The sequence below is a fragment of the Sphaerisporangium perillae genome, from assembly GCF_023276435.1.
GTDB lineage: Bacteria > Actinomycetota > Actinomycetes > Streptosporangiales > Streptosporangiaceae > Sphaerisporangium > Sphaerisporangium perillae.
This window is the reverse complement of the sequence record NZ_JALLPO010000007.1, coordinates 1-54,790: the sequence shown is the minus strand read 5'-3', so window position 1 is coordinate 54,790 and position 54,790 is coordinate 1. Positions and strand designations below refer to the sequence as shown.

At 69.1% G+C, this 54,790-nt stretch carries 58 protein-coding genes and 3 tRNA genes (1 of these 61 cut by a window edge); 38 read left to right on the top strand and 23 right to left on the bottom strand.

The window, feature by feature from the left end; translation table 11 throughout:
- Positions 1–395 carry the 5' portion of a hypothetical protein gene (locus MYF83_RS08565; RefSeq protein ID WP_248959684.1) on the bottom strand. The gene continues 28 nt to the left of window position 1, outside the view, so 395 of the gene's 423 nt are visible here — the first part of the coding sequence; its start codon is at positions 393–395; the stop codon falls past the left edge of the window.
- A gap of 88 nt (positions 396–483) precedes the next feature.
- On the opposite strand from MYF83_RS08565, the gene MYF83_RS08560 reads away from it, so the two are divergent.
- From MYF83_RS08560 to MYF83_RS42500, 5 genes are all read left to right on the top strand, one after another.
- Positions 484–1,140, top strand: a complete 657-nt coding sequence (locus MYF83_RS08560) for a response regulator transcription factor (RefSeq protein ID WP_248959683.1) — start codon at positions 484–486, stop codon at positions 1,138–1,140.
- Positions 1,141–1,199: 59 nt separating this feature from the next.
- Positions 1,200–2,228: a sensor histidine kinase gene (locus MYF83_RS08555; protein WP_248959682.1), complete on the top strand. Its 1,029-nt coding sequence runs from the start codon at positions 1,200–1,202 to the stop codon at positions 2,226–2,228.
- A 724-nt stretch (positions 2,229–2,952) separates the two neighbouring features.
- A complete protein-coding gene (locus MYF83_RS08550) occupies positions 2,953–4,512 on the top strand; it encodes an alpha/beta hydrolase (protein ID WP_248959681.1) in 1,560 nt (519 codons plus the stop codon).
- Between the two features lie 253 nt (positions 4,513–4,765).
- Positions 4,766–5,758 (top strand): magnesium and cobalt transport protein CorA, encoded by a 993-nt coding sequence (locus tag MYF83_RS08545; RefSeq protein ID WP_248959680.1) that lies wholly within the window; start codon positions 4,766–4,768, stop codon positions 5,756–5,758.
- Positions 5,758–5,886, top strand: a complete 129-nt coding sequence (locus tag MYF83_RS42500) for a hypothetical protein (protein ID WP_279339290.1) — start codon at positions 5,758–5,760, stop codon at positions 5,884–5,886. Before MYF83_RS08545 ends, MYF83_RS42500 begins: the two co-directional genes overlap by 1 nt.
- Positions 5,887–6,166: 280 nt before the next feature.
- On the opposite strand, the gene MYF83_RS08540 is transcribed toward MYF83_RS42500, so the two are convergent.
- Together MYF83_RS08540 and MYF83_RS08535 are read right to left on the bottom strand one after the other, a co-directional pair.
- Complete coding sequence (locus tag MYF83_RS08540) at positions 6,167–6,667, bottom strand: GNAT family N-acetyltransferase (protein WP_248959679.1); 501 nt, start codon at positions 6,665–6,667, stop codon at positions 6,167–6,169.
- A gap of 113 nt (positions 6,668–6,780) precedes the next feature.
- The gene (locus tag MYF83_RS08535) at positions 6,781–7,038 is read right to left on the bottom strand and encodes a GntR family transcriptional regulator (RefSeq protein WP_248959678.1); all 258 of its coding nucleotides are present in this window, start codon (positions 7,036–7,038) and stop codon (positions 6,781–6,783) included.
- Between the two features lie 30 nt (positions 7,039–7,068).
- On the opposite strand from MYF83_RS08535, the gene MYF83_RS43645 reads away from it, so the two are divergent.
- Genes MYF83_RS43645 through MYF83_RS08525 form a run of 3 tightly spaced genes read left to right on the top strand, consistent with a single transcriptional unit; the run spans position 7,069 to position 8,355 of the window.
- Positions 7,069–7,293, top strand: a complete 225-nt coding sequence (locus MYF83_RS43645) for an SAM-dependent methyltransferase (RefSeq protein ID WP_308201419.1) — start codon at positions 7,069–7,071, stop codon at positions 7,291–7,293.
- A 16-nt stretch (positions 7,294–7,309) separates the two neighbouring features.
- Positions 7,310–7,672 carry an SAM-dependent methyltransferase gene (locus MYF83_RS43640; RefSeq protein WP_308201418.1) on the top strand — a complete coding sequence of 121 codons (363 nt, stop codon included), beginning with the start codon at positions 7,310–7,312 and terminating at the stop codon, positions 7,670–7,672.
- A gap of 32 nt (positions 7,673–7,704) precedes the next feature.
- Positions 7,705–8,355 carry a uridine kinase family protein gene (locus MYF83_RS08525; RefSeq protein WP_248959677.1) on the top strand — a complete coding sequence of 217 codons (651 nt, stop codon included), beginning with the start codon at positions 7,705–7,707 and terminating at the stop codon, positions 8,353–8,355.
- A gap of 571 nt (positions 8,356–8,926) precedes the next feature.
- Here MYF83_RS08525 and MYF83_RS08520 read toward each other — a convergent pair.
- The gene (locus MYF83_RS08520; protein WP_248959676.1) at positions 8,927–9,370 is read right to left on the bottom strand and encodes a hypothetical protein; all 444 of its coding nucleotides are present in this window, start codon (positions 9,368–9,370) and stop codon (positions 8,927–8,929) included.
- 477 nt (positions 9,371–9,847) lie between these two features.
- Between MYF83_RS08520 and MYF83_RS08515 the strand changes: the two genes are divergently transcribed.
- The 7 genes from MYF83_RS08515 (at position 9,848) to MYF83_RS08485 (ending at position 16,262) form a co-directional block, all read left to right on the top strand.
- Positions 9,848–10,198 (top strand): site-specific integrase, encoded by a 351-nt coding sequence (locus tag MYF83_RS08515; RefSeq protein WP_248959675.1) that lies wholly within the window; start codon positions 9,848–9,850, stop codon positions 10,196–10,198.
- 41 nt (positions 10,199–10,239) lie between these two features.
- A complete protein-coding gene (locus MYF83_RS08510; RefSeq protein WP_248959674.1) occupies positions 10,240–10,578 on the top strand; it encodes an SMI1/KNR4 family protein in 339 nt (112 codons plus the stop codon).
- Positions 10,575–11,390, top strand: coding sequence for a vWA domain-containing protein (locus MYF83_RS08505; RefSeq protein ID WP_308201417.1), 816 nt, complete (start codon positions 10,575–10,577; stop codon positions 11,388–11,390). Before MYF83_RS08510 ends, MYF83_RS08505 begins: the two co-directional genes overlap by 4 nt.
- Positions 11,390–13,273, top strand: a complete 1,884-nt coding sequence (locus MYF83_RS08500) for a protein phosphatase 2C domain-containing protein (protein ID WP_248959672.1) — start codon at positions 11,390–11,392, stop codon at positions 13,271–13,273. The genes MYF83_RS08505 and MYF83_RS08500 overlap by 1 nt, the downstream gene beginning before the upstream one ends.
- Positions 13,274–13,284: 11 nt before the next feature.
- Entirely contained in the window at positions 13,285–14,400 is a 1,116-nt protein-coding gene (locus tag MYF83_RS08495) for a hypothetical protein (RefSeq protein ID WP_248959671.1), read from the top strand.
- Positions 14,401–14,610: 210 nt separating this feature from the next.
- Positions 14,611–15,657, top strand: a complete 1,047-nt coding sequence (locus MYF83_RS08490) for a PASTA domain-containing protein (RefSeq protein ID WP_248959670.1) — start codon at positions 14,611–14,613, stop codon at positions 15,655–15,657.
- Positions 15,654–16,262 carry a hypothetical protein gene (locus MYF83_RS08485; RefSeq protein WP_248959669.1) on the top strand — a complete coding sequence of 203 codons (609 nt, stop codon included), beginning with the start codon at positions 15,654–15,656 and terminating at the stop codon, positions 16,260–16,262. Before MYF83_RS08490 ends, MYF83_RS08485 begins: the two co-directional genes overlap by 4 nt.
- A 158-nt stretch (positions 16,263–16,420) precedes the next feature.
- On the opposite strand, the gene MYF83_RS08480 is transcribed toward MYF83_RS08485, so the two are convergent.
- Positions 16,421–16,496: transfer RNA gene (locus MYF83_RS08480), tRNA-Arg, on the bottom strand.
- A gap of 159 nt (positions 16,497–16,655) precedes the next feature.
- The gene (locus MYF83_RS08475) at positions 16,656–16,889 is read right to left on the bottom strand and encodes an RNA-binding S4 domain-containing protein (RefSeq protein WP_248959668.1); all 234 of its coding nucleotides are present in this window, start codon (positions 16,887–16,889) and stop codon (positions 16,656–16,658) included.
- A 299-nt stretch (positions 16,890–17,188) separates the two neighbouring features.
- Here MYF83_RS08475 and MYF83_RS08470 point away from each other — a divergent pair, with 299 nt between their 5' ends.
- Positions 17,189–17,761 (top strand): sensor histidine kinase, encoded by a 573-nt coding sequence (locus MYF83_RS08470; RefSeq protein ID WP_248959667.1) that lies wholly within the window; start codon positions 17,189–17,191, stop codon positions 17,759–17,761.
- A 98-nt stretch (positions 17,762–17,859) separates the two neighbouring features.
- Here the strand turns inward: MYF83_RS08470 and MYF83_RS08465 are convergent, their stop codons facing one another.
- The gene (locus tag MYF83_RS08465; protein WP_248959666.1) at positions 17,860–18,492 is read right to left on the bottom strand and encodes a hypothetical protein; all 633 of its coding nucleotides are present in this window, start codon (positions 18,490–18,492) and stop codon (positions 17,860–17,862) included.
- Positions 18,493–18,679: 187 nt separating this feature from the next.
- On the opposite strand from MYF83_RS08465, the gene MYF83_RS08460 reads away from it, so the two are divergent.
- From MYF83_RS08460 to MYF83_RS08450, 3 genes are all read left to right on the top strand, one after another.
- Positions 18,680–19,549: a sensor histidine kinase gene (locus MYF83_RS08460; RefSeq protein WP_248959665.1), complete on the top strand. Its 870-nt coding sequence runs from the start codon at positions 18,680–18,682 to the stop codon at positions 19,547–19,549.
- Positions 19,550–19,686: 137 nt separating this feature from the next.
- Positions 19,687–19,968 (top strand): hypothetical protein, encoded by a 282-nt coding sequence (locus MYF83_RS08455; RefSeq protein ID WP_248959664.1) that lies wholly within the window; start codon positions 19,687–19,689, stop codon positions 19,966–19,968.
- Positions 19,965–20,582: a response regulator gene (locus MYF83_RS08450; RefSeq protein WP_248959663.1), complete on the top strand. Its 618-nt coding sequence runs from the start codon at positions 19,965–19,967 to the stop codon at positions 20,580–20,582. Before MYF83_RS08455 ends, MYF83_RS08450 begins: the two co-directional genes overlap by 4 nt.
- A 102-nt stretch (positions 20,583–20,684) precedes the next feature.
- On the opposite strand, the gene MYF83_RS08445 is transcribed toward MYF83_RS08450, so the two are convergent.
- Both MYF83_RS08445 and MYF83_RS08440 read right to left on the bottom strand, forming a co-directional pair.
- Positions 20,685–21,140 carry a MaoC family dehydratase gene (locus MYF83_RS08445; protein ID WP_248959662.1) on the bottom strand — a complete coding sequence of 152 codons (456 nt, stop codon included), beginning with the start codon at positions 21,138–21,140 and terminating at the stop codon, positions 20,685–20,687.
- A 9-nt stretch (positions 21,141–21,149) separates the two neighbouring features.
- A complete protein-coding gene (locus MYF83_RS08440) occupies positions 21,150–21,626 on the bottom strand; it encodes a TIGR03668 family PPOX class F420-dependent oxidoreductase (RefSeq protein WP_248959661.1) in 477 nt (158 codons plus the stop codon).
- A 603-nt stretch (positions 21,627–22,229) separates the two neighbouring features.
- Between MYF83_RS08440 and MYF83_RS08435 the strand changes: the two genes are divergently transcribed.
- Positions 22,230–22,646 carry a VOC family protein gene (locus MYF83_RS08435; RefSeq protein WP_248959660.1) on the top strand — a complete coding sequence of 139 codons (417 nt, stop codon included), beginning with the start codon at positions 22,230–22,232 and terminating at the stop codon, positions 22,644–22,646.
- Positions 22,647–22,686: 40 nt separating this feature from the next.
- Positions 22,687–23,676, top strand: a complete 990-nt coding sequence (locus MYF83_RS08430; protein WP_248959659.1) for an RNA polymerase subunit sigma-70 — start codon at positions 22,687–22,689, stop codon at positions 23,674–23,676.
- 371 nt (positions 23,677–24,047) lie between these two features.
- Here the strand turns inward: MYF83_RS08430 and MYF83_RS08425 are convergent, their stop codons facing one another.
- Together MYF83_RS08425 and pdxR are read right to left on the bottom strand one after the other, a co-directional pair.
- A complete protein-coding gene (locus MYF83_RS08425; protein WP_308201416.1) occupies positions 24,048–24,932 on the bottom strand; it encodes an aldo/keto reductase in 885 nt (294 codons plus the stop codon).
- A gap of 197 nt (positions 24,933–25,129) precedes the next feature.
- On the bottom strand, positions 25,130–26,545 hold the full coding sequence (gene pdxR, locus MYF83_RS08420; protein WP_248959658.1) for a MocR-like pyridoxine biosynthesis transcription factor PdxR: 1,416 nt from the start codon (positions 26,543–26,545) through the stop codon (positions 25,130–25,132).
- A 47-nt stretch (positions 26,546–26,592) separates the two neighbouring features.
- On the opposite strand from pdxR, the gene MYF83_RS08415 reads away from it, so the two are divergent.
- Entirely contained in the window at positions 26,593–27,942 is a 1,350-nt protein-coding gene (locus MYF83_RS08415) for an FAD-binding oxidoreductase (protein ID WP_248959657.1), read from the top strand.
- Between the two features lie 239 nt (positions 27,943–28,181).
- Here the strand turns inward: MYF83_RS08415 and MYF83_RS08410 are convergent, their stop codons facing one another.
- Positions 28,182–29,144, bottom strand: coding sequence for an NADP-dependent oxidoreductase (locus MYF83_RS08410; protein WP_248959656.1), 963 nt, complete (start codon positions 29,142–29,144; stop codon positions 28,182–28,184).
- Between the two features lie 55 nt (positions 29,145–29,199).
- Between MYF83_RS08410 and MYF83_RS42495 the strand changes: the two genes are divergently transcribed.
- Entirely contained in the window at positions 29,200–29,328 is a 129-nt protein-coding gene (locus tag MYF83_RS42495) for a hypothetical protein (protein ID WP_279339288.1), read from the top strand.
- Between the two features lie 51 nt (positions 29,329–29,379).
- Positions 29,380–30,162: an ArsR/SmtB family transcription factor gene (locus MYF83_RS08405; RefSeq protein WP_248959655.1), complete on the top strand. Its 783-nt coding sequence runs from the start codon at positions 29,380–29,382 to the stop codon at positions 30,160–30,162.
- Between the two features lie 98 nt (positions 30,163–30,260).
- Here the strand turns inward: MYF83_RS08405 and MYF83_RS08400 are convergent.
- Positions 30,261–30,350: transfer RNA gene (locus tag MYF83_RS08400), tRNA-Ser, on the bottom strand.
- Positions 30,351–30,724: 374 nt separating this feature from the next.
- A complete protein-coding gene (locus tag MYF83_RS08395; RefSeq protein WP_248959654.1) occupies positions 30,725–31,288 on the bottom strand; it encodes a YceI family protein in 564 nt (187 codons plus the stop codon).
- A gap of 105 nt (positions 31,289–31,393) precedes the next feature.
- Between MYF83_RS08395 and MYF83_RS08390 the strand changes: the two genes are divergently transcribed.
- Entirely contained in the window at positions 31,394–31,882 is a 489-nt protein-coding gene (locus tag MYF83_RS08390) for a MarR family winged helix-turn-helix transcriptional regulator (RefSeq protein WP_248959653.1), read from the top strand.
- Here the strand turns inward: MYF83_RS08390 and MYF83_RS08385 are convergent.
- The gene (locus MYF83_RS08385; protein WP_248959652.1) at positions 31,869–33,494 is read right to left on the bottom strand and encodes a fatty acid--CoA ligase; all 1,626 of its coding nucleotides are present in this window, start codon (positions 33,492–33,494) and stop codon (positions 31,869–31,871) included. The genes MYF83_RS08390 and MYF83_RS08385 overlap by 14 nt on opposite strands.
- Positions 33,495–33,587: 93 nt before the next feature.
- The gene (locus tag MYF83_RS08380; RefSeq protein WP_248959651.1) at positions 33,588–34,118 is read right to left on the bottom strand and encodes a SigE family RNA polymerase sigma factor; all 531 of its coding nucleotides are present in this window, start codon (positions 34,116–34,118) and stop codon (positions 33,588–33,590) included.
- A gap of 294 nt (positions 34,119–34,412) precedes the next feature.
- On the opposite strand from MYF83_RS08380, the gene MYF83_RS08375 reads away from it, so the two are divergent.
- Together MYF83_RS08375 and MYF83_RS08370 are read left to right on the top strand one after the other, a co-directional pair.
- On the top strand, positions 34,413–35,354 hold the full coding sequence (locus MYF83_RS08375; RefSeq protein WP_248959650.1) for a hypothetical protein: 942 nt from the start codon (positions 34,413–34,415) through the stop codon (positions 35,352–35,354).
- 2 nt (positions 35,355–35,356) lie between these two features.
- Positions 35,357–36,205 carry a MauE/DoxX family redox-associated membrane protein gene (locus MYF83_RS08370; RefSeq protein WP_248959649.1) on the top strand — a complete coding sequence of 283 codons (849 nt, stop codon included), beginning with the start codon at positions 35,357–35,359 and terminating at the stop codon, positions 36,203–36,205.
- Between the two features lie 182 nt (positions 36,206–36,387).
- Here MYF83_RS08370 and MYF83_RS08365 read toward each other — a convergent pair whose 3' ends face one another.
- A complete protein-coding gene (locus tag MYF83_RS08365) occupies positions 36,388–37,569 on the bottom strand; it encodes an ATP-binding protein (RefSeq protein ID WP_248959648.1) in 1,182 nt (393 codons plus the stop codon).
- 334 nt (positions 37,570–37,903) lie between these two features.
- Between MYF83_RS08365 and MYF83_RS08360 the strand changes: the two genes are divergently transcribed.
- The 4 genes from MYF83_RS08360 (at position 37,904) to MYF83_RS08345 (ending at position 40,608) form a co-directional block, all read left to right on the top strand.
- Entirely contained in the window at positions 37,904–38,701 is a 798-nt protein-coding gene (locus MYF83_RS08360; RefSeq protein WP_248959647.1) for a M15 family metallopeptidase, read from the top strand.
- A gap of 130 nt (positions 38,702–38,831) precedes the next feature.
- On the top strand, positions 38,832–39,455 hold the full coding sequence (locus tag MYF83_RS08355) for a DUF4352 domain-containing protein (RefSeq protein WP_248959646.1): 624 nt from the start codon (positions 38,832–38,834) through the stop codon (positions 39,453–39,455).
- Positions 39,452–40,042, top strand: coding sequence for a hypothetical protein (locus tag MYF83_RS08350; RefSeq protein WP_248959645.1), 591 nt, complete (start codon positions 39,452–39,454; stop codon positions 40,040–40,042). The genes MYF83_RS08355 and MYF83_RS08350 overlap by 4 nt, the downstream gene beginning before the upstream one ends.
- A complete protein-coding gene (locus MYF83_RS08345) occupies positions 40,039–40,608 on the top strand; it encodes a hypothetical protein (RefSeq protein ID WP_248959644.1) in 570 nt (189 codons plus the stop codon). The genes MYF83_RS08350 and MYF83_RS08345 overlap by 4 nt, the downstream gene beginning before the upstream one ends.
- Here the strand turns inward: MYF83_RS08345 and MYF83_RS08340 are convergent.
- Positions 40,544–41,890, bottom strand: a complete 1,347-nt coding sequence (locus tag MYF83_RS08340) for a hypothetical protein (protein WP_248959643.1) — start codon at positions 41,888–41,890, stop codon at positions 40,544–40,546. The genes MYF83_RS08345 and MYF83_RS08340 overlap by 65 nt on opposite strands.
- Positions 41,891–41,950: 60 nt before the next feature.
- On the opposite strand from MYF83_RS08340, the gene MYF83_RS08335 reads away from it, so the two are divergent.
- From MYF83_RS08335 to MYF83_RS08325, 3 genes are all read left to right on the top strand, one after another.
- Entirely contained in the window at positions 41,951–42,829 is an 879-nt protein-coding gene (locus MYF83_RS08335) for an NUDIX hydrolase (protein WP_248959642.1), read from the top strand.
- Positions 42,830–42,909: 80 nt separating this feature from the next.
- Positions 42,910–43,938 carry a permease gene (locus MYF83_RS08330; protein ID WP_248959641.1) on the top strand — a complete coding sequence of 343 codons (1,029 nt, stop codon included), beginning with the start codon at positions 42,910–42,912 and terminating at the stop codon, positions 43,936–43,938.
- Positions 43,939–43,943: 5 nt separating this feature from the next.
- Entirely contained in the window at positions 43,944–44,735 is a 792-nt protein-coding gene (locus MYF83_RS08325; RefSeq protein WP_248959842.1) for a TIGR03943 family putative permease subunit, read from the top strand.
- Positions 44,736–44,821: 86 nt separating this feature from the next.
- Here MYF83_RS08325 and MYF83_RS08320 read toward each other — a convergent pair whose 3' ends face one another.
- Positions 44,822–46,108, bottom strand: a complete 1,287-nt coding sequence (locus MYF83_RS08320; RefSeq protein WP_248959640.1) for a BtrH N-terminal domain-containing protein — start codon at positions 46,106–46,108, stop codon at positions 44,822–44,824.
- A 293-nt stretch (positions 46,109–46,401) separates the two neighbouring features.
- On the opposite strand from MYF83_RS08320, the gene MYF83_RS08315 reads away from it, so the two are divergent.
- Positions 46,402–46,491: transfer RNA gene (locus MYF83_RS08315), tRNA-Ser, on the top strand.
- Positions 46,492–46,525: 34 nt separating this feature from the next.
- Here MYF83_RS08315 and MYF83_RS08310 read toward each other — a convergent pair.
- Positions 46,526–49,003, bottom strand: a complete 2,478-nt coding sequence (locus MYF83_RS08310; protein ID WP_248959639.1) for a MinD/ParA family ATP-binding protein — start codon at positions 49,001–49,003, stop codon at positions 46,526–46,528.
- 114 nt (positions 49,004–49,117) lie between these two features.
- Here MYF83_RS08310 and MYF83_RS08305 point away from each other — a divergent pair, with 114 nt between their 5' ends.
- Both MYF83_RS08305 and MYF83_RS08300 read left to right on the top strand, forming a co-directional pair.
- Positions 49,118–50,074: an NAD(P)H-quinone oxidoreductase gene (locus tag MYF83_RS08305; protein ID WP_248959638.1), complete on the top strand. Its 957-nt coding sequence runs from the start codon at positions 49,118–49,120 to the stop codon at positions 50,072–50,074.
- A 15-nt stretch (positions 50,075–50,089) separates the two neighbouring features.
- Positions 50,090–50,620: a bacterial proteasome activator family protein gene (locus MYF83_RS08300; RefSeq protein WP_248959637.1), complete on the top strand. Its 531-nt coding sequence runs from the start codon at positions 50,090–50,092 to the stop codon at positions 50,618–50,620.
- Positions 50,621–50,648: 28 nt separating this feature from the next.
- Here MYF83_RS08300 and MYF83_RS08295 read toward each other — a convergent pair whose 3' ends face one another.
- The gene (locus MYF83_RS08295; RefSeq protein WP_248959636.1) at positions 50,649–51,446 is read right to left on the bottom strand and encodes an HAD family hydrolase; all 798 of its coding nucleotides are present in this window, start codon (positions 51,444–51,446) and stop codon (positions 50,649–50,651) included.
- 236 nt (positions 51,447–51,682) lie between these two features.
- Between MYF83_RS08295 and MYF83_RS08290 the strand changes: the two genes are divergently transcribed.
- On the top strand, positions 51,683–51,886 hold the full coding sequence (locus MYF83_RS08290) for a cold-shock protein (protein ID WP_189164413.1): 204 nt from the start codon (positions 51,683–51,685) through the stop codon (positions 51,884–51,886).
- 158 nt (positions 51,887–52,044) lie between these two features.
- Here MYF83_RS08290 and serS read toward each other — a convergent pair whose 3' ends face one another.
- The gene (serS, locus tag MYF83_RS08285) at positions 52,045–53,307 is read right to left on the bottom strand and encodes a serine--tRNA ligase (protein WP_248959635.1); all 1,263 of its coding nucleotides are present in this window, start codon (positions 53,305–53,307) and stop codon (positions 52,045–52,047) included.
- Between the two features lie 452 nt (positions 53,308–53,759).
- Complete coding sequence (gene pheA, locus MYF83_RS08280; RefSeq protein ID WP_248959634.1) at positions 53,760–54,680, bottom strand: prephenate dehydratase; 921 nt, start codon at positions 54,678–54,680, stop codon at positions 53,760–53,762.
- Positions 54,681–54,790: the final 110 nt, after the last annotated feature.

Sequence of the window (54,790 nt, the reverse complement as noted above, 5' to 3'; positions counted from 1 at the left end):
GCCATGATGGCGTCGATGTCCTTGCCGGGCGGGGGCGTGCCGACTCTGATCCCCGGCTCGGCGGCCGTCGGGTCGGACGCGTCGACGCCGTTCTTGCGCAGGCAGGCGGCCGTCTTGCGCATCTTGTCGAGGTCCTCCGGGCTCGGAGGTTCCTCCTGCGGGGCATATTTCTTGCAGGTCTTCAGCGCGGCTTCGAGCTTGTCCTTGGGCACACCACGGGCGTCGAGGTTGAAGCTGTCCTCACCGGCCGGCGGGTCGGTCGCGTTGACTCCCTGCTGGCGGAGGCACTGGGCGTACTTGACGAGCTGGTCGTGCTTCTTGCCGTCGGCACCGAGGCCCGGGATGGCGCCGCATCCCGCGACCAGGAACGCCAGGGCGATAACGAGTCTTTTCATGCGGCAGACGATCGCGGAGGGGACGTTTCGCGGCGGTCTCCGCGCTCGTTAACACCCAGGTAACCCCTGACCGGGTATGACTTGGGTCATGCGTGTGCTTGTGGCCGAAGACGAGAAGGCTCTCGCGGACCTGGTCGCCGAGGGGCTGCGCAGGTACGCGATGGCGGTCGACGTCGCCTACGACGGCACGGCGGCGGCCGAACGGCTGAGCGTCAACGACTACGACGTGCTCGTGCTGGACCGCGACCTACCGGGGACGCCTGGCGACGCCATCTGCCGTGACCTCGCGCAAGCGGGTGCCCGTACGAGAATCTTGATGCTGACGGCGGCGGCGTCCGTACGCGATCGGGTCGCCGGGCTCGGCCTCGGTGCCGACGACTACTTGCCCAAGCCGTTCGACTACGCGGAACTCGTGGCACGTGTCCAGGCCCTCGGACGCCGCAGCCGGGCGCCCGTCCCGCCACTGCTGACCCACGGGGACATCGTCCTCGACACACCGCGCATGCAGGCGTTCCGGGACGGCCGCTATCTGGCGCTGTCGCGCAAGGAGTTCGCCGTACTGGAGGTCCTCATGCGGGCGGACCGCGCGATCGTGAGCGCGGAGGAACTGCTGGAACGGGCCTGGGACGAGCATGCTGACCCGTTCAGCGGGGTCGTGCGGGTCACCATGAGCAAGCTGCGCGCGAAACTCGGCGACCCTCCGGTCATCGAGACGGTCGCAGGCAGCGGATACCGCCTGTCGTGACGCTCAGGGTCCGGCTCGCCGCGCTCTACAGCGTCCTCTTCATCGCCACGTCCATAGCCGTGCTGGTCGCCGTCAACGTCTTCATCACATACGCCGTTATAGGGCAAACGACAATCGAAACGGCCACCGTCCGTCCCGTCCCTGACGGCAAGCCCGTCATCGTGAGGCATACGGCCTTCAGCGGCCCCGAACCTTCGATCATCACACTGGTCGTGGGGGTGGTGCTGGTCGCGGTTTCGATCTGGGCCGGGTGGTGGCTGGCCGGGCGCACGCTGCGGCCATTGGGGCGGATCACGGCGACCGCCCAGCGGTTGTCGCTGACGAACCTGGACGAACGGATCGCGCTCAAGGGCCCGAAGGACGAGTTGAAGGAGCTGGCCGACACCTTCGACGCCATGCTCGACCGGCTCGAACGCGCGGTGACCGCACAGAGCAGGTTCATCGCGAACGCCTCGCATGAGCTGCGGACGCCGCTCGCCATTCAGCGCGCGGCCATCCAGATCGGCCTGGCCGATCCCACCCCTGACCGGATCGACCGCTTTCGAGCGGAAATGCTGGAGGCCAACCGGCGGACCGAGCGGCTGATCGACGGACTACTGGTGCTGGCGCACAGCGAGCACGGCCTCGACGACGTCGAGGCCGTGCGGTTCGACCGGCTCGTCGCGGACGTTGTCGCCGCCTTCCCCACGGTCAAGCTGCAGTCCCAGCCCACCCCCGTGGTCGGGGATCCCGTACTGCTGACCCTGTTGGTGACCAACCTGGTTGACAACGCGGTCCGGCACAACGTGCCCGACGGGAACGTCGAAGTGCGTGTGACACCAGATGGTGGGCTGGTCGTGTCCAATACCGGCCCCGAGGTCCCGGTCGAACGCATACCCGAGCTGTTCGAGCCCTTCCGCCGCATGACCCCCGACCGCACGCTGAGCGCCGACAGCGCAGGCCTGGGCCTTTCCATCGTCGCTTCAATCGCGAGAGCCCACGCGATGACCGTGACTGCACGACCGAATCCGGGCGGCGGCTTGACGGTCTGCTGCCGCCTCTCGAGACTTGCGGGCCCGAGCCAATTCCGGGGAGCAGTAGGCCGGTGAGTGGCGAGGGACCGACGTCCACGTGTTCACGACCGGGTGGGGTGAGCCGATCCATCCCGACATGGTGAGTTCGCTGATCGCGACCGTGATCAAGCGCTACACATCCCCAGCATCAACACCAACTCGATCACCGTCCACGCCGCCAGCCTGAACCTGCCCGCGGCCGTACGCACCACCGTTGCCCAAGGCCGCTACCTCAACGCCGCCACCGCCGCGCAACCGGTCGCGGTGCTCGGCTCGGACGCCGCCGCCCGCCTGGGCATCGCCCGGATCCACCCGGACGCCCGCATCTGGGTCGGCGGCCAGTGGTTCTACCTCGCCGGAATACTCCAGCCCGCCGCCTTGACCCCCGAGATCGACTCCTCGGTGCTGGTCGGCCGCGCAGAAGTACCTGAACTTCGACGGCCACCCCTCCACGGTGTACGTGCGCGCCCAGACCGACCAGGTGAGCGACGTGCAGTGCGGCGCCGGGCATCGGCATGCCCTGTGACCAGGTAGAACATCCCGGCAGACGATACCGTGCCGAAACCGCCGGCTCGCTACAAACATGGGTCATGACGAACGACCCCTGCCACGCCGGCCGCCCGCCACCGCCATACCCCGTCCTCAGCATCACGGGTGAGCACCACCGCAACCTGCGCATGATGCCGCCCCTGTTCGTCGAACTCCTCCTCAAACGACGAAAGGACGCCCTATGTGGCCTCGAATCCGGGAAAGTCATTCTTTGACCAGACCCCGCACCGATCCCTTGACCGCCCTTCTCGCCGCCGCGTTGATGCTGGCGGCATCGGCGGGCACCGCCGTCCCGGCCCACGCCGCCGCGAAGAGCAAGATCGACTGGCATGCCTGCAAGGACGCCAAGGGAGCGGTCGAGTGTGCGACCATCAAGGTCCCGCTCGACTGGTCCAAGCCGCGCGGCCAGACCATCGAGATCGGCCTGGCCCGCCGCAAGGCCACCAAGCCGGGCGCCCGCATCGGCTCCATCCTCATGGACCCGGGCGGCCCGGGAGTCTCCGGTGTCGACGAGCTCAAGCGGAAGCCGGACCTGTTCACCTCGGCCATCAGCGAACGCTTCGACGTGATCGGCTTCGACCCTCGCGGTGTCAACACCAGCACCCCGGTCAAGTGCTCCACGGAGTTGCTTACCCAAGCGGATGAGGCCAAAAGGCAGGCCAGCCGGAGCGCGGCCGACTTCGCCGCCCTCAGACGAATCAACCAGAAGCTCAGCCAGAACTGCCGCAAGCTCACCGGCCCCCTGTACGACCACGTCGACAACCTGCACGTCGTCCGGGACATCGACGCCATCAGGACCGCCCTGGGCGAGAACAAGATCACCCAGGTGGGGTACTCCTACGGAACCCTCATGATCCAGCAGTACGCCGAGAAGTTCCCCCAGCACGTGCGGGCCCTGGTCGCTGACGGCAATGTGGATCGCGGCCTGCGAACCGCGTGGGACTTCTTGGATGGCCAGACCGCAGCGATGGAGAAGAACTTCGTCCAGTGGGCAGACTGGTGCGACGAGACCTCCGACTGCGCCCTGTACGGAATGGACGCCAGGAAGGTCTACGGTGTCCTCCGCGAGCGTGCCAAGAGCGGGAAACTGGTGGACCCGACCACCGGTGTGAAGGTCGACTTCGACATGCTGACCAGCAGAGCCTCGGCCGTCAGCGGACCGGAGTACTGGAAGGACCTGGCCACGATCTTCAAGTCGCTGTACGACGGCACAAGTTCGTCTTCACCTTCACCCTCGCCTTCGACGACGACCACGCCGCAGCAGCCCAAGCTGCCCGAGGTGATGACCAACCCGCGGCAGGCGATGTGGTGCCAGGATTGGACCTTCGAGATCAAGAACTACTCCGAGCTCAAGAGCTACATCGCCCGGCTGTCCAAGCGGTACCCAAACATCGAGTGGAACCCCAACGCCACCGCCGGCGCACTGGACTGTGTGGGGTGGCAAGGCAAGACCACCAACCCCCAGAAGCCTCTGCAGGTGAAGGACGGTCTGCCGCTGGTCATGATCGGCAACATCAATGACCCCATGAGCGTGTACGCGTGGTCCAAGAGCTCCGCCAAGCAGAGCGGTGCGTCCCTTGTGACCTACGAAGGGTTCGGGCACACCATCTACCCGTCCACCGTCGCATTCGGGCCGAGCACGTGCATCAACGACATGATCGACGCCTTCCTCATCGACCTCAAGACCCCCGATGAGGGCGTCAGCTGCCCGGCCATCGAAGTACCGGGTGAGGGCACGAGGCCCACACCTCTCCCTGGCTCGCCGAGCTGAACCCCTGCTTCTCGCACGCTGCCGACCGCGCCATAACCCCTCAGCAGACATGAAGAGGGGACATCGGGACGCGAGCAGACCGGCTCGGGGGATGACTCCGCCTGAGCTGGTCTGCTTGGCTGCCATTCGGCCTTTCGGCCTTTGGAGGAGACCAGTACGGAGGTGAGCTTGTGGATGGGGCCGGGTTGCCGAACACGTCGACCGGTCCCAACGCTGGCAAAGGATGGTTGTCCGATCCGTCACAATGCCTTGTGTGATTGTGGATAAGGCGATCTACTGCAATGGCGTCCGTGAGACCGTATCTGGCGACATCAGCGACGCATTCAACGACGCCCGCGCCAAAGGCGGCTGCTTCCTGTGGATCGGCCTGCATGAGCCCACCCAGGAGGAATTCGACCTGATCACCAGCGAGGTCAAGCTGCACCCGCTGGCCGTAGAGGACGCCATCCACGCCCACCAGCGGCCCAAGCTCGAACGCTACGACGACACCTTGTTCGTGGTGCTCAAGCCGCTTCTGTATGTGGAGGAGACCTCCGATATCGAGGTCGGCGAGATCAACCTGTTCCTGGGCGGCGACTTCGTCATCAGCGTCCGCCACGGCCAAGCCAACCCGCTGAACGGAGTGCGCCGGCGCATCGAAGCCGACCCGGCATTGCTCGCCGCCGGCCCTGCCGGAGTGCTGTACGCGATCTGCGACCAGGTCGTCGACACCTACTCGCAGATTTCCCACGAGGTCGAACAGGACCTCATCGCCCTGGAGCGACGGGTCTTCAGCGGCGAGTACGCCGATGTCACCGAGGACATCTACTCCCTTAAACGCGAGGTGCTGGAGTTCCGCGCCGCGCAAGATCCTCTGGTGCCGGTCCTTGAGGAGATCGTCAAAGGCCGGGTAGAGCTGTGCACCGTCGCCCGAGACCAGTTCCGTGACGTCCTGGACCACCTGCTCCGGATTGACGCCCAGGTCGATGAGCACAACGAATTGCTCACCAGTGCATTGAGCGCCCATCTGGCTCTGGTGAGCCGGGAACAGAGCGCCGCAGCGATGCAGCAGAACGCCGACATGCGCAAGATCTCGTCCTGGGCCGCTCTGATCGCCGTCCCGACCATGATCGCGGGCGTCTACGGCATGAACTTCGATCACATGCCCGAGCTGCACTGGTTGCTCGGCTATCCGCTGAGCCTGAGCGTCATGGTCATCGCCGTGATCATCGTCTACCGGCTGCTGCGCAAGAGCGGGTGGCTGTGATGACCCCGAACCCCTTCCGCCGCAGGCTCTCTCCCAGCAGGCTCTTGCTGGCCGCAACCATCGCCTGGATCCTGTTCCTGACAGTCATCATCTTGCTCGCCCCCAGCGGTTCCGGCCCCACCCCCTGAGCCGTCACGCCGGGCGCGAACCGCGCCTAGCTGCGCAGGCGCGGAATCTACTGCACGATCCCGGAGAAGGCCGACCAGGTCCACAATCGCAGGAAACGCGGCTCCCGCGGCGGCCGGCCGCCGAAGTTCGACAAGACCGACTACAAGGAATGCCACGCGGTGGAGTGCGGGATCAATCGCCTCAAACGCCACCGGGCTGTGGCCACCAGGCACGACAAGCTAGCCGTCCGCTACGAGGCAACCGTGCTGGTCGCAGCCATCAACGAGTGGCTGTGACCACTCACACAGCGCGCTCCATGCACACCAGTTGATCCCGCTCGTCCCATGACTCGGTGACGGTGAAGCCGAGCCGTTCGTACAGGGCAATCGCACCTGCCCGCCATTTCCACACCGACAGCTGTACGGCGCTGACGCCGCTTTCCGCAGAATGCGCAAGTGCGGCGCTGAGCAGCCCGGACGCGATGCCTCGGCTCCGGAATGCCGGGTCCGTCCAGAGCCTCTTGACCTCTGACCGCCCGCCGACGGAGGCGGTCACCACCAGGCAGCCCACGGCGGTGTCCCCGCTTAGGGCCACCAGCACGACATCGTCGACGAACGCGGTGTGCGGGTCCAAGATTTCCGCCCGGTAGCGGTCCGGCAACCCGTCCACATCGGCAACGGCCTCGCCCTTCTCGGCCTCCGTCCGCAGATGGTAGGCCGCCAACAACCCGGCCAGCCCGTCTTCAGTGGAAGGGTTCTGACCTGGCCAGCGGACGATGACAACCTCGCATTGATCAGTCATAGCGGCAGCATCACATGACCCATGCCAGCCGCCAAACGAGCCCCTTGATCCACTTTCGCAACAGCCCCGGGCGGTGGTGGACGCGCCGGACGGATGGCTGTCCTACTGGCGGTTTACTGGGGCTCAAGCACCTCACGTTCGTCTGGCTCGGTGACGAAGGAGCCCATGCCGGACTCGGTGTGGATGAGGCCGTCTGCTCGGAGAGCGCGCATGACCTTCTGGGCGGTGGCGTTGGCGATGCCGAACTCTTCCACGATGGCGATGAGTGAGGGGATGCGCTCGCCCGGCTTGTACTGGCCGGTGCGGATGCGCTCGCGCATGATCGCGTGGACCTGGCGCCACCTGGGCTGATTCGGCTTCAGCTCGACCATGACGGCAACCGTAGGAAGCCATGTCGGGCGGTGCGGTACCTGGCCGGCGAGTGCGGCATCTGGCAGTTCCTCGACATCGGAACCGGGCTGCCGACGCAAGAGAACGTCCACCAGGTGGCCCAGCGCACAGACCCGCGGGCTCGCGTCGTGTACGTCGACAATGACCCGCTCGTGTTGGTGCACGCCCGGGCGCTCCTGGCCGACACGCACGTGATGGCCGGCGACCTGCGCGAGCCATGGACCATCTTTGAGTGAACCGCACGTGCGGGGTGTGATCGACTTCTCCAAGCCGGTGGCGGTGCTGTGCGCGATCCTGCATTTCATCCCGGATGAGGATTATCCGTATGGGATCGTCGCCACGCTGGTCAAGGCGATGGCCCCGGGGTCGTACCTGGTGATCTCGCATGCGGAGCGGCACCGGGACCTGATGGCGGCGACGGCGGCCTATGAGGGGGCGACGCCGCCTGAACCTGCCGCAACTGATCACCTCATTACGAGTGAACGGCGCTGCCAGGTCGGCGAGCTCGCGGCCTGGTCGGACGGTAGATACGGGCTGGTGGCGTGTGATCGTGTAAGGCGGTGTTGCTGTACATCGTTCAGCGTGACTGGTCGACGGCAGCGGCTCAACTGCTGATCTTTGTCCTCACCTCCGGAGACAGGTTGTCGATGCATCTACATCCAGGCGAGACCGAGGCCGTTGGCTGGCGGGTGGTGACCGTGCTCGACGCCGTCCGGCAGCTGCGCGATGCATCACCCGACGTCACCGGACGTCCGCGGGTGATCGCGATCGACGGCCGGGGCGGCGCCGGCAAGACGACCCTGGCCGAGCGGCTACGCAAGGTGGTGCCCAACTCCGCCATCGTGCACACCGACGACATCGCCTGGAACCACGCCTACTTCGACTGGGGCGCCGTGCTCGTCGAGAACATCCTGCAACCCCTGCACCGGGGTGAGGCGGTGGACTTCCGCCCTGATGCCTGGATCACCCACGACCGGCCCGGATCGATCACCATCCCCGCCGGTGCCGACTTCATCTGGGTCGAGGGCACCGGCATCATCCGCGAAGAGCTTGCCCCGTGGTTGGACGCCTCGGTGTGGATGCAGGGTGACCTCGATGAGCAAGAGCGCTTGTTGGTCGTCCGCGACGGTGACTCCCCCGAGCAGCTGGAGCACGTGGCGAACTGGCTGCTGGAGGAACTGCCGTTCATGTTGCGAGAACAGCCGTGGGCGCGAGCCATCATGATCGTCTCCGGCCCTCCGCAGATCGACCACGACCCGGACACCGAGTTGGTCGTCGCCCCGCCGACCAGCCCTTAGGTCGGCCGACCCACCCGCAGAACGCGGGTGAGCGGTTCGAGATCAAGAACGCCGGGGTAGAGCGTCCCGAGGAACGCCCCGTGCTGACCGTCTCGGAGGTTTTCGCGCTGGCCGATGTTGTGCCTCGCCGGTTCCGCGCCCTGGTGCTCCTGGCTACTTTCGGCGGTATGCGATGGGGTGAACTCGCCGCCCTCCGGCGTTACAACCTCGCCTCACGGCACGGATGGCGAAGATCGAGGCGTCGGTCTCGGAGATGAGGACGGGGAAGCTCGTCACCGGCCGGCCCAAGTCGGATGCGGGCGCCTGGATCGTCCCCCTGCCGCAGATCATCGTCGGTGACCTGTCCTGGCATCTCCAGCGGTTCAGCGAGTCGGAGCATGACGGCCTGGTCTTCGTGGGAGAGAAGGGCGCCCAGCGGCGAGCCGGGCGCGACCGCCCCGCCGCCACGACGTCTCTCGATTCCGCCCGTCATCGGAAGCGACGCCCTCATCTAAGCCCCCGGATCATGAAGACACGGTCACACAAGGCACGAGCCGGCCCAGCGGGACACCGAGCCGGCCGCCCTCAATCCTTAGTTCTGGTGGCCGGACTGACTCTGGTCAGACTGACCGTGGCCGGACTGACCGTGGCCGGACTGACCGTGGCCCGACTGACCGTGGCCGGACTGACCGTCGAAGTCGCGTGGGTCGAAACCGTGGTGATGGGCGTAGTCGGAGGACACCACCTTCCACTTGCCGCCAAACCACCGGGCGAAGCGGTGACCGTCGAACCGGTAGCGGTCGCCGTGGTCGGAGCCGTACCAGTAGCTGTGGGTGTTGGTGCGGGTCCACCACCGCTTGCCGTCCCAGCGCTGCGTGTCGGTGTTGTGTCGCACGACCTTGGTGACGGTGACGGTACGGCTGGCACTGTCTGATGTGGCCGCCGAAGCGGCGCCCCCCGTGGTGAAGATGATGCCGCCCGCGACCGCCAGGGTGGCGGCCGCCGTTGCCAGGCTACTCCGTGTGATCTTACTCATGGTCGTATCCCCCTAGATACGCACGCTGTCCCAGTGGCTTCAGAAATGAGCGTGCAGCGTGTTACGTAGGGGTTAACGATGCTTACGTTCCCTCTAGTCCCAATCATCCCATGATGTGACAATCCTCACTAATGCCCGAGTTCTGCACTTTAATCCGTTATGTTACGTTTCAGGCTCGCGTTCCTCATCCCGAGCGGCGTGTCCGACTTGTGCTCCTGGTCGGGCCACGTCCGCCTGCGTGACCACCCGGGCTGGGCAGTCACGCCGGCGGATGTGTCAGTTGTCGAGCAGGCGGTCCCCGTCGATTGTTTGGGCCCACTCGGCGAAGCTGTGCCACCGCACGGCCGGGTACCTGCCCCCGCAGCGCGGCGATGTCGAGGAAGTAGGTGTTGTGCTCGAAGGACGCTCCCGCCGAAAAGATCATCGATGCGGCGCTGAGCTACCGCGCGATCTCGTTGTGACGCGACAGCTGTCGGTGTGCTGATCCATGTGCTCAGCCGGGTACGAGCGAACGTGCCCAGTTACCCGGTGGTGTGCTGGTCATGTCCAGGTGCGGTCGAGGAAGTCGGCGATGAGTCGGGCGATTTCGGGGAGGTTTTCCTCCAGCGCGAAGTGGCCGGTGTCGAAGAGGTGGAGTTCGGCGTCGGGGAGGGGGACTCGAACCCTAACCTTCTGAGAGCGGAAGATGATCCGCTCTACGCGGCTTATGTGCTGATCCTCGTGCTCGGCCTGCGGCGCGGTGAGGTGCTTGGGCTGGCGTGGGACGGCATAGACCTCGTCGGCGAAGAGGGTCTGGCCAGTGGACTGGCGAATCCCTTCGCGTTCTAGATCGCTATTCTGACCCGGCGTGGGAGTACCGAGGAAAGATCATGCGATCAAAGATCAGCTTGGATGCGCTGGGTGAAGAACTCGCCCAGATCGCCGATTCCTCGACGATTATGGCTCTACCGGCAGCCGAGGTCAGCGCGCTTGAAGAAGTGATCGGTGCGCCTCTGCCTCGGGAGTTCCGCTCGTTTCTGCTCCGGTTCGGTCCTGGTGTGCGCCCTGGCCCGGTGCTCGACCTGGAGTGGATCATCGATGAAAAACGACGAACCGCGCCGGCTCCCGACCCTGCAGACCGGCGTTGTCAGAGTCTGGCACCGTGCCGCGGCTATGAATTCCCGAAAATGAGTAATGCTGGGGCCTTCGCGACGTATCTAATGGGGTGAGGGGGTCCGCTCTGGGGGCCCATATCGCGTGCCTCGGGCCGTCCGCGTCAGCGATCTTGAGGAGAGTAGTCGCCGTGTCGCATTCTCCGGAGCCTGCCTACAATTATGCCCTTCCGAGGGCATTTCCCTTCTACATCACGTGCGACGTGTCCCACTCGATGCACGCCCCCCGCGAGGACGGCAGGCAGACTCCGTTCGACATCCTTTCCAACTGTGTCGGGGAGCTGCTCTTTCAGCTCGAGGCCGGTGATCCGGGGGTGAGCGAGGCCGCGCACGTGTCCATCGTGGCCTTCCATGACAGGGCCGACGTGGTGCTCCCGCTCACCCGGCCCTGTGACGCGAGCAACATCCCCGCGCTGCCGAAGGGTGGTCAGACCAATTACGAGCAGGTGTTCCTGACCCTGCGGCAGCTCATCCAGGCCGACTGCGCCCGCCTGGCCGGGCAGTACCAGCTCAAGACCCCGGTGGTCTTCTTCATCACCGACGGCGAGCCCTTCGTCGGAAATGGCCGCCAGCCTGCCGAGGTCTGGCTGCCCGCCCGTGCCAGGCTGACCGACCCCGCGTTCCCGCACCGCCCGCACATCACGGCGATGGGCTTCGGCCAGGTCACCGAGCAGACCCTCTGCCAGGTGGCGACGTCCTTCCGGAACAACCCGTTGGCGTACGTCGCGGACGAGTCGATCCAGGCGGTCAAGGTGGTGGCGGCGATAGCCCAGGCGGTCCAGGACAGCATCGGCAGCTCGATCAGGAATTCCGACTTCGTGATCCCGATTCCGGCCGGCATGCGCCGGCTCCCGTGCGGAGGCTCCTGATGGGCCCGCCGGGCCGGGTCCGTACCAGCGCGGTCGCCGCCCTCGTCATCGGGTTCGCCGTCGCGGGCTGCAGCGGGTCCGGCGACTCGGGGCGGCAGATCATCGTCAACGCGCGGGCGGGAGAGCGTGAGCAGCTCGTCGCCGAGATCTACGCCGCCGCGCTCGACCGGGCCGGCCTCGACGGCGTCGCCAAGAAGGTGGCCGAGGTCGCGGACTACGCGAAGCAGCCGGACGACGCACGGGTCGCCGTCGACTACGACCTCGACGTGCTCGTGGCCGCGTCGCCGGGCCCGTCGACGCCGGACGACCAGCGACTCCTCACCGCCCTCCCCGGGCACACACTCGTGAGCAGGACGGCGATCCAGAGCCGCGCGGTGCTCGCCGTGTCCCCCTCGCTGCAGCGGGACGTCCGGACGATCGCCGAATTCGCGCAGAAGTACCAGAACAACACGGCCCGCGTCACTGTCCTGGTCCCGCCAGAGTTCGGCGTGTTCAACCGGGCGCTGACCGACCGGGGACTCGCCGTCAGCAATCAGGCCGACCAGGCCGCCTTCGACGCCGCCCTGACACGGTCCGGTTTCACGGGAGGCGCGATCGTCCCAGCCGGCTCGAAGAAGGGAAACCTCGTCCCGCTCGAAGACCCGGACAATATCCTGCCCCCCCGGACGCTGAGCGTGTTCGCCAGCGACCAGGTCGCCAAGGGGGACCCGGAGGCCGAGCGGGTGCTCCAGGAGGTGACGGACGCGCTCACCCCGCAGGTCGTCGACCGTCTGCTCACCGAGGTGAAGAACAACGGGAAGAGGCCGGCCGACGTGGCGAGGGACTGGGCGGGCGACAACGTGTCGACGTCGTCCGGGTTCCCTCTGGCACAGATGATCCTGGCCCTGTTGCTGGGCGGGGCGGCGGCGTTCACCGCGCTCTACCTCCTCGGCTGGCGTCCCGCGACGACCGCCGTGCGTGGGGGGAGGCAGCCGCACGTGGCGACACCCGATGCGCCGCAGTCCGCTGCCACGCAGGACACCCGCGTGGTCGTCGGTCCCGAGCCCAGGCGGATCGCCGTGCACCTGCCCTGGAGCACCACCTCGGCCGATGCCGGGCTTGCGCTCGACGGAGGCCTGGTCAAGGGCACGACAGTGCGCGCCGCCACGGTACGGGGCCGCACGCACAGTTTCCGCGGCGAGACCCGGCAGGACGCGTACGGCGTGCGGCTCAGCAGCGACGAGCGGTGGGTCATCGCGGTCGTGGCCGACGGCCTGGGCAGCGCGCGCCACGCGGAGATCGCGTCCACGGTCGCTGTCAGGGCCGCGCTGGACGGGATCGACTCCGCGTTGCGGTCCGGTGAACGCCCGCAGAGCTGGGACTGGAAATCTGTGTTCGCCTGCGTGTCCGACACGGTCCGGCGGACCACCGAGTCCCTGGGCTCGCCGCGGCCGGGCACCAATACCGAACGCGCCCCTTCCGCACGGCCCGGGACCACTCTGACCGTGGCCGTCCTCCCTTCGGAGGGAGAGGGGCAAGCCGTGTGCGCCGCCGTCGGCGACTCCCCAGCCATCCTCGTCACCGGCGGCCAGTGGCAGGCGTTGGCGGGCGGGGGAGGGGGCGGCGACAACGTGACGGCGGCGATCCCGGGCGACCTCGCCGACATCCAGGTCCAGGTGTTCTCGTGGCGCGCGGGTGACCTGCTGGTGCTCAGCAGCGACGGCTTCGCCGCGGGCGTCGCGGGCGGCCGGACCCCGCTGGCCCAGCGGCTGTCCCAGACCTGGCGCACGCCGCCGAGCCTGGTGGACTTCGTCCGGGAGGTCGACTTCCGCCTCTCCACCTTCGACGACGACCGGACGGTGGTCGCGATCTGGGCCGGACGCCACGATACGGCCGTGCCGTGACGGATCTTCCGATGATCGTCCGCGTTGGCGAGCTGACGTTCACCGGGGAGGGGCCGGTGCTCCGTGACGGAGGGCAGACGGACGGACTGCAGCTCTGTATCGCCCCCGACCAGCGTACCTACCTGTTCAAGAGGTACAAGTCCGAGACCGCCGACGAGGTGCGCGTCCCTGCGCTGCACTCCATGATCCGCTGGCGCAGGGAGCTCTCGGACGAGGAGCGTGCGGTGCTGGACGAGAGGTGCGCCTGGCCGATCGCCGCCGTGGGCACGCCCGCCAGGGCCGAGGGCATTCTGATCAGGCTCGCCGAAAGGTCGATGTTCGAACTACGGACCTCCGGCTCGGGCGAGGTGACCGAGACCCCGCGTCACCTCGACGAGCTCACCCGGAGCCCGGACCGTGCGAGGCGGATCGCGCAACGGTACGAGGTGAAGAAGGCGTACTACGAGCCGCCGTACAAGCTGGCCGTGCTCGGTGAGCTGCTGGACACCGTCACCTGGCTGCACCAGCACGGGTACGCGGTGGGGGATCTGCAATTGCGCAACGCCGTCTTCACGATCGATCCGCGTCCCAAGGCGTACCTCCTCGACTGCGACTCCTGCGTGCCGCTCCTGGGCGAGGGCGCGATGCCTCCCGTCGACCCGGAGCAGTGGAAGCTCCCGGTCGAGCAGCGTGGGGTGGCCTTCGACGTGACCTCGGACCACTACAAGTTCGCCTGGGCGGTGGTCCGCTGCGTCCAGGAGACGGTCGAAACCTGGCAGCCGGATCCGGTGGTCCTCCGGAGGGTCATGCCGTCGGCCCTCGCTGACACGCTCATCGAGTGCAGCCGTACCCTGCCGCCGCCCGGTGTGCGGGAGCGGCTCCGAGAGGCGGCCGCGGTGTGGCCGAGGATGGTCATCGGGGAGCGGCTCTACGTCAACGTGGACGGTTTCATCAAGAAGCCCTGGCCGACGGGCGAGTCGGCCGTGACACCGGCCCCGATCACTGCCACGCCTCCGGGGCCGGCCACGCCTGCGGTGCCGGTCACCTCGGCAGGTTCGGCAGGTTCGGGAGGAAAAGTGAAGTGGGCGGTCGTGGCGGGGGCCGTGCTGATCGTGCTCTTCTTCCTCATCATCGCCCTGGGTAAGTGACCTCGTTCAAGGGGAGTGAATCAAATGGCAAGCACCAGCAGTGTTCCGGGCGTCATGACCGGATCCCCCGCGGGGTAGCCGATGTTCCGCCACCTCTCGACGCTCGCCGTGTCATTGGCCGTGTTCCTAAGCCCGGTGCCATCGTCCCCCACGCCAGCCGTGCCTGTCGGCTGTGAACCACCCGACGTATTACGCGGGCAGGAGCTCCAGATGGCGAGAGACACGCTTCTAAGCGTGCCGGACGCGGACATCGACATCCAGGTGATTCCCCAGACCCTCCTGCCGACCTCGATGTCCTACGTGATCGACTATGTGGTGGAGAACTGCTCGGCGGACCACGGCATCGCCATCCAGGACGACGTGGTCTACACGGTCATCCTCGAGGTCGGCCCGAAGGTCCCAGATGTGCAAGGCCTTTCCCGCGCCGACGCCGAAACCGACCTCGACGCCGCCGGCCTGGGCAAGGACCCGCAGCCGGCGAGCGCGAGCGCCGACTGGAAGGTCGACGGCCAGGATCCGCCCGCGGGCAAACTGGTGAGCTTCGGCACGACCGTGCGATTAGACCTGGTCCCCCCGAATCCGCCCTCGCCCAAGATCACCACTCCGGCACCACCGCAGGGGAAGCCCCAAGTGACCGTGCCGCCGCTGATCGGACTCGGCCCGGCAGCGGCCAGGCGGCAACTCTCGGAGGTCGGCCTGGTGCTCCGCGTGGATCCCGACTCGCCCGAGACGGGGGAGATCAGCAGTCAGGATCCCGCGGCCGGAAGCCAGGTTTCCGAGGGCGCGACCGTGACGGTGTCACTGCAGGAGGCGGTGACGGAGGCGCCAAACCGGGGCGGCGGTGGAGGCGGGGGCAAAACGGGTCCTGGGAAGATCTCCACCAACGACAGTGGCTCCTCTTCGCCGCTGGTCCCGACAGGCCTCTTGGGGGTCGTCCTCGTGGGAGTGGCACTCGCCCTCGTCCTCGTCGCCCGTACCCTGCGGGCCCGCCGTACCGTGCCAACGAGCGACCCGCACCAGGCCCAGTTCCAGTCCCCGTCCCAAACCAAGCCGTATCCCCAGTTCCCGTCCCAAACCCAGCCCCAGCAGGTGCCGTCGATCCACTGCGATCCGCAACCCGATCCCGCCCCGCGCCTGGAGATCCACCTGACCGGCTCTCCCTCGCATGGCGCGGCCCCGTCCGCCCCGGTACCGGACATTCGGGTGGAGCTGTTCGCGGACCCCGGCCGCCAGGAACTGAGAGAGGTCGTATCGTGACAGTCCACATCGAAACCGAGCCGGGCACCGCTGATCTCCTGCTCTTCGCGGACCCGAGGAACGCGGCGGTGGAACTGTCGCGGGTCCTCGACGCGCGCCGCACGCTCGAGCGGGTCGAGGACGGCGCCCAGCGAGCTGGCTCGGTCTTCCGCGACGCGCTCAACGGCAGGGTCGCCGAAGCGGGCGGCGAACTGCTACGCGGCATCGACCTGGGCGCGGTACTGCTCGGCGGCTGGCAGCGGTACCGGGAGCTGGCGCTCGCCGCGCGCAGGAGCGTCGAACAACCCGGAAGCACTGAAATGGTGCGGCTGGCCGGACACACGATCACGTCGAAGCACGCCCCCTACGTCGACGTGTACGTCGAAGGTCAGCACGTGGCCCGCGTCGACTTCGGCATCGACCTGGAGTTCGACGTCGTCCTGCTCCAGGCGAGCATTCGCAACGGTCGCCTGATGAGCCTGCGCGCGGGCGACTGCACGGCGAGCATAACGTGGAGCGTGGAGGGCTTTCCGGTGGCCCAGAACACGGCGAGACTCACCATGCCGCTCCAGCTCAGGCTCGGTGAGGGGATCCCTCTAGGTGGAGCGGACGCATCGCGATCATGAGTGCGTCACCGCACGGCGTCGACTCCTCGGAGGGTGCCGGGCATAATGCCGGCGGCACGACGCCCCACCTGTGGGCGCCCAGAATTCAGCCGCCGGGTGTGACCGGGCCAACACAAAGGCCCGTCCCAGGTTTTCCCTGGTGACGGGCCTTTCGTGTGTGGTGCGGCCGGAGGTACTCGAAACCCCAACCTTCTGATCCGTAGTCAGATGCTCTATCCATTGAGCTACGGCCGCCTGCTTGCCTGGATAAGCATAGCGGGTCTTGGGGAGTGTGCCGAACCGGTATCGGAGGCGAGTTGGTGCCGGGTGATGGGGGTGGATCCGGGGAGCCGAGGGCCGTGTGGCGTCCTGCCTGGGTGTTCGGCATTGGTATCGGGAGCGGGTGTAGGTGCGTCAGGGGGCGGCTACCACGCGGATCTCGAAGTCGAGGCCGCTGACGATCTGGCCGGCTCTGATCTTGCAGGTCTTGCGGAGCTCCACGTCGCCGTCGACCATGACGTTGCCCTCGGCGATGAAGTGCTTGGCTTCGCCGCCGCTCTCGGTGACGGAGCAGTACTTCAGCAGGTCACACAGAGGGATGAAGTCGCTGCGCAGCTGGAAGGTCTCTTCCAGGAAGTTCTCGTCCACGTCCTCAGCATAGGCAGAGCCGCAGGAGGCGGGGATATGTCCGGTTCGCGGGGGGGGACGAGCCAGCCTATGGCCAGGAGGGGGGAGACGTCCGGCGCGGGCGCGGAGCGGCGCGTACGCAGTGGCGTCGGTGGGGACCTCCAGCGGGGGACACTCGTGAAATCGATTTCGAAAGCCCTCTAAACCGGACAATACGTCTGCAAAGTTTCGTGATCCCGGGCGTGGCGCGATCCGTGGACGGCAATGACCACCTCGGTCACGGACGTGGCTCTCAAGGTCAGGACCTGCGGATCGAAGGCATGAATCAGCAGCCAGGGTTGTACGGAGGCGCTCTCTCGGCGCAGGTCGCCGTAGCGATCGGGCTGACCTGCCTTGGAGCTATGATCATCGTCCTGGCACTGCTCATGCGGCGGCGCAACAGGGTCGTGGCGGCGCAGACGCACACACAGCACGTCACCGAGTTGCACCGGCTTCTGCTCCGTACACAGTACGACTATCCGCGCCCGAGCTTGGCCGATCTGATCCAGTCGTCTCGCCGGGGCGGCCTGACGATACGTCTCCACGTGGCCGGATCGCCCCGCGACCTGCCCGATCCCGTCGATCTCGCCGGCATGCGGATCATCCAGGAGGCCCTGACCAACACCCTCAAACACGGCATCGGGAGCGCCACAGTGGTCCTGAGTTACCAGCCCGGTGTGCTCACCTTGACCGTGGACAGCCCCATGAACGGGAAGACGCCGGCCTCCCGGGGCCCGCACGAAGGGCTGGAGACCATGCGTCGCCGTGCCGGCAACGTAGGCGGATCGGTGTCGGCTGGACCGTACGAAGGCGGCTGGCGGGTACACGCCGAACTGCCGTTCCGGCAGCTGTAGCCGGAGTCCGGCGGCGTCGACGAGAGCCGCGCGCCCATTTCGCCCATTCGCCCGTTTCGCTAAGCCCTTGTCCTCCGCGGGTGCGGGTCCGGGTCCGGCTACAGGTGCGGGCCAGGTGTGGGGGTGGAGGTAAGGGACTGGGACGGGTTCGAGTTCCGGTTCGGGGCGGAGTCCGGGTTCGGTGTGAGGTGCTGCGCGGGCCGCGGTTTCTTGGGGAAGAGGGTGTAGCTGAGCGGCCACAGCAGGGCGATCGCGGGTATCTTCGCGAGGCCCGCCATGGACGCCGAGAGCGCCTCCGTGCGCGACGGGTCACCGATGGCCCAGATCGTGATCCCCAGCAGCGCGCATGCGATGCCGTACGCGAGCACGATGCGCAGCCAGATGGCCCATTCGTATCCGGCCCTCGCCATCCCTCCGGCGGGCGGCTTGCGCGGTGGCGGGCCGCCGGCGAGGCGGTGCGCGGCCACCTCGTCCGCCCAGCGCAGCGTGCGGTGGCCGAAGACGACCGAATAGGCGATGTACGCCGCGGCGAGCCCGTGGCTGTAGGTGGCCGAGCCGCCGGTCCGGAGGTCGGCCACCGTGGCGACGAGCAGGACGACATCGACGAGGGGCACGCAGAGAAGGAGCGCGCCGCCGAGACGGCGGGCGCGGAGCGCGTACCGGGCGAGCAGTCCGAGGGCGAGCAGCACCCAGAAGCCGATCTCGCAGCCGACGATGACAGCAAGGATCATGCTCTACAGCCTTGACCATGTGCCGGGGCCTGTCGTCGTCGGCGGTGATGAGCCGGGCTACATCTTTCTATGTACGAGCGCACCCTGCCGGAGGCGGTGCCGGGCGGGCGAGTGTTGCTGATGGAATGACGATCTGGTGGAACGTGATGAGATGAGGGCCATGGAGGCGGTTCGGCAGGATGCCCTGATGGCCGCAGGAGCGTTCGCCGGTGGGCTGATCCTGCTCGCGGGCGGCGCCTACGTCCACCGCGGCCAGCCGGTCGCGCTGCTCACGATCCCGCTGGGGATCACCTGCCTTGGCGTGCTGGTGCGGCGGCGCGCACCCGTGGCGGCGCTCGTCCTCGGCGTGATAGCGGTCATCGCGGACGCTCGTCTCGCTCCGTCTCTCGGCACGATCCTAATATTTACCGACAACATCTACGCGGCGACTCTGTACAGCTCGCATCGGCTGGCGACCTGGCTGGTCCGGGCCACCTCCGTACTCGCCGTCGTGGTCGGCGCCATCAGCGGTTTCGTCGCGAAGGACTGGACCGCTCTGGCGATCGGCGGCGTCCAGGCCGCCTTGGTCCTGACGACCCCGGCCATCACCGCTATGACGGTCAGGCACCATCGTGACCGGGCGATCGCGGAAAGGACCCGGGCGGACCAGACGGCCCGGCTCGCCGAGCTGGACCGCCAGGCGGCCGTGACCAGCGAGCGTGCCCGCATGGCCCGGGAACTGCACGACATGATCGCCAACCATTTCAGCGCGGTCGCCATCCAGTCGGCGGCGGTGCTGGCCAGGCAGGATCTCGACCCCCAGGTGGTACGCACGGTGCTGGAGTCGATCCGCGAGAACAGCGTTCGCGGCATGGCCGAGATGCGCACCATGATCGGGCTGCTACGCGCCGAGGACGACGATCCGGGGCCGGTCGGGCATCGCCTTAAAGACGCCGCTGACCTGGTAGAACGGTCCCGCCGTGCCGGCATGCACGTCGAGCTGGCCGTCTCGGGAACGCCTGGCGACCTCGCGCCCGCGATCGAGCTGGCGGGCTATCGCATTCTGCAGAGTCGCTGACGAACGCGCTCAAGCACGGTACGGGCCGGGCGGCCGTCACCGTCGACTACGGGCGCGACCACATCCTCCTGGCCGTCGAGAACCCGGTCGCTCGTACCCCGGCGGCCCTTCCGGGCTCCGGTACAGGACTGATCGGCATGGGCGAGCGGGCCACGCTCGTCGGCGGCTCGTTCGCGGCGGAACCCTGCGGGGACGGGTGGCGCGTCACCGCCACGCTGCCCGCGCGTGACAAGCCATCCGAGATGGACGGTGGCGATCACGCCGATGTCGGGACCGGGCCACCCGAAGCGGTCGTTGGTACCAAGCCGCGCGGCATGGACGGCGGTGCCGCCGGTGCCGGGCCGTACGGGCTCCGGCCGGCCGTGAGCGCGGCGGGGGTGGACGAGTCCCACCCCGTCGTGGGCAAGGTGAACGGATGATAAGGGTCCTCGTCGCCGATGACCACGCGGCGGTGCGGGCGGGCGTGGTGCTGATCCTCCAGGGGCAGCCCGACATCGAGGTGGTCGCCGAGGCGGCCGACGGAGAGGCGGCCGTCGCGTCGGCTCGCGACCTCCGGCCCGATGTCGTCTTGATGGACATCCGCATGCCCCGCCTGGACGGGATTTCGGCGACGCGGGAACTGAGCGGGATCGCCGACGTCCTCATCCTGACGACGTTCGATCTGGACGAGTACGTCTTCGGGGCGCTGCGCGCCGGGGCCGCCGGTTTCCTGCTGAAGAGCACCGACGCGGACGACCTCGTCCAGGCCGTACGACTGGTCGCGCGCGGCGACGGCCTGATCTCCCCTTCGGTGACGCGGCGGCTGATCACGGCGTTCGCCGAGACGAGCGAGCGCAAGCCGCGCGACCTGGCCGTGCTGACCCCGCGTGAACGGGAGGTGCTGGCCTGCGTGGCGCGTGGTCTGTCGAACGCCGAGATCGCGCGGGAGCTGGACATGACCGAGGCGACGGCCAAGACCCATGTCAGCCGCATGCTGGGCAAGCTCGGACTGCGCAGCCGGGTCCAGGCGGCGATCCTGTACGCGGGGACGTGAACGGGCGAGCGGCCAGACAGCCTCCATCGGGCGGGTTGCCCGGCAGAAGGGCTTGTTACGCGGAGCGGACTCGCCTGCCGGGGACGGTTTCGTGTGCCGGGGCTACTCGGCGATGTAGAGGGAGAGGGTTTCGGCGACGCAGGCGGGTTTGTTCTGGTCCTTCACTTCGATGGTGACCCGGAGGTTCGACAGGGTGCCGGCGGGGGTGTCCGTCACCTCGAGGAGTTCCGCCCCGCCTCGGATCTTCGCGCCGACGGGCACCGGCGCGGGGAACCGGACCTTGTTGAGCCCGTAGTTGATGCCCATCTTCAGTCCCTCCACCCGGAACAGCCGGGTCATGAAGGACGGCAGCAGGGAGAGGCTGAGGTACCCGTGGGCGATCGTCCCGCCGAACGGCCCGTCCTTGGCCCTTTCGACGTCGACGTGGATCCACTGGTGGTCGTCGGTGGCGTCGGCGAAGAGGTCGACCTGGTCCTGGGTGACCTCGCGCCACTCGGTGTATCCGAAGTGCTCACCGGTGGCGGCCTTCAGCTCGTCGAGGTCGGTGAAGATCCGCATGGCGGAATGCTATTCGGTTCCTGCCGGGACGGCCAGGGCGGACCAGCTCGAGTATCGCGTGACCTCGATCAGGATCACCGGCCCTTCGGGCACACGCTCGGTGTACTGGGGGTACTTCGCGACGAGGGGCGCGAGCAGGTCCGGGACCCGTTCCTCGCCCGGCTCGAGAATGGTCGCGAAGCCGTCGGCCCGCACCCACCACAGGCGCGTCCAGTCCTCGTCGTAGTGGTCCGCCAGTACGCACACGTTCGGATTGACGTGGATGTTCCGCAGGCGCCGCAGATGTGTGGTCGTCTTGGGCTTGTGATCGACGGCGGTCACGATGCGGTCGCCGTCGAGGGAGAAGGTCACAGGCACGAGGTGTGGCCTGCCGTCATCGCTGACGGTGGCGAGCCGCGCCACCCGCGCGCCGGCCAGCTTGCTGCGAGCCAACTCGTCGTCGCCCGTCCCGCCGGTCCCGCTCGAACCGCTCTCGACCTTGCCCACCCGCGTATCCAAGCACGTGAAGCGCCCTCGGACGGCGACCGCCACGGACCGATCCCCCGATCACGTGACCGGCCTCGCGATCACGTATCGACCGGCCAGCGATCCGGTGACCGACCTCACGATCGCGGATCGACCGACCCGGGATCACGTGACCGACCGACCCGGCGACCAAGGACCGGCACCGCGTCACGGATGGACCTCGTCGTCAGGGACGAGCCGGCCGCGGCGCGTAGACGTGATCGCCGATGTGGTGGAGAGGAAGGACGCATCGGCGTCCGGCTTCGCTGGTCGCGCATCGTTCGGCTTCGTCTCGCCGAGGCAGCGATGGCGAGTCGAGGGGGAACGCATCCATAAGCTTGCTCTGCCTGTTCTCCAGGGTGGGGCTACCTGGACCGCTCAGATCGTCTCACGTACCGCTTCGATAGTCCCTATGCCCCAGTGGGCGATTTTCCATCTTTTGCGCCGAGCACCCCGCTACCCATCGGTAGCGGGACGATCGCCGCAAAAAACTTGTCATCGCATCACCGATGAGTTTCCGCCGGGCCCGTCGTTTCACTGTTACAACTTCGGTCACCCGGCCGATCACACCAAGGAGGACGCATCGTGGACTGGACGCTTGAACTCGTGGTTGTTCCCGTCTCTGACGTCGACCGCGCCAAGGCCTTCTACAGCGAGCGGCTCCGCTTCGCCGTGGACGTCGACTTCAGCGCGGGCGAGGACTTCCGGGTGGTGCAGCTCACGCCGCCGGGCTCGGCGTGCTCGATCAGCATCATGAAGAACAAGGAGGCGGCCGGCAGCCTCCAGGGCCTGCACCTGGTCGTCTCCGACATCGACGCCGCACGCGCGGAGCTCGTCGAGCGCGGGGTGGACCCCAGCGACTTCTACCACTTCACGGAGAGCGGCCAGACGCCCGGCCCCGACCCGGAGCGCCGCGAGTACGGCACCTTCCTCTCCTTCAGCGACCCCGACGGCAACGGCTGGCTGGTCCAGGAGGTCAAGCGGGCCAAGGCCGAGGCATGAGCGCCACCACAACGGACCCGACGTACGGACCAGTGCCGTGATGACCGAGAACCAGGCCGGCTCCGCGCCGCAGATCACCTCCGTGATCGCCGGCGGGGAACGCGCCTTCACCGAGCTCACCGAGCGGCACCGGCGCGAACTGCACGTCCATTGCTACCGGATGCTCGCCTCGTTCGACGAGGCCGAGGATGCCGTGCAGGAGACGTTCTTGCGGGCGTGGCGCGGCCGGGAGGGCTTCGACGGCGTCTCGCTGTTGCGCGCCTGGCTGTACCGCATCGCGACGAATGTCTGCCTGGACATGCTGCGGCGCAGCTCGCGGCGCCTGACGACGATGCACTCCTTCGCCGAGGTGTCGTGGCTGCAGCCGTACCCGGACCGGCTGCTGGACGAGATCGCGCCCAGCGACGAGCAGCCGGAGGAGATCCTCGTCGATCGGGAGACGATCGAGCTGGCCTTCCTGGCGGCCATGCAGGTGCTGCCTCCGAGACAGCGCGCGGCGTTCATCGTGCGGGACGTGCTCGGCTGGTCGGCGAACGAGACGGCCTCGCTCCTGCGGACGAGCGTCCCGGCGGCCAACAGCGCGCTCCAGCGAGCGCGCGCCACCATGCAGCAGCACCTGCCGGCGCGGCGGGCCGACTGGCCCGCACGGGAGGTGAGCGAGGAGGAACGGGGCCTCCTCGATCAGTTCATCGACGCGCACGAACGGTGTGACGCCGCCGCGGCGGTCGCGATCAGCTCGCGCGACCTCCGGATCACGATGCCGCCGCAGCCGTTCCACTTCGAAGGGCTCGAGGCCATCACCCCCCTCCTCGAACGCGCCCTCGGGCCGGAGAGGGACGGCGATTGGCGCCTCGTGCCGACGCGGGCCAACCGGATGCCGACGGCTGCCAGCTACCTGCGGCGGCCCGGTGACACCGAGTTCCGTGCGTTCAAGTTCGACGTCCTGCGCATCGAGGACGGCAAGGTCAGGGAGATCACGACGTTCGGCGCCGAGCTGTTCCCGGCCTTCGGCCTGCCGCCGACGCTCTGAGGACGGGGGACCGGGTCCGTCACCTGCGACCACGGTCCCCCACTGCCGGTGACGGAGCGACCAGATGTACGCCCTCCAGGCGGATCTCGACCCGGCCTTCGCCGCCTACCAGGCCAATACGCCTCGCATCATCCCCGTCGTCGCGCTGTACCGCAGAGACGCGGCGCGGGCCCACGCGATCGGCGACGAGCTCGTCCGGATCCACGACGGGTTCCGCCAGGAGATGACCGCGCTCCTGTCCGCCGTCGAGAGCACCCTCGCCGCCCCCCCGAGCGCCGCGGGCTCCGTCCCGAACGACTCCGGTACCGCAGGCTCCCTCGCCGGGCGGCCCGCAGGCGAGCGGCCTCCTCACCATCTGAACCGCCGGACCCTCAGTGGGTCTCCAGGGGCATCTTGCGGAAGGGCGGCGGGAACGCCTGGTCCAGCACGCGCAGGTCGTCGTCCGTCAGGCGGATCCTCACCGCGGCCCGGTTCTGGTACACGTGGCCGGGTGTCCCCATCTTGGGGATGGCGCTGATGTTGTCGTGCCGCAGCACCCACGCCAGCGCCACCTGCGCCGGAGTCGCCTCGTGCCGCTCCGCCACCCCCCGCAGCGCGGGGTGGCCGAGCAGCTCCCCCTGTTCGACCGGCGAATAGGCCATGATCGGGAACGGGTACTCCTTGCACCATGGCAGCAGGTCCCACTCGATGCCGCGCCTCGCCAGGTTGTAGAGCACCTGGTCGGTCTGGACGTCCGCGCCGCCCGGAAGCCGTAAGAGGTCCGCCATGTCGGGAGCGTCGAAATTGCTGACGCCCCAATACCGGATCAGCCCCAGACGCCTCAGCTCGGCGAAGCCCGCGAGGGTCTGCGCCAGAGGGACGTGGCCGCGCCAGTGCAGCAGGTAGAGGTCGAGGTGATCGGTGCCGAGGCGACTCAGGCTCGCCTCGCAGGCGGCGATCGTCCCATGGTAGGTCGCATGCTGCGGCAGGACCTTGCTGACCAGGAACACCTCGCCCCTGCGCCCGGCGATGGCCTCGCCGACCAGCACCTCCGTCGCGCCGTCGGCGTACATCTCGGCGGTGTCGATGAGCTTCATGCCGAGGTCCAGACCGAGGCGGAGCGCCGCGATCTCCTGCTCACGCAAGGCGGGATCCTCGGCCATGTGCCAAGTGCCCTGCCCGAGGACGGGGATCGCCTCCCCGGACGGAAGCGCCACGGTGCGCATGGTGGTCAGCAACGTGGGGATCTCCTCCCCGGTGAACGCGAAGGCGGACATGCTCTTCGTCGTGCCGTGACGGCACGGGGACGAACCCGCGGCGAAAGCGGGCCGCTCTGTGCGTCTCAGCATACGCCCCGGCGCTCGCCACCCTCATGAGCAGCCCGGACGTGACGGAAACACATGGGCTGCAGGGCGGCTGCGGTCTTGCGCCTGATACGGGTCGCGGTGGTTTCGGTACTCGCTTCAGATGCTGGTCAAGTGGAACGCACTTCGTTGATCACCGTGGCGAGGATGTCGATCCCCTCGGTGATAGTGCGCTCGTTGAGCGTGGCATAGCCGAAGATCAGGCCGCCGTTGCCCTCGGAGGAGATGCGGTAGGGCCTAAGGCCATAGACGCCAAGCCCCCGGCGGGCCGCGGCGTCCACCACCGTGGTCTCGTCGAGATCGGACGGCAGCCAAGTGACCAGGTGCAGGCCGGCGGCGACCCCGGCCGGGTCAAGGTCGGGCACTCGCTCGCGCAGGGCGTTCAGGAGCACGTCGCGGCGTCGTCGGTATACCGGCCGCATCCGTCGCAGGTGCCGGTCGAACTCTCCGCGGGACAGGAAGTCGGCGAACGCCAGCTGGTCAAGCACCGGTGAGCCGCGATCAGCGGCGATCTTGGCGGCGGCGACGTCGTCGACCAGGTGGGCGGGAACCACGAGCCAACCGAGCCGGAGCCCGGGCGCGAGGGTCTTGCTCGCAGTGCCCGCGTAGACGACGTGGTCCGGCGCCAGCCCTTGCATGGACCCGATCGGAGCGCGGTCATAGCGGTATTCCGCGTCATAGTCGTCCTCAATGACCAGCGCTCCCCGCCGTTTCGCCCAGCGGAGCACCGCGATCCGGGATCCGGCCGACAGCACGGCGCCGGTCGGCCATTGGTGTGACGGAGTGAGGATCACAGCGTCGGCGTCGGTCCGGTCGAGCACGTCGACACGGATGCCGTCGTGGTCGACCGGGACACCGACCACGTCGAGCCCGGCCGATACGGCGACCGGGCGGGCATCGTCGTCGGCGGAGGGGTCTTCGACGGCGAGCCGCTTCGCCCCGGACTTCGCAAGCACCTGGATGAGCAGAGCGATCCCTTGTGCGTACCCGTTACAGATCACGACGTTGTCGGGCTTGGCCGAGGTGCCTCGCACCCGGTTCAGGTAGTCGGCGAGTGCCTCGTGCAACTCCGGGACGCCGCGGCCGCTGAGGTAGCCGAACCGCTCGTTGGGGGCCTGGGTGAGCACTCTGTGCATCGAGCGCAGCCACGCGGCCCGGGGGAAGTGGGATACGTCGGCCCGCCCGTAGCCGAAGTCGATCCGCGGTGCCTGTGCCGGAACCGGCCTCGTCCGCGTCGGTGCGGACGCTGAGCCGACGGCGACCTGGGTGTATCCACCCGCCCGGCTGATCAGGTATCCCTCGGCGACGAGCTGCTGGTATGCCTCGACGACCACGCCGCGCGAGACCCCGAGGTCGGCGGCGATGGTTCGCGTGGGAGGCAGCGACGTACCGAGCCGCAGTCGTCCCGAGCGGATCCCGTCACGGATCGATGCCTCGATCTGCCGGTGCAACGGGACGCCGCTATCACGCCTCAGCTCGACGAGCAGGTCGCCCGCGAGACGAAAATTGGTCCTTGTTTCGCCCATTGAATCGGACCTTATCCTGTGTACCGATTCCTGTCAGGCTCACATCCATGACGACAGCGACGACGAACTGCACGCGTGGCCGGCTCGACGGTCAGTTGCTCGTGCCAGGCCGCGCGGGGTACGACGAGGCGCGCACGGTCTGGAATGCGATGGTCGACCGGCGACCGCGGATGATCATCCGCTGTGCAAGCGTCGGTGACGTGGTGACAGCGGTGCGCACCGCCCGGGAGCTTGATCTGGAGATCGGCGTGCGATGCGGTGGGCACAGCGCCCTCGGACTGGCCGTCCCTGATGACGGCCTCATGATCGACCTCACTCCGATGGGCGGGGTCCGGGTCGACCCGGTGCGGCGTCGGGCGTGGGTGCAGGGCGGCGCGCTGCTCGGAGCTCTGGACCGCGCGTCGCAGCAGCACGGCCTGGCGACGACCGCGGGCAACGTCTCCCACACCGGCGTCGGGGGACTGACCCTCGGCGGCGGGATGGGCTGGCTCGCCCGGCAGTACGGTCTGGCTTGTGACAACGTCGTCTCGTTCGAGATGGTGACCGCGGACGGCAACGTGGTCCGCACGAGCCGGACCGAGAATCCGGACCTGTTCTGGGGCCTTCGCGGCGGTGGCGGGAACTTCGGTGTCGTCACCGAGTTCGAGTTCCGGCTCCACCCCGTGGGAACCCTAGCGCTCGTTGCCGAGTACACGTTTCCGCTCGAGCGGGCGTTGCCGGTGCTTCGCACATGGCGGGACCTGAACGCCCAAGCGCCTCGGCAGGCCACCTTCACCGCCTCGGTCGAGCGTGGGGATCTGGTCACCGTCGGGTTCGTATGGGTCGGCGACCCGGAACAGGGCCGGCGGCTACTCCCGGCGATGCGTGCACTCGGGCGCCCGGTGACCGAGCGTGTGTTCGTGTCGTCCTACGTCGAGTTGCAGCGCAGAGACGACACCGTCGGGCGGCACGCGCTGCGCAGGTACTCCAAGGGGCACTACCTGCGGCAACTCCCCGACAAGGCGATCGAGGCGTTCCTGATGCGGGGGACCGTGGACGGCCACCGCGAGAACCTCCCGGGCGTCGGGCTTCAGGCCTACGGCGGGGCGATCAGCGATATAGCGGACCAGGACACGGCGTTCAGCCACCGGGACACGCTGTTCGAATGGGGAACCGGGGCCAGCTGGACCGACCCCGCCGAGGATCAGGCCCGCAAGGCCGCCGCCCGGCACTGCGCCGCGGCACTCGAACCGTTCGCCAGCGGCGTGTACGTCAACGCGCTCAGCGACGAAGGAGCCGAGGGTGTCCGCCGCGCCTACCCGCCCGGCAAGCTGGCCCGGCTGGTGGCGCTCAAGAACGCCTACGACCCGCACAATGTGTTCCACCTGAACCACAACATCCAGCCGGATCGTCCTTGACGACACCGTGGCACACTCGGAAACCCAACACTGCACGTCACAGCGCGACGACACACGCCCGTGCTCAGGGATTTGAACCCCGGATGGGCTGTAGACCCAAACCGCATCAGCAGCTCGGATCTTGCCCGTCCTGCTCAGTCCCACCTGGACCACTCGGCTCGGCGGTCATCTGGAACGAGGTTGGACGGCGCTGAATTGCAACTAGAAACTGAGACACCTTCATGGAGCCGCCCGAATAATTATTTTCCAGTGTTGCCGCCACGGAGCATGGTCAGGAAGGCATCGACCATGTTGTGCAACCCGCTGACGATGGTTTCGTCCGCCACCACCTGGCCGGTGCGGATGTGCGGGACGAGGAAGTCCTCCAGTTCCGGCTGGAGGTGGCCGAAATCGCGGACCAGGAAGCCCTCCAGGCGCAGGCGTTTGCCCACGATGTCGTAGAGGTTGCGCGGTGCGGCGGGCGGTGTCGCGCTGTTGTACTGCGCCACCGCCCCGCACCACGCGATCCTGCCGCGATCGCGTAGCGCGCCGATGGCGGCTTCGAGGTGCTCGCCGCCGACATTGTCGAGGTACACGTCGATGCCCTCCGGGACCGCTGCGGCGAGTTGGGCGGCCAAGTCGCCGGCACGATAGTCCAAGGCTGCGTCGAAGCCCAGGCTCTCGAGCAGGTGCTTTGCTTTGGCCGCCGACCCCGTGCTGCCGATCACCCGGCGTGCGCCGAGCAGCCGGGCGATCTGGCCGGCCGCGCTGCCCACCCCGCCTGCGGCAGCCGAGATGAACACGGTCTCGCCGGGTTGTAGGTGCGCGACGCGGGTCAGGCCGACGTAGGCAGACAGGCCGGTGCCGCCGAGCACGCTCAGATATGCGGTGAGCGGCACTCCCGGCAACTCGCGCAGGACACGTACCTCGCCGGGCACCACTACCGCGTGACTACGCCAGCCGTGCCGATGAAATACCAGGTCACCCACGGCGAGGGCGGGGTCGTGAGACTGGACCACCCGGCCGATCGACCGGCCTTCCATGGGCGCACCCAACTCGCCCTCCTCCATGACCTCGCGCATGTAAGGGTCGACGGACAGGTACAGATTCTCCACCAGCGCCTGGCCAGGCCCCGGTACCGGGGTCGGGACCTCGACATAGGCAAACTGGTCGGCGGTTGGCCACCCGTGGGGCCGCGCCAACTGATGTACAAGAACGGCCATGGCCCGAGCCAACCACCCGTGATGGGCCGCCGATAATGATTTAGCATTTGACTTAATGATCATATATCGCCTGGGTATCGACGACCTTGCCGACATGCGTTTCGCCTGCTCGCCGCTGCTCGAAACGGTCACCAGCCTGTGGGCGTTGCGCTGGCCGGAACGGCACGTGCTGCATCTGCCGTAGATTCGGCGGACCCGCGCGGCCCTGGCCTCGGCGGCCGCGGCCGACGTCGCCTTGCTGGACGCCCTGATCAGTCCGGAGCACGGCTGGCTGCCGGACTTCGTCACGCCCCGGCCGGACACCCCGCTACCGAGGATCGACGACGAGGTGCGCCAAGTCCGCGATACCGCGCCGGACAAGGCGATGGCCGACATCCGGTCCGTCTACGGTGGCCATCCGGTCCCGGCCGTTCTGTGCCAGGAGCCCGCAGTGATCGCGGGAACGCTCGAGCGATACTGGCGCCTGGCGATCGAGCCGCACTGGCCCCGGATGCGAGCCGTCCTCGAAGCCGACATGCTCTACCGGGCCCGGCTGCTGGCCCGGGACGGGGCGGCCGCGATGTTGACCGAACTGGATCATCGAGCCCGCTGGGTCGGCGGGGAACTGCAGTTATACGTCGGGCAGACCCTCGCGTACGACGCAGCCGTCGCCGGACGCGGCTTCTGGCTGGTCCCGGCGCTGTTCGTACCGCAGACCATCAGCCCGGTCGGTCCGGACGAGCCACCGACCGTGGTCTACCGGGCTCGCGGCGTCGGCACTCTCTGGGAGACCCTGCCATCCCGGCCACCGGAAGCGCTCGCCGAGCTGATCGGCCAGTCCCGGGCGAACCTGCTGGCAACCCTGGACGGGCCGATGTCGACCACGGAGCTCGCCCGACAACTCGGCGTCACCCCGAGCGCGGCGTCCCAGCAACTCAGGGTGCTGCTCAGGTCGGGCTTGCTGACCCGGTCCCGGGTCGGCCGAGTCGTGCTCTACGCGCGAACGGAGCTCGCGGACCTTCTGATGGACCCTGTCTGATGATCGGAAAGCCCAGTGCAGAACGGCACCTGGCCGAAGACCCTCTGCGGAGATCAAAAAGGCCCTTGCCCGAAATTCGGGAAAGGGCCTTTGAAGTGCGGAGGCTCGGGGATTTGAACCCCGGATGGGCTGTAGACCCAAACCGCATTAGCAGTGCGGCGCCATAGACCTGACTAGGCGAAGCCTCCTGAAAGCCTGACCGGCTTGATGACGGCCCGACTGGCTCAGCACAGAGTACCGGCCTTGATGCTGAGCGGCAAAGTGGAATCGTCGTGGCAGGCGAACATGTCGCGGAAGGGCTGGTACGTCCCAGGACCGGGGCGGGCTTGAGCGCCCGGTCTCGCCGTTCCGCAGCTCTTCGAGCCAGAGCCAGGTGGCGGGCGTCCTGGAATCTGGACCGGAGAGGCCGCGGCGTTAGGAGCCACGACCGCGGTCACGGGCGGAGGGGATGGGATCCGTGGAGCCAGGGCCGGGTGGGCCGGCCCTGGGTGTCCAGGGGGAGGAGGGGTTTCCACACACTCTGTCCACAGGCTGTGGACATAGTGTGCGCGCCACCCGGTGGTCAGGCGCGCCGGGTGGCCTCGCCCTCGATCTCGATCTTGATCTTCTTGCCGACGAGGACGCCACCGGTCTCCAGGGCGACGTTCCAGGTCAGGCCGAACTCCTCGCGCTCGATCTCGGTCTCGATCTCGTAGCCGAAGAGCTCCTGGCCCCAGGGGTTGGTGCCGGCGCCGCCGTACTCGACCTTGAGCGTGACCTCCTTGGTGACGTCACGGATGGTGAGGTCACCGGCGACGACCAGCTCGTCGCCGGAGTGGCTGACGACGCGGGTGCTCCGGAAGGTGATCTCCGGGAACTTCTCCACCGCGAGGAAGTCGTCGCTGCGCAGGTGGGTGTCGCGGTCCGCGCTGCCGGTGTCGATGCTGGCGGTCTTGATGGTGAGCTCGGCCGACGACTCGAGCGGGTTCTCCGCGATCGTGACGCTGCCGGAGAAGTCTCCGAAGCGACCGCGGACCTTGCTGACCATCATGTGCTTGGCGGAGAAGCCGATGCGAGTGTGCGAGGCATCCAGGTCAAAGGTGCCGGGCTCGGGGATCGTGATGCCTTCCCAGGTGCGTGTGCTCATGTTCCATCTCCCGTGGACTACTACTTGCTGTGCGGACGATTTCTGTAACAGATGTCTACAGGAGGAATATTCCGCTCGTCAACTAACGTCGTCTAGACTGTGGACGTGATTCCAACTGACGACCCCCGGCTCACCGCGATGGGCCTGATCTCCGAGGTCCACACCGGACTCGCGGCCAAGATGGCCCCCGCCTTCGCCGGGTCAGGGTTGTCGGAGGTCGATTTCGAGACGCTGATCCGCCTGGCCCGCTCGCCGGGGCGGCGCCTGCGCATGAGCGATCTGGCGGCCCAGACGTCGCTGTCCACCAGTGGAGTGACCCGGGTCGTGGACAGGCTGGAGCGCGAGGGCCTGGTCGAGCGGGTGGCGTGTCCCACCGACCGGCGCGCTTCCTTCGCGACGCTGACCGAGGCCGGCCTCACCCGGCTGGAGTCGGTCCTCCCTCAGCACCTGCAGGACATCGAGACCTGGTTCACGGGCTTGCTGCCCCCCGAGCGACTGGAGACGCTGCTCGACGCCCTGCGCGTCATCCGTGACGTCGTACGCCCGTGCGCCACCGCGGGCGCGACCGAACTGGACGACGTCAGCCCTCGGTGATCGTGAGCTCTCCCCGGGAGTGCATCTCGCGCAAGGTCCGTTTCGCGAACTTGCCGACGCTCGTCTTCGGCACGGCCTGGACGAACGCCCAGCGCTCCGGGAGCTGCCACCGCGCCACCTTCCCCGACAGGAACTCCCGGAGCTCCGCGACTCCGGTCGCGCCGTCGAGGGCCGTACCGCCGAGGGCGTCGCCGTCGAGCACCACGCACGCCAGCGGGCGCTCCCCCCAGCGTTCGTCCGGCACTCCGATGACAGCCGCCTCCACCACGGCGGGATGCCCCATCAAGGCGTTCTCGAGCTCCACCGACGAGATCCATTCCCCGCCGGACTTGATGACGTCCTTGGCCCGGTCGGTCAGCGTCACGTAGCCGCCGGCGTCCAGCCGTCCCACGTCCCCCGTGCGCAGCCAGCCGTCGTGGAACCGTGAGGGATCCTCCTCCAGGTGGTAGGACGAGGTGACCCAGGGCCCGCGCACCTCCAGCTCGCCCACCGAGACCCCGTCGGGCTCCAGCACGGTGTCGCCGGCGCCGACGATGCGGCCCTCCACTCCCGCGAGGAGCCTGCCCTGGGTGGCGCGCAGCTCCCAGGAGTCCCCATGGGCCACGGTGGCCAGTGGTGAGGTCTCGGTCATCCCCCACGCCTGCACAACGTGGACGCCGAACTCCTCCTCCAGCGAGCGCATCAGCGCCTCGGGCACGGCCGATCCGCCGCATGGCACGAGCCGCAGTGACGACAGGTCGGAACCGTGCTGCCGGGCATGCCGCAGCAGGTCGCCCCAGATCGTCGGGACCGCGCCCGAGACCGTCGGCCGTTCCTCCGCGATGACCCTCGCCAGGTGCTCGGCCTGGAGGAACCGGTCGGGCATGATCAGCGAGGCTCCGGCCATCAGCGCGGCGTACGGCAGGCCCCAGGCGTTGGCGTGGAACATCGGGACGATGGGCAGCACCCGGTCGCGGCTCGACAGCCCCATGGCGTTCGCCGTGCAGACGCTCATGGAGTGGAGGTAGGCGGACCGGTGGCTGTACACGACGCCCTTGGGGTTGCCGGTCGTGCCGCTGGTGTAGCACATGGCTGCGGCGGTGCGCTCGTCCAGTTCGGGCCAGTCGAAGTCGTCCGGGGCCTGGTCGAGGAGCGTGCGGTAGTCGTGCACGTCCTTGCCGGCCGACAACAGCGGCGCCGGGTCGGCGGCACCGGCGACGATCACGTGCCGCACCGTCTTCATCTCGGGCAGGATCGGGGCGAGCAGGGGGACGAGCGAGGCGTCCACGATGACGACGTCGTCCTCGGCGTGGCCGGCGATGTAGGCGATCTGCTCGGGGAACAGCCGGATGTTCAGCGTGTGCAGCACCGCCCCCATCGCGGGAACGGCCAGGTAGGCGGTGAGGTGCTCGGCGTTGTTCCAGCCGAACGTCGCGACCCTCTGGTCGCCGTCCACTCCGAGGCTCCGCAGGGCGCCGGCCAGCCGCGCCGCCTCGCCTGCCAGGGCGCGGTACGGCAGGCGCCGGTACCCGTCGCCGGTGTAGGTGACGACCTCGTGGTCACCGAACAGGCCGGTGCCATGCCGCATGATCGATGTGATCGTGAGGGGGTGATCGGGCATGGTGCTGCGCATCTGTGGCACCTCCGCTGGCCGAGCCCGGCCCGGCGCCGGTCCCGCGACCCTTTCCGAGTCTGGCCCGGTACCGCCCGCGAGACAAGCGCTCGTTCATAACTGCGGCTGCGGCTGTGGCCGCGTCTCCGGCCGCCGGGACTCGACGACGACCAGATCACCCCGGAGCTTCGCCATGGCCCGCGACACCGTGCTCTTCACCGTGCCGATGCTGATTCCGAGCGCTTTGGCGATCTCCGGCTCGGTCATGTCCTCGTAGTAGCGCAGGACGATCGCCGTACGCTGCCGGACGGGCAGCCGGTTGATCGCCTCCTCCAGCAGTTCGTGGATCTCTCCGGGGGTGGGGCGGTCCTTGTCCGGTGTCTCGGGCAGTTCCTCGGAGGGGTACTCCTCCAGCTTCCTGCGCCGCCACCAGGAGATGTTGATGTTCACCATGGCCCTGCGCACGTATCCGTCGAGCGAGGCGCGGTCGTTGATGCGGTCCCAGGCCAGGTAGGTCTTCGCCAGGGCGGCCTGGAGCAGGTCCTCGGCGTCGGCCGGCTGGCCTGTCAGCTGGTAGGCCATACGCAGCAGTGCCGGACCGCGGGCAACCACGTACTCGCGGAACTCCTCGTCTTTACCGCTCATGCGATCACCGCTGCCGTGACGAAGGACCATGATGGAACGGATCTCGACGTCAGAATCGCAGCCGGACGCCCTAATGCGGCTGATCCATCATCCAGGTTTCGTCCCGGCAACGGCAAAGATCGTTACAGCTCGGTGGCACGCTGGGGCGTCGACTAGTTCATCCTGGAGTGGGTAATTTGCTACGCACACCGATACGGGGGGAATTTCTCGCCCCGGAACATTCGATGATGACGACGATTCGTGTGACGCTAGTGAGCGACCGGGGAAACTCGCGGCGGCATTGGGGAGGGGCCGATGGGAGTCGAGCGCCGCTATGCGCTGGCGTCGGCCGCGCTCGGCCGGAGCGCCGTCCCACCGCAGGTCGAGGTGGAGGAGCATCCCACGCTGAGCGCGATCAGCGGCCAGATCATCGACATCAGCCCCCATCTCGTCATCGTCGAGAATCCGGACGGCGAGGAGGAACGGCTGATCATCGCGCCGTGGGCCACGGCCTGGCACGGCGCGCAGGTCGCCCCGGCCGACCTGCCCATCGGCACCCGCGTCATGATCCGTGCCCGGCAGTCCGGCCGCGTGGCCGAACGCATCTGGGGGGACGTCACCCGGGTCACCGGAGTCATCCTCTCCCTGGAGGAGGAACGCAGGGACCTGACGATCGAGGTCGACTGCGGCCCACACCGGGGCAGGCGCGCGATCGTCGTCCCCTACGGCGCCTCGGGGCGCATCCGCGTGCGGCATCCCCAGCTGGAACCCGGATACCTCTTCGACGCCATCGGCATCCGGCGCGAGGGCGTGACCCACGTGCGGCTGCCGGCGACCTCACAGCCTCCCTACCGGGCGACGGCCGTGCCCGCTCCCCCGCCCGCGTACCGGGGAGTCCAGTCGAGGATCTCCGGAGCCGCCGCCTGGTCGGACGCCTTCGACGACGGGGAGGCGGGGGCCGCGTACCCGATGCTTGAAGGCGCCGACTCCGACTGCGAGGACGCCGGGGTGTCGTGCACCGGCCTGCCCTACCTCGCGCTCGGTTCGATGCTCTATGTCGGGAACGTGTGCGAAGCCCACGCGGCGGTGCTGCCGATCGTCGCCTGCGGATGCATGGCGGGACGGTTCTGCGACCGGTGCGTGGAGTGCGGCACCTCGCCGCGCGGCCGGATCGTCGAGCTGTCACCGGCCTCCTTCGTGGAGCTCGGCGGGGAGCTCACCAAGGGATGCTTCAACGCCCGCGTCGGATTGGGATGACCGTGGAGACCTCGACACTCGCCACCGCCGCGCTCGCGATCCTTGTCCTGCTCCTGATCTTCGGTGGCGTCGCCAAGCTCGCGACCGCGGGACGCGACGCCGATCCCGGCGGGCTCTCCCGCCTCGGCCCCGGCGTCCTGGTACCCGAGCGCTGGCGCAAGCCATTCATGATCTTCTGCGCCGTGGGCGAGTTCGTGCTGGCGGCGGGACTGCTCTTCACGCGCCACCCGCTGCCGCGCTGGGGGACGATCGCCTTCTTCTCCGTGGCGACCTACGTGCTGTGGGAGCTGCGCAGGCGGCGACCGGACGTGGGCTGCGGCTGCTTCGGCGAGGCGAGCGGCTCGCCGGTGGGCCTGCGCTCGATCGGCCGGGCCGCCGTGCTGGCCGGGATGGCGGTGGTCGTCACGCTCGTCCCGGTCTCGGGGACGGACCTGTGGTCGGAGGCGTCCTTGAACCTGGCCGAGTCGCTCGGCGCCGGTCTCGCGCTCCTGGTGCTGCTGTCTCCGGAGATGGGCGAGGGGATCGCCCGGGTCAGGCATCGCGCACCCTGCGAGCAGCGGCCCGTGCCGGCGTCCAGAGCCCTCTCGCGCCTGCGGACGAGCACCGAGTGGCGGTCCCACGCGCCCTCGCTGACCTCCGAGGAGCCGTCGGACAGCTGGCGCGAGCTGTGCTGGCGGTTCTTCGTGTACCCCGGACGCACCGCCGCGGGAGCCGAGACGGAGGTGGTCTTCGCCGTGTACCTCAGCGGGCGCCGGCCTCCCGTACGGGTCGCCGTCGTCGGGACGGACGGCCCGGGAACGGGAAGCGACGACATTCTCCAGGAATCTATCGGCGTATCGGCTGGACGCTAGAAAGCCGTAGATTTCCAAATCGAACTCCGGCGCGCGTGGCGGCCCCGCCAGGTCGGTCGCCACGCTGCCGCGCGTCATGAATTCAACTCTCTACGGCTCTCTAGCTTCCCCTCTAGAAAGCCGTAGAGAGGTCAATGGGAGCACAGGGGCACTGGGCTCGGCTCTGGTGGGCTCCGGCGTGGCTACAGCGGCTGCGCCCGGAGGAACTTGCCGAAGTGCGGCACGGTGAAGGCGATCAGGCCGCGCTCGGCGCTGAAGATGAGTCCCTTCTTGATGAGGCTGTCACGGGCCGGCGAGAGGCTCGACGGCTTGCGCCCGAGCAGCTCGGCGACGTCGGCGGTCGGCACGGGCTCGTCTCCGACGGAGGCCATGGCGTGCATGTAGTCGCGCTCTGCCGGGGTCGCCCGCTCGTAGCGGCTGCCGAAGAAGCCGACCGCGAGCTCCTCCTCCGCCTCGGGAGCGGCGACCCTGATGTCGTCGGCCGTGATGGGGCTCTTGGGCGCGAGATCCCACGCGACCTTGCCGTAGGCCTGGACGAAGTAGGGGTAGCCGTCGGCCGCCTCGTAGAGGGCGTCGAGCGCCTCGGAGGTGAACTCGACCTCCTCCCGCTCGGCCGGGGCGATGAGGGCGAGGTCGGCCGCCTCCCGGTCGAGCCGGTCGATGCGCGCGTAACGGAACAGGCGCTCGGAATAGCTCTTGCTGGCGCTGAGCACGCCGGGAAGGTGGGGCAGGCCGGCGCCCACCACGATCAGCGGGCCGCCGCTCTGCGACAGCTCGTGGCAGGCGGCGCACAGGGCCGAGATGTCGGGCGTCTGCACGTCCTGCATCTCGTCGATGAACAGGGCCACGCCGACCCCGAGGTCGGTCGCCACCGAGGCGGCGTCGACGAAGAGCTCGGTCAGGTCGATCTCGAGGTCGCCCGAGTCGGCCCGGCCCCTGCCCGCCGGGACGTCGATGGCGGGCGACCAGTGCGAGGTGCCCTTCGCCGCCCCGGGATCGCGCATGGCGAACGCCTTGAGCACCCCGAGGAACTCCTCGATGCGCTCGGGGGCACGGTGGCGCGGGGCCAGCTCGCGGATCGCCATGTGGAGGGCGGCGGCGACCGGACGGCGGATCGACTGCTCGGGGCGGGCCTCGATCTTGCCGGTGCCCCAGAGCCGCTGCATCGCCATGGACTTGAAGGTGTTGAGCAGCACGGTCTTACCGACACCGCGCAGCCCGGTGAGGACCATGCTGCGCTCGGGACGGCCACGGGCCACCCGTTCGAGCACGACCTCGAACTGTTGCAGCTCACGATCACGCCCGGCGAGCTCCGGTGGGCGCTGCCCAGCACCGGGGGCGTAGGGGTTGCGCACGGGGTCCACGCTCTCGGACTTTATGACCGGATATAGAGGCCGTCCTAGATTTCCGTAGAAAGGGCTACGGCGTGTCGCGGATCGGCGCGGGGCCGAGGGGCGCGAAGACGCCTGCCGGGCGGGGGGCGAGAGCAAGACCACGGCACACCACCCTTCACCTGGACCTCTCGGCCCGAACCCGTGTTCGATCCGATGCCCAAGACTGTAGCGTCTCCTCGAACACGTGCGCGAGGTCTTTCGAGTAAAACGTGCGGCACGGGTCGCACACGGCAGGCCCCACCGGCATCGCGGCCTCCATAACAATCACGTCACGAGCTCGGTCAGGATGGCCTTACTCTGGCGTATGCCCGAAGTACCTAAGCGCCGCCTGGGCCTGCTGGTCCTGGCCTGCGTGTCGGCCACCGTCACCGCATGCGGCGGCACCGGCTCCGGTGTCCTCGCCGAACCCGCGCCCGCCTCCGGCTCCTCGACGCCGTCCGCGGCGGGCTCGCCGTCGGACGCCGGTTCCGGCCAGGCGACGCCGTCCGCCTCCTCGCCCGAGACGCCGACCCAGGCCGCTTCGCCCACCGGGCCGCCGGCCTTCTCCTCGAAGGTCTCGAAGGTCTCCGCCGGGCAGCTCAGCCACTCCTGGCGTCCCGGATGCCCGGTGTCCCCCGACGGCCTGCGGAAGGTCACCATGACCTACTGGGGCTTCGACAAGAAGGCCCACACCGGGGACCTGATCGTGAGCAGCGCGGTCACCGACGACGTGGTCGCGGTGTTCGGGCAGCTGTACGAGTGGCGCTTCCCGATCGCGCGGATGGAGCCGGTCGACGTCTACAAGGGCAGTGACTCCGACTCCATCGACGCCGCCAACACCTCGGCCTTCAACTGCCGCAGGGCGACCGGCTCCAGCAACTGGTCCAAGCACTCGTACGGCAAGGCGATCGACCTCAACCCGCGGGAGAACCCGTGGGTCGAGCCCGACGGTTCGGTCTCCCACGACAACGCGAAGCCGTTCGCCACCCGGCCGCTGCGCAAGCCCGGCGTGATCAACCCGGACGACCGCGTGGTCAGGCTGTTCGAGAAGTACGGCTGGGAGTGGGGCGGGTACTTCAACGGCGCGAAGGACTACCAGCACTTCTCCAAGGGCGGCGGCTGACGTCCGCGCGGTGCCGCACGCCCGGGCCATCGCCCGAAGCCGTGGGCGGCCCGCCCGGCCGGAGCGGGATCGCCGCCTGGAATCGGATTAGCCGCCTCTAGGAGGGCTTTGCCCGATATGATCCCTGGCCGTGACGACTCCGGAGCCCTCCCCCGGACGGACGGAGTCACGCCGGGGACCTCTGCGGCCGTGGATCGCCATCACCGCCGTTGTGTTCACGCTGGCCACGGTCCTCGCGCTGGCCTGGCCGGCCGGCGGCCTGCGGGAGGCGAAGCCGGACATCCCCCATCGCCGGCTGGGTGAGACCACTACCGGCCACCGTTTCGCGATAAATCCCCACAAGGTGTCTTACGCCACCAAAGACCCCGCTCCCGCGTACGGCGACGCCAAGGACGGCCGCTTCCTGACGATCGAGTTCGAGGTCGAGAACGTCAGCGACCAGACCGCGACCGTCAACGACCTCGCGTTCCGCCTGTACCTCGCGGTCTCGCCCGGGAGCACGGTGATCGACAGGTTCAAGGACAAGACCGCCGGTTTCGTGATCCGTGACGGCCGGTACGACCGCGAGCAGCTCCAGCCGGGCCTCCCCGAACGGGTGATGATCGTCTACACCGTCCCGGCGGGACGTCCCGACCCCACCAGCCTCACGCTCTCCTTCGAGGACCAGGAGTACACCTCGGGCTTCCAGTCGGAGCTCTCCGAGTGGTACCCGGGCGACATGCTCGCGATCTACGACCTCGAGGTGGGCCGGTGAGGCGGGCCATCGTGGGACTGCTCACCGGCGCGTTGCTGCTGGCCGGCATCGTCGGGGTGCGCCGGGCCACCCCTGGCGTCGATGAGGTGTACGCGCCCATCGCGCGGCCGGGCGAGGTGGGCGAGCAGGTGAACACCACCGCCTTCCAGATCCGCGTGGACCGCGTCCAGGTCGGCAGGACGGTGCGCATCTCCGACGGCTACGGCCTGGTCGGCCCCCCGAAGACCACCGCGGGGGTCTGGGTGGTCGTCTCGGCCACCGTCGCCGCGACCACCGGCGCCCTCCAGGTGCAGGGGGCGAGACTGCGCACGGCCGACGGCGCGGAGTACCTGGCGAGCTCCATCTCCGGCACGCTGGACAAGACCGATCTGCAGCCCGGCATTCCGGCGTACGGCCCCATTCTGTTCGAGATCCCCCCGGGCAGGCTCGCGGGCGCGGTCCTCAGCGTCACGACGCACGCCGTCAAGGCCCTCGACCATCTCGGCCCCGCGGCCGACATCGACCTCGGCCTCTCCGGCGTCTACGCCAAGAGACTGGTCGACCACGCTCCTCAATCCCTGACGGTCGGGAAGGTGCGCGAGCTGTGAGCTGGAGGAAGAACCTCGGGTACGGCCTGGGCCTGCTCGTGCTGGTCCCCGCGGTGATCGCCGCGAAGGTGCTGCCCTGGCAGGAGAAATACCAGACCCTCACGGGGAAGGGTGGGCGCGAGGCCGTGGCGGCCCACGGGCAGCCCGCCCGGCTCAACGGCATGGAGTGGCGTCTCAAGAGCATCACCGAAGGCAAGCCGCCACAGGAGTTCGCCAGGCCGCTGCCACCCCGTACGAAGATCGCCATCGTGCTGACCTCGGTCAAGCCGCTGACCGAGCAGGCGAGCAAGTGGTTCGGCGCCACCACCGGCTCCACCTGCAAGTTCACCCTCACCGACGCGGCGGGGCGGACGTGGGCGCCGTCGTTCCGCACCGATCTGGCCCCCAAGTCGGGCTACGCGGCCTCGTGTTTCGCCCTCGACGCCGACTACAAGCCCGCCCCGCTGCCCGTCGGCAAGGAGCTGACGACCCAGACGGTGTTCGTCGTGCCCGCCGACGCGTTCACGAGCCTGCGGGTCGAGGTGCGGCTGACCCCGGACCCGGGAACGGTGCGGCTGGCGCGGTAGGCGGCGCGGACGGCACGGGCCGTCCCGAGGGCGGCGCCTCCGGGCCTTCCGGGGAGGATCGCCGCGCCGCGCCGGCCGCCCGCGCCGAGGCCCTGCGCAGGGCGAGGTCGAAGGCGACGGCGAGCAGGCACACGCGCAGCACCTCGTGGAGCAGGTCGACGGGGAAGCCGACGGCGCCCTCCCACATCTGCCACCACAGGATCTCGTGCGGCCCGACGAGCCTGGTCAGGCCGATGAAGCCGGCGGACGCCAGCGCCTCCAGCGCGACATAGACCAGGCAGAACGTCAGGTAGAACACGCCCCCGCCGCCGAGGACGAACCGGAAGCCGTTCACCAGAGGGATGTACTTGTCGCGGATCCCCCGGGAGAAGAACTCGGCCACCGCCTGGAGGGGCGTGGGGAGCCGCTGCCAGAGCCGGGAGGCGTGCGGCTCGACGCGGGTGCCCTCGATGACCTTGGCGTCCTCGGTGATCGATGAGCTGTAGACGACGGCCGCCATGGCGAGCCAGACCAGCGGCTGCACGAGGCCGTCCTTGAGCTCGGGCATGTAGGGGGACACGACCTCCCAGCCCTGCTTCAGGTTCTGGAGCGCGGGCACCCGGTCGAACAGGCCCATGAAGTCCGCCCAGATCACCCGGCCGGTCAGCCAGTCGGTGCCCTGGCCGATCCAGTTGCCCAGCGAGATGATGCCGAAGAACATCCACATGCACTCGAACGTGCTGTTGGCCACGCCGAGGACGCGGCTCCCCGTGGACTGGTACAGCCGCTCGCACACCACCTTCACCGCGAAGACCGACGCGGTGATGATCACGATCAGGACGTTGACGTTGAACAGGTTGAGCAGCAGGTCGATGGAGCCGAGGTCGACCCCCGGGTGAAGCTCGTTCGACAGCCTCTGGAAGGCGCTGAGGTCTGCCGTGAAGAGCCCCCACGCACTGTAGAAGATCAGGAACGGCAGCAGCGTGTGCGCGATCGCGTCGACCATGGTGCGCTCGCGCTCGTCGAGCGTCGGGGCCTCGAGGTCACGCGAGCCGAGAGCCCGGCCGGCCGTGTTCAGCATGGCGATGTACGCGGCCAGCGTGACCAGCACCCCGAAGCTCAGCACGCCGAACCCCAGGTAGGCGTGCCAGCCCTTGGGCGCGGCCAGGTGGACCGCGAGGAGGATGACACCCCCGTGGACGAGCACGCCCAAGGTGTAGAAGAACGCCAGAGGCAGGAAGAGGCGCCCCGCGAGACGGAAGGTGTCGAAGGGCAGCCGGACCGGGGAGAGTGAACCGTCCATCGCCGTTGGATGCTAGCGAACCGGACGGTTCGATCAGGGCGATTGAGGCAGGATAGAGATATGGCGGCGAGGGACGGCGACGGGTGGGCGCTGTGCGGGCGCGGTCACCGGCACTGGGGGCTGCACGGCGCGTCCGGACTGCTGGCCGTGCACTACGACACCGGCGGCACACCGCACGTCCTGCTTCAGAAGCGCTCCTGGTGGAGTCACCACGGCGGTACGTGGGGCCTGCCGGGCGGGGCGCTCGACAGCCACGAGGACGCCGTGACCGGCGCGATGCGCGAGGCCCTGGAGGAGGCCGCCCTGCGGAGCGACCTCCTGCGCGTCCTCGGCGTCTACCTCGACGACCACGGCGGCTGGTCGTTCCAGACGGTGATCGCCGAGGCGGACGCCCTCCTGCCCGCCGCGCCGGCCAACGACGAGAGCACCGACATGCGGTGGCTGCCCGCGGACGAGATCGGCGGCGAGACGCTGCATCCCGGCTTCGCCGAGACCTGGCCTGCGATCAGGTCCGCCCTGCCGCCGTCCGTGGTGGTGCTGGACGCCGCCAACATCGTCGGCGCGCGCGCCGAGCACGGCTGGTGGCGCGACCGGGCCGGTGCGGCGCGACGTCTGCTGGAGGACGTCGAGGACCTCGCCGCGCGCGGCCTGCGCCCACCCGAGGGGTTCCCCGCTCCGGTGAAGTGGTTCCCCCGCATCATCATGGTCGTCGAGGGGGCGGCCAAGGGCATCAGGTCGGACGGCGCGGTGTCCGTGGTGGACGCGCCGGGCAGCGGCGACGACGCGATCGTCGCGACGGTCGCCGAGATCCGCAGGAGCAGGCCCTGGGAACAGGTGCTGGTCGTCACCGCCGACCGGGAGCTGCGCCGGCGGGTCAAGGAGCTGGGCGCCGAGGTCACCGGTCCCAGTTGGCTACTCGGGCAACTCGGGCGGGTGTAGCGTCATGACGTCGAAGTGACATCTACGCGGACTTTCGTCCGCAAATCCCTCGATATTCAGAAATATCTTTCAGATCATTGATGAGCGACCGAAGCACACTCGACTGGACCGCCGAGCCCGACAGTCCGGTCCCTCCTCCGACGTGGGGACGGCGAGCTCCCGAGGCGCATGTGCTCCCGTGGGTCTTCGCCGCCCTGGCCGGCTTCCTGCTGATCGGCAACCTGCTGCTGGCTCCGCACCTCAACGCGCCCGCCCTGCGGACCTGGTCCACGATCTTCGTGGCGATCTGCGTGCAGGCCATCCCGTTCCTCGTGCTCGGGGTCGCGCTGTCGGCCGCCATCACCGCGTTCGTGCCGCCGTCCTTCTGGAACCGGGTGCTGCCGCGCCGCCCGTACGCCGCGGTGCCCGTCGCGGGCGTGGCCGGGCTCGTACTGCCCGGATGCGAGTGCGCGTCGGTGCCGGTCGCCTCCGGCCTGATGTCCCGGGGGGTCACCCCGGCCGCGGCGCTCGCCTTCCTGCTCGCCTCCCCGGCCATCAACCCCATCGTGCTGGTGGCGACGGCCGTGGCGTTCCCCGGCCAGCCGCTCATGGTCCTCGCCCGCTTCGCCGCCTCCCTCGCCGTCGCCGTGCTCGCCGGCTGGGTGTGGCAGTTCCTCGGCCGCCCGGGCTGGCTGCGCATCCCCGCCCCCGCCGCGCCTGACGGCGCCTCCCGGTGGACGGCCTTCCTGTCGGCGATGCGGCACGACTTCCTGCACGCCGGCGGCTTCCTGGTCATCGGCGGCCTCACCGCGGCGACGATGAACGTGGTGATCCCGCGGTCGTGGCTCACCTCGCTGGGCGAGATCCCCTGGCTTTCGGTGCTCGTCCTCGCCCTGCTGGCTGTCCTGCTGTCCATCTGCTCCGAGGCGGACGCCTTCGTCGCCGCCTCGCTCACGACCTTCTCCCCGACCGCCAAGCTGGCCTTCCTGGTGGTCGGGCCGATGGTCGACCTCAAACTGATCGCGCTGCAGGCGGGCACGTTCGGCCGGGCGTTCGCCGCCCGGTTCGTCCCGCTGACGTTCACGCTCGCCATCGTGGTCAGCGTGCTGGTGGGGTGGGTGCTGCTTTGAACCGCATGGCCCAGAGCCTGGTGCTCACCTTGGTGGGGGGCGCCCTCCTGCGCGTCTCCGCCTTCTCCACGATCTACCTGAACTACGTCAAACCCGGGTTCCGCCCGCTGCTCATCATGGCCGGTCTCGTCCTCCTCGCCCTGGGCGTCCTCGGACTGGTCCAGGAGTGGCGCAGGCCGTACGTCTCTCCCGGCCAGGCCGGGCACGACCGGCGGGACGGTCACGACCAGCGGGACGGTCACGACCGGCGGGACGGTCACGACCGGCGGGACGGTCACGACCGGCGGGACGGTCACGCGCACGGGCCCCGGGTGGCCTGGCTGCTCTGCGTCCCGATCGTGACGATCTTCCTCATCGCGCCACCCCCTCTCGGCTCGTTCGCCGCGGGGCGGGACGAGACGCCCCAGCCGCGTCCGACACCGCTCGGCACCTACGCCGCCCTGCCCCAGGGCGGGCCCACCGCCATGCCGCTCGGCGAGTTCATCGGCCGGGCCTGGGGCGAGGCGAGCCGCACCCTGGAGGACAGGCAGGTCAAGCTGACCGGGTTCGCGACCCCCTCGAAGAAGAAGGGGCAGTGGTACCTCACCCGGATGCGGCTGCGGTGCTGCGCGGCCGACGCGTTCCCTCTGAAGGTGACCGTGCTCGGGCTGCCGGCACCGCCCGAGGACACCTGGGTGGAGGTGACGGGCGCCTGGGTGCCCACCCCCTACGACCGGCTGCCGAAGGGCACCCCGGCCCCCGAGCTGAAGGCCACCGGCCTGGCGAAGGTCGCCCAGCCCGCAGAGCCGTACGAGTGACCCCCGCGGGCGCGGGCCGGGCGATCTCGCCCCCAGCGGCGATGGACCGGCCGCGTCCAGCGCGTGCGTAACGCAGGTGAGCGCTCCTACGGGCGGATCTCTGCCAGCGAGGCGACCGCCCGCTCCTCCAGCCGTACGGCGTGCTCCGCCCGCTCCGCGAGACGGGACAGCACCTCCGTCCGGCCCGCCGGCCCCAGCGGATCGGCGGCGGCGTACCGCTCGGGCAGCTTCGCCGCCTGTTCGTGCAGCTCCCTGAGCCGTGCAGCGCCCCGCACGCCACTCGTGCGCAGCAGCTCGTCCCGCTCCGCGGCGATCCGCCGGTAATCGGCGGGGATGCCGGCCTCGTCGATCGCGGCGCCGGCGAGCGCCGACCACGCCCGTCCCGCCTCGCGGTACAGCGTGGCGGCCTCGCCGGGAAGTCCGGGCACCACGTCCGCGGCCTCGTCCAGGAAGTCGGCGTAGAGCGGGCGCATCGCCCCGGGCGCCCCGTACTGGGCCTCCAGGCACTCGTGCAGGCGGGTCATCCCATGGAAGAAGGCCTCGGGATCGGCGAACCTGCGAGCCCACCCCTGCTTGCTCCTGAGGTCGCCGAGCTGGGCAGCCAGCTTGCGCATCCCGGACAGGCCGAAGTTGACGTCGAAGACGTTGCCCAGGACCGGGCCGGTCAGCTTCGCCATGGTGTCGGCGATGCTCGCCCGCGCCGCTCCGGACAGATCCGCGTCGGGGCCGTCCCCGGTGACGGAGATCAGATGATGCCGGGACTTCCCGACGCTGGACCACGCCGCCATGAAGTCGCTCAGCGGGAGCTCCTGCGGCTCCACGCAGCGGTCGTCGACGAGCACGACGTCACCGTCGAGCCCGATGACCGCCACCTCCAGCGGGTCGGGGAAGGGGAATCCCGGCCTCCAGGGCAGCGCGAACCGGCCGACGCGGCAGATGGCGGCCCGGCCCTGCGACAGGGTCTCGCGCAGGTTGCGCTCCGCCACCTTCGCGCTGCCGGTCCGCCTGACCTCGTGGGCGACACCCGCCCGGGCGAGCGCGAGCGGGATCATCGGCTCGGGGTGCGCCTGGGCGACGACCGTCACCATCGGGTGATGCCCCTCGTACTCGAACACGAAATACATGAACCCGATGCCGCCGCCGAGGCCCGCGAGCATAGGGTCGCTCAGCTCGATGCCGGCCCGGGCCAGGACGCGGCCGAGCAGCGCCGACTCGTGGTGGCTCCCCGCCCCGGACCGCGCGCGTCCGGGAGACACGAAATGCACCCGCGCGGGGTCGCCGGCGGTGACATGGCGCAGGGCCGTGGAGTAGGTCTCGCCCGTCCTGGCCATCCGCTCGCGGACGCGGCGCTTGAAGTGCTTGTGCTCGGTCATCGTCGATCCCTCGTGGCGGCACGCGCGCATAGCCCCACGCGCCGTGCACGCTCCGCCGTACGGGGACGGACGCTCACCGGCCTTCACGGTCTCGAGGACACAGATCCCCTGCGCCTCCGCTCGGCCGCGCGGCGTGGGCGTGCGGTCTGGAGGTCAGGCGCGAGACGGCGCCCCGGCCAGGCTAGCCCGGTGCCGGCCGAACCGTCCAGGCCAGGACGAACGCGTCTTATCGATCTCCTCGGCCGACTCGCGCGCGAGCGCCCGGCGGGCACCGCTATCGTTGATGTCGCACTGGAGGGTTCGCATAGTGGACGAGTGCAGCCGCCTTGAAAGCGGCCAGGTCGGCGACGGCCTCGTGGGTTCGAATCCCACACCCTCCGCCACAGGACTCGGCCCCGGCCCTCCGCGCCGAGGTGCTCAGAGGTGCGCGCCTCCGAATCCGTCACCCACCGAGGCGGCCAGGAGCAGGTAGGACTCCCGGGTGGCGGGCTGCAGGCGGTCGAGGTCGATCTCGGCGCCCTCCTCGAGGTGCGGGTCGTAGGGCACCCTGATGACGGCGCGGCAGCGGGCCGCGAAGTGGGCCTCCAGCCGGTCCAGGTCGACGGTCGACTTCGACCTCGGACGCACGCTGCACAGCACCACCGTCGCGTCCTTCACCAGGTCGGCGTAGTGGTGCGCCTCCAGCCAGTCGAGCGTCGCCGACGCGGCCCGCGCGCCGTCCACCGACGGCGAGCTCACCAGCACCAGCTGGTCGGCCAGGCCGAGGACCCCGGACATCGCCGAGTGGAGCAGTCCGGTGCCGCAGTCGGTCAGGCAGATGGAGTAGAAGTTCTCCAGCACCTGCGCGACCGCCTGGTAGTCGGCGGCGCTGAACGCCTCCGACACCGAGGGGTCGCGGTCGGAGGCCAGGATCTCCAGCCGCGAGGGGGCCTGCGAGGTGAAGGCCCGGATGTCGACATATCGCTTGATCTGCTGCCGCTCGTTCAGCAGGTCGCGCACGGTCGCCGACGTCTCCAGCTCCAGCTTGTCCGACAGCGTGCCCCGGTCGGGGTTGGCGTCGACGGCGATCACCCGGTCTCCGCGCACCGACGCGAGCGTCGCGCCGAGACCCACGGTCGTCGTGGTCTTGCCGACGCCGCCCTTCAGGCTGAGCACGGCCACCCGGTGGTGCCCGGTGGCGACGGGGGTGCGGGCCCGCGAGACCAGCTCGCGGCGGCGCCGCACCTCAGGGGACTCACCGGGCTTGATCAGCCCGGCGGACGCCTTGTAGACGACCTTCCGCCAGCCGCCCGCCGGAGCGTTCCTGCGGCCGCGCAGCAGGGACACCGGGTCGAGGCTGTCGGCCGTCTGCCGGACGCCGCCGGACGCCGCCTTGCCGGACGCCGCCTTGCCGCCCCCCGCTTTGCCGCTCGCCTGCTGGCGCGCGGGCGCGCCGAAGGCCGGCTGGAGGGACTGCGCCGGCGGAGAGGTCTGCCTGCGGCGCGGACGGTACGGCTCGCGCTCCTCGGGCGGCTCCTCCCGCGTCGCGGGCTCGCCGCCGGACGCCGCGGAGGGCGGCGCAGCGGGCGCGTGCGACGCGGCGGCAGGGGCCTGCGGAGCCTGGGCGCCGGTGGAGAACTCCGTGGCCTGGGGGCCGCGGGGGAATTCCGTGGCCGAGGAGGCGAGCGGGAAGTCGCGGGCGGGGGGCGGTGCCGGAGACGAGGGCTCGGAGACCGGGTGCGCCGCCTGCCGGCTCGCGAGCGGCGCGGGCAGGGGGACTTTCTCGGTCAGCTGCTCGTACAGCGCGTGCTCCGTCCGGGGCACGACGACGTCGTCGGTGTCGGCGCCCAAGGCGAAGGCGTTGAAGCGCTCCTGCTCGGGGTCGGTCTCGCCGGCTTCCGCGGTCTCGGCGGCCGGGATCGCGGCCTCCAGCCAGCCGCGTACGGGCTGGTCGCCGCTCGTGTCCGGTTCGGGCTCCGGCTCCTTGCGCGGCTTGGACGGCTTGGACGGCTCGGCCTTGCCGGTGCCAAGAGGGTCGAGGGTCGGCCAGCCGGAGTTCCCGCCGCCCGGCGGCGGCTCCGCCAGGGAGCCGAAGGTGAAGCTGTCGGTGTCGTCGCCGACGGTCTCCTTCGCCGGTGGGGCGGAGGCCGAGGAGGCCGCCGGGCGCTCTCCCAAGGCGCCGCCGGAGGAGGCCGGACGGTCGCTGAAGGCGGCGAACGCCCCGGAGGCGGCTGAACGCTCACCGAAGGCGCCCGAGGCGGCTGAACGCTCGCCGAACGCGCCGGACCCGGCTCCGGCCGGGGACTCGCCGAACGCACCGGAGCCGGAGGCGGCCGGACGCTCACCGAACGCCCCCGTCCCGGAAGCGGCGGGACGCTCGCCGAAGGCGCCGCCAGAGGAGACGGAACGTTCGCCGAACGCGCCGGAGCCGGGGGAAGCGGCGTCCGGCCGGGACTCCGTGCGGCCATCGGAACGGGTGTCGGAGCGGCCGTCGGAACGGGTGTCAGAGCGGGAAAGCGGCTCGGACGGCCCCGTTATGGGCGCGGCGAACGCGGCTCTGCCACGCCCTCCGGCCGGCGAGGACGATATCCCCTCGCCGGGCTTGGCCCAGGTGTCCAGCCGTTCGACGCCGGCCGGCCGCACCTCGCGCGTATCGCCCTCCGCGCGCTCTTCCCCGCCGTCGCCGGCCTGCGCGGCACCGTGCGCGGGATCGCCCGCGGCGCGGAACAGCGGCGACGCGGGCGCCGGGGACTCCGTCGGCACCATGGCCCAAGGGTCCTTGGGATACGGCGAGACGACGGTCTCGTCCGCGGTGACGGTCACCGCGACGGGCGCCTCCTCGTTCTCCTTGATGGCGTCGAGCCAGGCGAGCTGCTCTTCAAGGGAATGAGGATCCTCACGATCGTGTCTTGCCACCGTGTTCCCCCTCGGGACTGGGCTAAAGGGGCAGCAAATAGAATGAAGATTACCGCCCGCTACCACGAGCAACGTGGTCAACCGCCGACTTGGCTACCCGGATAGTTTGGTCGCATGCATGCGATCGTTGTTTCCCGGCCCGGTGGACCCGAGGTGCTGGAGTGGCGGGAGGTCCCAGATCCTCGCCCCACACGGGGCGAAGTGCTGATCGAGGTGACCGCCGCAGGGGTGAACCGCGCCGACCTGATGCAGCGCCAGGGGCTTTACCCGCCGCCGCCCGGCGCCTCCGAGATCCCCGGCCTGGAATGCTCCGGGGTGATCAGCGAGGTCGGCGAGGACGTCGAGGGGTTCGCCCCCGGCGACCAGGTGTGCGCCCTGCTGGCCGGCGGCGGCTATGCCGAGAAGGTCGCCGTCCCCTGGGAGCAGGTGCTGCGCGTGCCGTCCGGGGTCACGCCGGTGGAGGCGGCGGCGCTGCCCGAGGTCGCCTGCACCGTGTGGTCGAACGTCTTCATGGTGGCGCGGCTGAGGCGCGGCGAGACGCTCCTGGTCCACGGCGGCGCCAGCGGCATCGGCACCTTCGCCGTCCAGCTGGGCAAGGCGTTCGGGTCCCGTGTGGTCGTCACGGTCGGCTCGGCGGAGAAGGCCGCCCGCTGCCTCGAGCTCGGAGCCGACGAGGCGATCAACTACCGGGAGACCGACTTCGCCGAGAAGGTCAAGGCCGACGTCATCCTCGACATCATCGGCGCGAAGTATCTCGGCAAGAACGTCTCCGCCCTCAACACCGGAGGGCGGCTGGTGGTGATCGGGCTCCAGGGCGGCATCCAGGGCGAGCTCAACCTCGGAGCGCTGCTGGCCAAGCGCGCCTCCATCCACGCCACCGCGTTGCGCTCCCGCCCCGTGCCCGAAAAGGGAGTCATCGTCCGGGGAGTGGGCGAGAATGTGTGGCCACTGGTGAGCGCCGGCGCGGTACGGCCGATCGTCCACGCGGTGGTCCCGATGGCCGAGGCGGCGGAGGCGCATCGGATCCTCGAATCCGGTCAGCACATCGGGAAAGTCCTGTTGGCCAGGTGAGCTAGGTTGAATGTCATGAATGCTGAGGAGAGCACCCCGCATATCGTGGTCGTGGGCCCCAATGGTCTTTCGGTCGAGGGTGACAACGGCGAGCAGGAAGAACGCTCGGTCGCCGAGCTGGTGGAGCAGCCTGCCAAGGTCATGCGCATCGGCAGCATGATCCGTCAGCTCCTTGAAGAGGTCCGCGCGGCGCCCCTGGACGAGGCGAGCCGCAAGCGCCTGAAGGACATCCACCAGAGCTCCATCAAGGAGCTGGAGGACGGCCTCGCGCCCGAGCTGGTGGACGAGCTCGAGCGGTTGACCCTGCCGTTCACCGGTGGCGACGACGCTCCTCCCCCGAGCGACGCCGAGCTGCGGGTGGCCCACGCCCAGCTCGTCGGCTGGCTTGAGGGTCTCTTCCACGGGATCCAGACCACCTTGTTCGCCCAGCAGATGGCCGCGCGGGCGCAGCTCGAGCAGATGCGCCGCGCCCTGCCCGGCGGGATGTCCGGTGGCATGCCCCAGGACGAGCACCAGACCCATCGGAGCTCGGGCCCCTACCTGTAAGCCGGGGAACCCCTCACAAGGCCGCCGGTCAGCCGTACAGCTTCTCCAGGACCACGGCCACGCCGTCGTCGTCGTTGGCCGCCGTCACGTGCGTGACGGCGGCCAGCACGGCCGGGTGCGCGTTGGCCACGGCGTAGGACGTGCCGGCCCAGCTGAGCATCGGCAGGTCGTTCGGCATGTCCCCGAAGGCCACCACCTCGTCGGCGCCGACGAGGTGGCGCTCGGCCAGGGTCGCGAGCGCTGACGCCTTCGTCACCCCTTGGGCGCTCATCTCGATCAGTGCCCTGCCGCTGGAGTGGGTGGCCGTCAGCAGATCTCCCACGACCTCGTCGACGAGCCCGTGGAGCAGGTCGGGGTCCATGCTGCGGTGGAAGGCCAGGAGCTTGGCGCACGGCTGCGAGATGAGCGTGGAGGCGCCCACGTGGAGCCCTGACACGTCTCTGCTGTCCCAGCCGCCGAGCCGGAACCCGCTCTCATGGGCGAACCCGCCTTCGTACTCCACGGAGAAGCTGAGCTCCGGGATGCGCCGCCTGAGCCGGCCGACCGCCTCGGAGAGCACCTCGGGGTCGATGAGATGGGACTCGACGATGCGCTCGGTGTGCAGGTCGTAGACGAGCGCTCCGTTGGCGCAGATCGCGACGCCGCGCCGGCGCACCGCTCCCGCCACGTTGCCCATCCAGCGGGGCGGCCTGCCCGTGACGAACACAAGCGTCGCGCCCGCCTGCTCCACAAGGGCGAAGGCGGCCGACGTTCGGGGTGAGACGGTGCCGTCCGACCGCAGGGCGGTGCCGTCCAGGTCAGTGGCGACGAGTCTGGGGTTGACCATAACAAGCTCTAGTTTGCCCTGTGCCGGAGGGAGCTCGGCGTCAGCCCTGAGAGTAAAAGAATCTCGCCAGGAGGGGGAACAAAGGCCCTCTGATGGTGTTAGATGTGGTGGCGTTGTATTAGCTGAACCCGATGTGCAGAACCAGCTTGACTGTCTGAGCGGCCCCGGGAAGCTGTGCGACACAACCCGGGGTTCGCGAGGTGTGAACCCCAAGATCAATTGCAGGGAGAGCTTTAATGGCTCAGGGAACCGTCAAGTGGTTCAACGCCGAGAAGGGCTACGGATTCATCGCGCCGGACGGTGACGCTCCGGATGTCTTCGTGCACTTCTCCGAGATCGTCGGCAACGGCTACCGCAGCCTCGAGGACGGCCAGCGCGTCGAGTTCGAGGTCACGCAGGGACAGAAGGGCCCGCAGGCGTCGCAGGTCCGCGCCGTCTGACCACTGACACACAGAAGGCGGGGTTCGCATCGGCGAACCCCGCCTTCGTGTCATCTATCGACCTATTGTCCTGACAAAGCGGACATACGTCACAGAAGAGTGCGAGTAAGCCGCTTATCCCCGATCAGGGATAAGCGACTCCCCCGGCGAAGAAAGCACTACTTGACCGGCTCGAGGACGTCCAGTCCGACATACGGGCGCAGCGCCTTGGGCACCACCACCGACCCGTCGGCCTGCTGGTGGTTCTCCAGAATGGCCACGATCCACCGTGTGGTCGCCAGGGTGCCGTTGAGGGTGGCGACATGCCGGGGCTTCTCCTCGGCGTCCCTGTAGCGCACAGCGAGCCGCCTGGCCTGGAACTCGGTGCAGTTGGACGTCGACGTGAGCTCCAGATAGCGGTTCTGCGTCGGCAGCCAGGCCTCGCAGTCGAACTTCCTCGCGGCGCTCGTCCCGAGGTCGCCCGCCGCCGTGTCGATCACCCGGTACGGGAGCTCCACCTTGGCCAGCATCTCCTTCTCCCAGGCGAGAAGGCGGGCGTGCTCCTCCGCGGCGTCCTCGGGACGGCAGTAGGAGAACATCTCGACCTTGTCGAACTGGTGGACCCGGATGATGCCCCGCGTGTCCTTGCCGTACGACCCGGCCTCGCGCCGGAAGCAGGAGGACCACCCGGCGTAACGCCGCGGCAGCGACTTGCCGTCGAGGATCTCGTTCGAGTGGTAGGCGGCCATGGGCGCCTCGGAGGTGCCGACCAGGTAGAGGTCGTCGGCCTCCAGGCGGTAGACCTCGGAGGCGTGCGACCCGAGGAAGCCCGTGCCGGCCATCGCCTCCGGCTTGAGCAGCACCGGGGTGATCATGGGCGTGAAGCCGACCTCGATGGCCTGCTGCATGGCCATGTTGAGCAGGCCGAGCTGGAGCCGGGCGCCTGCCCCGGTCAGGAAGAAGAACCGGGCCCCGGAGACCTTGGCGCCGCGCTCGGTGTCGATCGCGCCGAGCATCTCGCCGAGCTCCAGATGGTCGCGCGGCGTGAAGTCGAACCGGGGCTTCTCCCCGACCTCCTCCAGCACCACGTAGTCGTCCTCGCCGCCGGCGGGGGCGCCCTCCTGGATGATGTTGGGCACGGCCATCAGCAGCTCGTCGAGCTCCTTGGCGAGCTTCTCGGCCTCGGCCTCGGCGCCCTTCACCCCGGCGGCGAGATCTTTGGCGCGCGCCAGAAGCGCGGCCCTCTCGTCGCCGGAGGACGTGGAGACCGACTTGCCGACGCTCTTCTGCTCGGCGCGCAGCGACTCGTAGGCGCTCAGCGCGCTCCGGCGGCGCTCATCCAGGTCGAGCAGCGCGTCGACGACGGAGTCGTCCTCGCCGCGGGCGCGCTGCGACACTCGCAGCCGGTCAGGGTCCTCACGAAGGGTACGCAGGTCAATCACGTAACAAAGGCTACCGATGTCCGAGCGGCGCTCGCGCGCCTATCGGGCCCCGATGTGATCTGTTACCCGAATCCGCAGAAGGCCCGTCGTTCAGGTCGGGGATGAATGCGGTCCCTTTCAGGGGATGACCCGCCGTCAGGCGGGACGAACTCAGAGCGCGTAGCGCGGATTCAGGAGGTCAGGTGGCGCGGCGCGGGTGTTCGATGTACTGCTTGGTGATCGTCGCCGCGGCGATCAAGATTTTGCTTGAGGGGCAGCGGCTCACCGCTGCGACCGTGGCCGCCGGGCCGGCTGGACACGGCATAAACGACTGTGGAGGGCAGGTAAGACCAGGGAAGGCAACTCCGACCCAGGCTCCGCCCGGAACCTACGACGCGCAAGCGGCGTAGCGGAAGCAGTAAAAACCCCACGGCGACGTGGGGGAATCCCCGGCGTTCACGCCGAGGAGGAGGTCAAACCCTGCCTGTGCGGATCCTGGTGATCCAGTCGGTGGCCTCGGCGAAGTCGGTCTCGGCGGTGCCCCTCTTGAGCTGCGGCGACAGCCGGTCGGCCCGGGGGTAGCTGCCGAGGAAGCGCACATCGGCGCAGAGCCGGTGCAGGCCCGAGAGCGCCTCGCCGACGCGGGCCTCCCCGACGTGGCCCTCGGCGTCGAAGTGGAAGAAATAGCGCCCGATGCCATCCCCGGTCGGCCGCGACTCGATGCGGGTCAGGTTGACCCCGCGCACCGCGAACTCGCTCAGCATCTCGAGCAGCGCGCCCGGGTGGTCGTCTTGGAGGTAGGCCACCAGGGACGTGCGGTCGGCTCCGGTGGGCTCGGGCAGCGGCCCCGGCCGGGAGACCTGGACGAACCTGGTGACGGTGTCGTCGCGGTCACCCATGCGCGAGGCCAGCTCGACCAGCCCGTAGTGCTCGCCCGCGATGGCCGGGCCGATGGCCGCGTCGTACGGGGAGTCCTCCATGGAGACCTCCTGCGCGGCGGCGGCGGTCGACGGCGCGGCGATCACCACGGCGTCGGGCAGCTCGCGGGCCAGGAAGTTGCGGCACTGCGTGATCGCCGCGGGATGGGTGTACACGCGCTTGATGTGCGCCATCTCGGTGTCGGGCCGCACGAGCAGCGAGAACTCGACGGGCAGCAGCAGCTCCGCGGTGATCAGGAGCGGTTCTCCCCAGGCCAGCTCGTCGAGCGTGACGGTGATCGCGCCCTCGACGGAGTTCTCCAGGGGGACGACCGCGGCGTCGGCCTCGCCGGTGCGCGCCGCCTCCAGCGCCGCCGTGACGTTGGCACAGGGCAGGCGCTCGGCGTCGGGCTCGAGGATCCGCAGGGCCGCTTCACAGAAGGTGCCCTCGGGTCCGAGGTAGGCGAGTTTCGGCATACCAGAAGGCTACCCGCCTCCCATCACCGTCCACCCGGCATATTTACGGCTTCCCCCAGAACGCACCAGACACAACCCCAAACCCCCCCCCACCCCGTGCCCCCCCCCCC

Excerpts from the sequence above, each read along its gene's own strand:
- MYF83_RS08380 (WP_248959651.1), bottom strand. The coding sequence starts at position 34,118 with ATGAGCGGTAAAGACGAGGAGTTCCGCGAGTACGTGGTTGCCCGCGGT.
- pdxR (WP_248959658.1), bottom strand. The coding sequence starts at position 26,545 with ATGGGCGAAACAAGGACCAATTTTCGTCTCGCGGGCGACCTGCTCGTC.
- MYF83_RS08445 (WP_248959662.1), bottom strand. The coding sequence starts at position 21,140 with ATGCGGATCTTCACCGACCTCGACGAGCTGAAGGCCGCCACCGGTGAG.
- MYF83_RS42500 (WP_279339290.1), top strand. The coding sequence starts at position 5,758 with ATGACCCCGAACCCCTTCCGCCGCAGGCTCTCTCCCAGCAGGCTCTTG.
- MYF83_RS08500 (WP_248959672.1), top strand. The coding sequence starts at position 11,390 with ATGGGCCCGCCGGGCCGGGTCCGTACCAGCGCGGTCGCCGCCCTCGTC.
- MYF83_RS08525 (WP_248959677.1), top strand. The coding sequence starts at position 7,705 with ATGCATCTACATCCAGGCGAGACCGAGGCCGTTGGCTGGCGGGTGGTG.
- MYF83_RS08295 (WP_248959636.1), bottom strand. The coding sequence starts at position 51,446 with ATGGTCAACCCCAGACTCGTCGCCACTGACCTGGACGGCACCGCCCTG.
- MYF83_RS08470 (WP_248959667.1), top strand. The coding sequence starts at position 17,189 with ATGAATCAGCAGCCAGGGTTGTACGGAGGCGCTCTCTCGGCGCAGGTC.
- MYF83_RS08510 (WP_248959674.1), top strand. The coding sequence starts at position 10,240 with ATGCGATCAAAGATCAGCTTGGATGCGCTGGGTGAAGAACTCGCCCAG.
- MYF83_RS08415 (WP_248959657.1), top strand. The coding sequence starts at position 26,593 with ATGACGACAGCGACGACGAACTGCACGCGTGGCCGGCTCGACGGTCAG.
- MYF83_RS08535 (WP_248959678.1), bottom strand. The coding sequence starts at position 7,038 with ATGGTCGAGCTGAAGCCGAATCAGCCCAGGTGGCGCCAGGTCCACGCG.
- MYF83_RS08335 (WP_248959642.1), top strand. The coding sequence starts at position 41,951 with ATGGCGGCGAGGGACGGCGACGGGTGGGCGCTGTGCGGGCGCGGTCAC.
- MYF83_RS08495 (WP_248959671.1), top strand. The coding sequence starts at position 13,285 with ATGATCGTCCGCGTTGGCGAGCTGACGTTCACCGGGGAGGGGCCGGTG.
- MYF83_RS08540 (WP_248959679.1), bottom strand. The coding sequence starts at position 6,667 with ATGACTGATCAATGCGAGGTTGTCATCGTCCGCTGGCCAGGTCAGAAC.
- MYF83_RS08305 (WP_248959638.1), top strand. The coding sequence starts at position 49,118 with ATGCATGCGATCGTTGTTTCCCGGCCCGGTGGACCCGAGGTGCTGGAG.
- MYF83_RS08395 (WP_248959654.1), bottom strand. The coding sequence starts at position 31,288 with ATGAGCACACGCACCTGGGAAGGCATCACGATCCCCGAGCCCGGCACC.
- MYF83_RS08490 (WP_248959670.1), top strand. The coding sequence starts at position 14,611 with ATGGCGAGAGACACGCTTCTAAGCGTGCCGGACGCGGACATCGACATC.
- MYF83_RS08410 (WP_248959656.1), bottom strand. The coding sequence starts at position 29,144 with ATGGCCGTTCTTGTACATCAGTTGGCGCGGCCCCACGGGTGGCCAACC.
- MYF83_RS08560 (WP_248959683.1), top strand. The coding sequence starts at position 484 with ATGCGTGTGCTTGTGGCCGAAGACGAGAAGGCTCTCGCGGACCTGGTC.
- MYF83_RS08455 (WP_248959664.1), top strand. The coding sequence starts at position 19,687 with ATGGGCGAGCGGGCCACGCTCGTCGGCGGCTCGTTCGCGGCGGAACCC.
- MYF83_RS42495 (WP_279339288.1), top strand. The coding sequence starts at position 29,200 with ATGATCATATATCGCCTGGGTATCGACGACCTTGCCGACATGCGTTTC.
- MYF83_RS08325 (WP_248959842.1), top strand. The coding sequence starts at position 43,944 with ATGGCCCAGAGCCTGGTGCTCACCTTGGTGGGGGGCGCCCTCCTGCGC.
- MYF83_RS08375 (WP_248959650.1), top strand. The coding sequence starts at position 34,413 with ATGGGAGTCGAGCGCCGCTATGCGCTGGCGTCGGCCGCGCTCGGCCGG.
- MYF83_RS08385 (WP_248959652.1), bottom strand. The coding sequence starts at position 33,494 with ATGCGCAGCACCATGCCCGATCACCCCCTCACGATCACATCGATCATG.
- MYF83_RS08465 (WP_248959666.1), bottom strand. The coding sequence starts at position 18,492 with ATGATCCTTGCTGTCATCGTCGGCTGCGAGATCGGCTTCTGGGTGCTG.
- pheA (WP_248959634.1), bottom strand. The coding sequence starts at position 54,680 with ATGCCGAAACTCGCCTACCTCGGACCCGAGGGCACCTTCTGTGAAGCG.
- MYF83_RS08520 (WP_248959676.1), bottom strand. The coding sequence starts at position 9,370 with ATGAGTAAGATCACACGGAGTAGCCTGGCAACGGCGGCCGCCACCCTG.
- MYF83_RS08450 (WP_248959663.1), top strand. The coding sequence starts at position 19,965 with ATGATAAGGGTCCTCGTCGCCGATGACCACGCGGCGGTGCGGGCGGGC.
- MYF83_RS08430 (WP_248959659.1), top strand. The coding sequence starts at position 22,687 with ATGACCGAGAACCAGGCCGGCTCCGCGCCGCAGATCACCTCCGTGATC.
- MYF83_RS08425 (WP_308201416.1), bottom strand. The coding sequence starts at position 24,932 with ATGTCCGCCTTCGCGTTCACCGGGGAGGAGATCCCCACGTTGCTGACC.
- MYF83_RS08300 (WP_248959637.1), top strand. The coding sequence starts at position 50,090 with ATGAATGCTGAGGAGAGCACCCCGCATATCGTGGTCGTGGGCCCCAAT.
- MYF83_RS08460 (WP_248959665.1), top strand. The coding sequence starts at position 18,680 with ATGGCCGCAGGAGCGTTCGCCGGTGGGCTGATCCTGCTCGCGGGCGGC.
- MYF83_RS08320 (WP_248959640.1), bottom strand. The coding sequence starts at position 46,108 with ATGACCGAGCACAAGCACTTCAAGCGCCGCGTCCGCGAGCGGATGGCC.
- MYF83_RS08360 (WP_248959647.1), top strand. The coding sequence starts at position 37,904 with ATGCCCGAAGTACCTAAGCGCCGCCTGGGCCTGCTGGTCCTGGCCTGC.
- MYF83_RS08330 (WP_248959641.1), top strand. The coding sequence starts at position 42,910 with ATGAGCGACCGAAGCACACTCGACTGGACCGCCGAGCCCGACAGTCCG.
- MYF83_RS08290 (WP_189164413.1), top strand. The coding sequence starts at position 51,683 with ATGGCTCAGGGAACCGTCAAGTGGTTCAACGCCGAGAAGGGCTACGGA.
- MYF83_RS08340 (WP_248959643.1), bottom strand. The coding sequence starts at position 41,890 with ATGGACGGTTCACTCTCCCCGGTCCGGCTGCCCTTCGACACCTTCCGT.